Origin of the sequence: Brachybacterium sp. ACRRE, from assembly GCF_022346485.1 — a bacterium.
Classification (GTDB): domain Bacteria; phylum Actinomycetota; class Actinomycetes; order Actinomycetales; family Dermabacteraceae; genus Brachybacterium; species Brachybacterium halotolerans.
Genome location: NZ_JAKRMO010000021.1, coordinates 1 through 57,671, shown reverse-complemented (window position 1 = coordinate 57,671; position 57,671 = coordinate 1). Strand labels below are relative to the sequence as shown.

General features: G+C 72.8%; 43 protein-coding genes and 1 tRNA gene (1 of these 44 running past the window's edge). 10 read left to right on the top strand and 34 right to left on the bottom strand.

What is annotated here, in order from left to right; all coding sequences use genetic code 11:
• From der to MHY49_RS08205, 6 genes are all read right to left on the bottom strand, one after another.
• On the bottom strand, positions 1 to 238 hold the start of the coding sequence (gene der / locus MHY49_RS08230) for a bifunctional cytidylate kinase/GTPase Der (protein ID WP_239203531.1). It extends 2,075 nt beyond the left edge of the window; 238 of the gene's 2,313 nt are visible here — the first part of the coding sequence; it begins with the start codon at positions 236 to 238; the stop codon falls past the left edge of the window.
• 19 nt (positions 239 to 257) lie between these two features.
• A complete protein-coding gene (locus MHY49_RS08225) occupies positions 258 to 1,406 on the bottom strand; it encodes a prephenate dehydrogenase (RefSeq protein ID WP_239203530.1) in 1,149 nt (382 codons plus the stop codon).
• The gene (locus tag MHY49_RS08220; protein ID WP_239203529.1) at positions 1,403 to 2,230 is read right to left on the bottom strand and encodes a pseudouridine synthase; all 828 of its coding nucleotides are present in this window, start codon (positions 2,228 to 2,230) and stop codon (positions 1,403 to 1,405) included. The genes MHY49_RS08225 and MHY49_RS08220 overlap by 4 nt, the downstream gene beginning before the upstream one ends.
• Positions 2,230 to 3,102 carry a ParA family protein gene (locus MHY49_RS08215; RefSeq protein ID WP_152353016.1) on the bottom strand — a complete coding sequence of 291 codons (873 nt, stop codon included), beginning with the start codon at positions 3,100 to 3,102 and terminating at the stop codon, positions 2,230 to 2,232. Before MHY49_RS08215 ends, MHY49_RS08220 begins: the two co-directional genes overlap by 1 nt.
• Before the next feature lie 239 nt (positions 3,103 to 3,341).
• Entirely contained in the window at positions 3,342 to 4,319 is a 978-nt protein-coding gene (locus MHY49_RS08210; RefSeq protein ID WP_239203528.1) for a tyrosine recombinase, read from the bottom strand.
• Between the two features lie 17 nt (positions 4,320 to 4,336).
• Positions 4,337 to 5,356, bottom strand: coding sequence for a heme o synthase (locus MHY49_RS08205; protein ID WP_370646056.1), 1,020 nt, complete (start codon positions 5,354 to 5,356; stop codon positions 4,337 to 4,339).
• 349 nt (positions 5,357 to 5,705) lie between these two features.
• Here MHY49_RS08205 and tkt point away from each other — a divergent pair, with 349 nt between their 5' ends.
• From tkt to pgl, 4 genes are all read left to right on the top strand, one after another.
• A complete protein-coding gene (gene tkt / locus MHY49_RS08200) occupies positions 5,706 to 7,805 on the top strand; it encodes a transketolase (protein ID WP_200500641.1) in 2,100 nt (699 codons plus the stop codon).
• A 175-nt stretch (positions 7,806 to 7,980) separates the two neighbouring features.
• The gene (gene tal, locus MHY49_RS08195; protein ID WP_239203527.1) at positions 7,981 to 9,093 is read left to right on the top strand and encodes a transaldolase; all 1,113 of its coding nucleotides are present in this window, start codon (positions 7,981 to 7,983) and stop codon (positions 9,091 to 9,093) included.
• Between the two features lie 143 nt (positions 9,094 to 9,236).
• On the top strand, positions 9,237 to 10,778 hold the full coding sequence (gene zwf / locus MHY49_RS08190) for a glucose-6-phosphate dehydrogenase (RefSeq protein ID WP_200500639.1): 1,542 nt from the start codon (positions 9,237 to 9,239) through the stop codon (positions 10,776 to 10,778).
• Positions 10,775 to 12,475 carry a 6-phosphogluconolactonase gene (gene pgl, locus MHY49_RS08185; protein ID WP_239203525.1) on the top strand — a complete coding sequence of 567 codons (1,701 nt, stop codon included), beginning with the start codon at positions 10,775 to 10,777 and terminating at the stop codon, positions 12,473 to 12,475. The genes zwf and pgl overlap by 4 nt, the downstream gene beginning before the upstream one ends.
• Positions 12,476 to 12,722: 247 nt before the next feature.
• On the opposite strand, the gene secG is transcribed toward pgl, so the two are convergent.
• The 9 genes from secG to uvrA form a co-directional block, all read right to left on the bottom strand.
• Entirely contained in the window at positions 12,723 to 12,971 is a 249-nt protein-coding gene (gene secG / locus MHY49_RS08180) for a preprotein translocase subunit SecG (RefSeq protein WP_200500637.1), read from the bottom strand.
• A 113-nt stretch (positions 12,972 to 13,084) separates the two neighbouring features.
• Positions 13,085 to 13,864, bottom strand: a complete 780-nt coding sequence (gene tpiA, locus MHY49_RS08175) for a triose-phosphate isomerase (RefSeq protein ID WP_239203524.1) — start codon at positions 13,862 to 13,864, stop codon at positions 13,085 to 13,087.
• The gene (gene pgk / locus MHY49_RS08170) at positions 13,861 to 15,063 is read right to left on the bottom strand and encodes a phosphoglycerate kinase (protein ID WP_239203523.1); all 1,203 of its coding nucleotides are present in this window, start codon (positions 15,061 to 15,063) and stop codon (positions 13,861 to 13,863) included. The genes tpiA and pgk overlap by 4 nt, the downstream gene beginning before the upstream one ends.
• A 111-nt stretch (positions 15,064 to 15,174) precedes the next feature.
• Complete coding sequence (gene gap, locus MHY49_RS08165; RefSeq protein WP_200500634.1) at positions 15,175 to 16,179, bottom strand: type I glyceraldehyde-3-phosphate dehydrogenase; 1,005 nt, start codon at positions 16,177 to 16,179, stop codon at positions 15,175 to 15,177.
• A 185-nt stretch (positions 16,180 to 16,364) separates the two neighbouring features.
• Positions 16,365 to 17,348 (bottom strand): DNA-binding protein WhiA, encoded by a 984-nt coding sequence (whiA, locus tag MHY49_RS08160; protein ID WP_228358511.1) that lies wholly within the window; start codon positions 17,346 to 17,348, stop codon positions 16,365 to 16,367.
• Positions 17,332 to 18,363 (bottom strand): gluconeogenesis factor YvcK family protein, encoded by a 1,032-nt coding sequence (gene yvcK / locus MHY49_RS08155; protein WP_239203533.1) that lies wholly within the window; start codon positions 18,361 to 18,363, stop codon positions 17,332 to 17,334. The genes whiA and yvcK overlap by 17 nt, the downstream gene beginning before the upstream one ends.
• 23 nt (positions 18,364 to 18,386) lie before the next feature.
• Positions 18,387 to 19,322 (bottom strand): RNase adapter RapZ, encoded by a 936-nt coding sequence (gene rapZ, locus MHY49_RS08150; RefSeq protein ID WP_200500632.1) that lies wholly within the window; start codon positions 19,320 to 19,322, stop codon positions 18,387 to 18,389.
• Positions 19,323 to 19,473: 151 nt separating this feature from the next.
• Complete coding sequence (uvrC, locus tag MHY49_RS08145; RefSeq protein ID WP_239203522.1) at positions 19,474 to 21,363, bottom strand: excinuclease ABC subunit UvrC; 1,890 nt, start codon at positions 21,361 to 21,363, stop codon at positions 19,474 to 19,476.
• A gap of 9 nt (positions 21,364 to 21,372) precedes the next feature.
• Positions 21,373 to 24,222 carry an excinuclease ABC subunit UvrA gene (uvrA, locus tag MHY49_RS08140; RefSeq protein ID WP_239203521.1) on the bottom strand — a complete coding sequence of 950 codons (2,850 nt, stop codon included), beginning with the start codon at positions 24,220 to 24,222 and terminating at the stop codon, positions 21,373 to 21,375.
• Positions 24,223 to 24,522: 300 nt separating this feature from the next.
• Between uvrA and MHY49_RS08135 the strand changes: the two genes are divergently transcribed.
• Positions 24,523 to 25,140, top strand: a complete 618-nt coding sequence (locus MHY49_RS08135; protein ID WP_239203532.1) for an MBL fold metallo-hydrolase — start codon at positions 24,523 to 24,525, stop codon at positions 25,138 to 25,140.
• A complete protein-coding gene (locus MHY49_RS08130) occupies positions 25,137 to 26,939 on the top strand; it encodes a bifunctional 3'-5' exonuclease/DNA polymerase (RefSeq protein ID WP_239203520.1) in 1,803 nt (600 codons plus the stop codon). Before MHY49_RS08135 ends, MHY49_RS08130 begins: the two co-directional genes overlap by 4 nt.
• Positions 26,940 to 26,966: 27 nt before the next feature.
• Here the strand turns inward: MHY49_RS08130 and MHY49_RS08125 are convergent, their stop codons facing one another.
• Complete coding sequence (locus MHY49_RS08125) at positions 26,967 to 28,229, bottom strand: MFS transporter (protein WP_239203519.1); 1,263 nt, start codon at positions 28,227 to 28,229, stop codon at positions 26,967 to 26,969.
• Positions 28,230 to 28,293: 64 nt separating this feature from the next.
• On the opposite strand from MHY49_RS08125, the gene MHY49_RS08120 reads away from it, so the two are divergent.
• The gene (locus MHY49_RS08120; RefSeq protein ID WP_239203518.1) at positions 28,294 to 29,028 is read left to right on the top strand and encodes a metalloregulator ArsR/SmtB family transcription factor; all 735 of its coding nucleotides are present in this window, start codon (positions 28,294 to 28,296) and stop codon (positions 29,026 to 29,028) included.
• A 108-nt stretch (positions 29,029 to 29,136) separates the two neighbouring features.
• Here MHY49_RS08120 and uvrB read toward each other — a convergent pair whose 3' ends face one another.
• Positions 29,137 to 31,245 carry an excinuclease ABC subunit UvrB gene (gene uvrB / locus MHY49_RS08115; RefSeq protein WP_200500627.1) on the bottom strand — a complete coding sequence of 703 codons (2,109 nt, stop codon included), beginning with the start codon at positions 31,243 to 31,245 and terminating at the stop codon, positions 29,137 to 29,139.
• Positions 31,246 to 31,254: 9 nt separating this feature from the next.
• On the bottom strand, positions 31,255 to 32,058 hold the full coding sequence (gene coaE, locus MHY49_RS08110) for a dephospho-CoA kinase (RefSeq protein ID WP_239203517.1): 804 nt from the start codon (positions 32,056 to 32,058) through the stop codon (positions 31,255 to 31,257).
• 100 nt (positions 32,059 to 32,158) lie between these two features.
• Here coaE and MHY49_RS08105 point away from each other — a divergent pair, with 100 nt between their 5' ends.
• Positions 32,159 to 33,178 carry a TRIC cation channel family protein gene (locus MHY49_RS08105; RefSeq protein WP_239203516.1) on the top strand — a complete coding sequence of 340 codons (1,020 nt, stop codon included), beginning with the start codon at positions 32,159 to 32,161 and terminating at the stop codon, positions 33,176 to 33,178.
• Between the two features lie 6 nt (positions 33,179 to 33,184).
• Here MHY49_RS08105 and aroD read toward each other — a convergent pair whose 3' ends face one another.
• From aroD to polA, 7 genes are all read right to left on the bottom strand, one after another.
• Entirely contained in the window at positions 33,185 to 34,015 is an 831-nt protein-coding gene (gene aroD, locus MHY49_RS08100) for a type I 3-dehydroquinate dehydratase (protein ID WP_239203515.1), read from the bottom strand.
• A 5-nt stretch (positions 34,016 to 34,020) separates the two neighbouring features.
• Complete coding sequence (gene aroB, locus MHY49_RS08095) at positions 34,021 to 35,151, bottom strand: 3-dehydroquinate synthase (RefSeq protein ID WP_239203514.1); 1,131 nt, start codon at positions 35,149 to 35,151, stop codon at positions 34,021 to 34,023.
• Positions 35,148 to 35,762, bottom strand: coding sequence for a shikimate kinase (locus MHY49_RS08090; RefSeq protein WP_239203513.1), 615 nt, complete (start codon positions 35,760 to 35,762; stop codon positions 35,148 to 35,150). The genes aroB and MHY49_RS08090 overlap by 4 nt, the downstream gene beginning before the upstream one ends.
• On the bottom strand, positions 35,759 to 37,000 hold the full coding sequence (aroC, locus tag MHY49_RS08085) for a chorismate synthase (RefSeq protein ID WP_281391962.1): 1,242 nt from the start codon (positions 36,998 to 37,000) through the stop codon (positions 35,759 to 35,761). The genes MHY49_RS08090 and aroC overlap by 4 nt, the downstream gene beginning before the upstream one ends.
• 76 nt (positions 37,001 to 37,076) lie before the next feature.
• Positions 37,077 to 37,907, bottom strand: a complete 831-nt coding sequence (locus MHY49_RS08080; RefSeq protein WP_200500622.1) for an HAD-IIA family hydrolase — start codon at positions 37,905 to 37,907, stop codon at positions 37,077 to 37,079.
• Positions 37,908 to 38,065: 158 nt separating this feature from the next.
• A complete protein-coding gene (rpsA, locus tag MHY49_RS08075) occupies positions 38,066 to 39,556 on the bottom strand; it encodes a 30S ribosomal protein S1 (protein WP_200500621.1) in 1,491 nt (496 codons plus the stop codon).
• Between the two features lie 247 nt (positions 39,557 to 39,803).
• On the bottom strand, positions 39,804 to 42,524 hold the full coding sequence (gene polA, locus MHY49_RS08070) for a DNA polymerase I (protein ID WP_239203512.1): 2,721 nt from the start codon (positions 42,522 to 42,524) through the stop codon (positions 39,804 to 39,806).
• Positions 42,525 to 42,583: 59 nt separating this feature from the next.
• Here polA and MHY49_RS08065 point away from each other — a divergent pair, with 59 nt between their 5' ends.
• On the top strand, positions 42,584 to 43,024 hold the full coding sequence (locus tag MHY49_RS08065; protein WP_239203511.1) for a hotdog fold thioesterase: 441 nt from the start codon (positions 42,584 to 42,586) through the stop codon (positions 43,022 to 43,024).
• A gap of 43 nt (positions 43,025 to 43,067) precedes the next feature.
• Here the strand turns inward: MHY49_RS08065 and MHY49_RS08060 are convergent, their stop codons facing one another.
• Both MHY49_RS08060 and MHY49_RS08055 read right to left on the bottom strand, forming a co-directional pair.
• Complete coding sequence (locus MHY49_RS08060; protein WP_239203510.1) at positions 43,068 to 44,423, bottom strand: ABC transporter substrate-binding protein; 1,356 nt, start codon at positions 44,421 to 44,423, stop codon at positions 43,068 to 43,070.
• 91 nt (positions 44,424 to 44,514) lie between these two features.
• Entirely contained in the window at positions 44,515 to 45,174 is a 660-nt protein-coding gene (locus MHY49_RS08055; protein WP_200500617.1) for an ANTAR domain-containing response regulator, read from the bottom strand.
• A gap of 201 nt (positions 45,175 to 45,375) precedes the next feature.
• Here MHY49_RS08055 and MHY49_RS08050 point away from each other — a divergent pair.
• Positions 45,376 to 45,458 (top strand) — tRNA-Leu (locus tag MHY49_RS08050).
• A gap of 148 nt (positions 45,459 to 45,606) precedes the next feature.
• On the opposite strand, the gene pyk is transcribed toward MHY49_RS08050, so the two are convergent.
• From pyk to MHY49_RS08015, 7 genes are all read right to left on the bottom strand, one after another.
• Positions 45,607 to 47,079 carry a pyruvate kinase gene (gene pyk, locus MHY49_RS08045; RefSeq protein WP_239203509.1) on the bottom strand — a complete coding sequence of 491 codons (1,473 nt, stop codon included), beginning with the start codon at positions 47,077 to 47,079 and terminating at the stop codon, positions 45,607 to 45,609.
• 204 nt (positions 47,080 to 47,283) lie between these two features.
• Positions 47,284 to 48,762, bottom strand: a complete 1,479-nt coding sequence (locus MHY49_RS08040) for a glutamate synthase subunit beta (protein WP_239203508.1) — start codon at positions 48,760 to 48,762, stop codon at positions 47,284 to 47,286.
• On the bottom strand, positions 48,755 to 53,323 hold the full coding sequence (gene gltB / locus MHY49_RS08035; RefSeq protein WP_239203507.1) for a glutamate synthase large subunit: 4,569 nt from the start codon (positions 53,321 to 53,323) through the stop codon (positions 48,755 to 48,757). The genes MHY49_RS08040 and gltB overlap by 8 nt, the downstream gene beginning before the upstream one ends.
• A gap of 247 nt (positions 53,324 to 53,570) precedes the next feature.
• The gene (gene lgt, locus MHY49_RS08030; protein ID WP_239203506.1) at positions 53,571 to 54,575 is read right to left on the bottom strand and encodes a prolipoprotein diacylglyceryl transferase; all 1,005 of its coding nucleotides are present in this window, start codon (positions 54,573 to 54,575) and stop codon (positions 53,571 to 53,573) included.
• The gene (trpA, locus tag MHY49_RS08025; RefSeq protein ID WP_239203505.1) at positions 54,572 to 55,450 is read right to left on the bottom strand and encodes a tryptophan synthase subunit alpha; all 879 of its coding nucleotides are present in this window, start codon (positions 55,448 to 55,450) and stop codon (positions 54,572 to 54,574) included. Before trpA ends, lgt begins: the two co-directional genes overlap by 4 nt.
• On the bottom strand, positions 55,447 to 56,877 hold the full coding sequence (trpB, locus tag MHY49_RS08020; RefSeq protein ID WP_239203504.1) for a tryptophan synthase subunit beta: 1,431 nt from the start codon (positions 56,875 to 56,877) through the stop codon (positions 55,447 to 55,449). Before trpB ends, trpA begins: the two co-directional genes overlap by 4 nt.
• Positions 56,874 to 57,671 (bottom strand): indole-3-glycerol-phosphate synthase (locus MHY49_RS08015; RefSeq protein ID WP_239203503.1); only part of this gene is annotated, 798 nt, incomplete at its 5' end. The genes MHY49_RS08015 and trpB, both read right to left, overlap by 4 nt.

Below are 57,671 nucleotides of genomic sequence, written 5' to 3'. Positions count from 1 at the left end.
CCTCGCGGTCCTCGAGGTCGATGCCGTCCTGGAGGCACTGCCAGGTCACGGCCCGGTACATGGCGCCGGTGTCGAGGAACCCGCCGCCGGTGACCTCGGCGACGCGACGGGCCACGGTCGACTTGCCCGAGCCGGCGGGGCCGTCGATCGCGACGGTCACGCCGCGGGGCGCGCCGACGGGCGCTGCGTCCGACGTGACGGCGTGCTCGGATGCGGGCTGGGCTGCGGAGGACTCCATCGGATCAGGATACGGGCGCTCAGCCCTCGAGCACGCTCCATCCGCGCCGGGCGAGCTCCCTCGTGAGCAGATCCTCATGGCTCGGGATCACCGCGATGTGGGCGACGCCCACCCGCTGGCCGAGCGAGTGCTCGAGATGGAGGTCCTCGAGGTTGACCCCGATCTGGCCGGTCTCGGTGAGCAGACGCGCGAGCTCGCCGGGGCTGTCGGGGACCATCACCGAGACCGTCGCGAAGGCGTCGGTGCCGCTGCCGTGCTTGCCGGGGATGCGGGCGACCCCGCGGTTGCCGTCGGCGATGAGGCGCGCGAGCTCGCGGCGCGAGCCGACGGACGGGTCCGGATCGCCCTGCATGGTGGACAGGGCGTCGGCGACGCCCGCGAGCCGCTCCTGCATGTCGCCGAGCACCGGGAGCAGGGCTCGGGCGTTCGCGCCCAGGATCTCGACCCACAGCCGCGGGTCCGAGGCGGCGATGCGCGTGGTGTCGCGCAGTCCCTGGCCGGAGAGCTCGAGGGCCTGCTCCTCGGCCTCCAGCAGGCCGGTCGCGAGCAGGCTCGCGAGCACCTGCGGGGCATGGGAGACACGGGCGACGGCCTCGTCGTGGCGGGCCGCCTCCATCACCACGGGCAGGGAGCCCAGCTCGGTCGCGATCTGGCGGAGCCGGGCGACCGCGCCGCGGCGCGTGCCCTCGTGCGGGCAGATCACGAAGGGGCGGCCCAGGAACAGGTCGGCGCGGGCGGCGATCACGCCGGAGACCTCGCGCCCGGCCATGGGATGGGTGCCGAGGTAGCGAGAGAGGTCGTCGGCGGTGAGCTCCCCGGCGGCGGCGCGAGCGCGCAGGTCCTCGAGGACCACGCGCTTGACGCTCGCGACGTCGACCACGAGGGCCTCGGGGTAGGCCTCGAGCGCCTGGGCGACGAGGGCTGCGGCGACGTCGGGCGGGGCGGCGACGACGACGAGCGCGGGGTCGGCGTCGTCCGCACGCCGGACGCGCCCCACGCCGAGCTCGACCGCGAGCGAGGTGGTGCCCGGGGAGATGTCCTGCACGTGGACCTCGACGCCCGCGCCGCCCAGGGCGAGTCCGAGGGACCCGCCGATCAGGCCGGTGCCGATGACGAGGACCGGGCTCGGCAGCACGGGCGCGTCGTGAGCAGCGGGCGCCTCGCTCACAGGCCGACCTCCGCCATCAGCGTGCCGAGCTCCTTCGGCTCGAGCTCTCGGATCTGCCCGGGGGCGAGGTCCGCGAGCAGGATCGGGCCGATGCGGGTGCGCACGAGGGCCGTGAGCTCGTGGCCCTGGGAGGCGAACATGCGGCGCACGATGCGGTTGCGGCCCTCGTGGAGGGTGACCTCGACGACGGCCTCGCGCCCATCGTGGGCGACGAGCCGCGCACGATCGGCGCGGGCGGGGCCGTCCTCGAGCTCGACGCCCTCGCGCAGAGCCTTGAGCAGGCCGCGCGGGAAGGCCCCGGTGAGCGGGAAGCGGCACACGTACGTCTTCTCGACGTCGAAGCTCGGGTGGGTGAGGCGGTGGGCGAGCTCGCCGTCGTTGGTGAGCAGGAGCAGGCCCTCTGTCTCGAAGTCGAGGCGGCCCACGTGGTAGAGCCGCTCCGGGAAGCGCTCCGCGAACTCGGTGAGGTCGCGACGGCCCTCCGGGTCGGACATGGCGCTGACGACGTGGCGGGGCTTGTTCAGAGCGACGGTGCGCTTGCCCCCGTCGAGCTGGAGGCGGCGGCCGTCCACGTGCACGACCTGCCGCGCAGGGTCGATGCGCACGCCCTGCTCGAGCACGGTCTCGCCGTCGACGCTCACGCGCCCCTGCGCGATGATCGCCTCGCAGGCGCGCCGGGAGCCGAACCCCGCGCGGGCGAGGACCTTCTGCAGGCGCTCGCCGCTGGCCGGGGCGGACTCGGCGGCGGGCGCCGGCCGTCCGTCGCTGTCCCGCAGGCGGACGCTGCGCGGCGGGGTGAAGGCGCTGCGGCGGCGCTCGGCCATCAGGCGGCGCAGCCGCGCGCGACGAGCTCCCGCGCGAGCTGCCGGTAGGACTCCGCGCCCTTGGTGGAGGAGGCGAAGGAGGTGATCGGCTCCGCGGCCACCGACGCGTCGGGGAACTTCACCGTGCGATTGATGGTGGTGCGGAAGACCCGGTCCGGGAAGGCCTCGACGACCCTCTGGCTGACCTCGCGGGCGTGCAGCGTGCGCGGATCGAACATCGTGATGAGGATGCCGTCGATGTCGAGGCGGGGGTTGATGCGGTCCTGCACCTTCTCGATGGTCTCCACGAGCAGGGCGACGCCGCGCAGGGCGAAGTACTCGGCCTCGAGCGGGATGATCACGCCGTGGCTGGCCGCGAGCGCGTTCACGGTGAGCAGACCCAGCGAGGGCTGGCAGTCGATGATGATCACGTCGTACTCGTCCATCACGGGTCGCAGCACGCGGGCGAGCGCCATCTCGCGCGCGACCTCGTTGACCAGCTGGACCTCGGCCGCGGAGAGGTCGATGTTCGCCGGGAGCACGTCGAGGTCGTCGGTGCTCGTGGACTGGATGACGTCGTGGACGTCGTGGCTGCGGTCCATGAGCAGGTTGTAGACGGTGATGTCGAGCTCGTAGGGGTTCACGCCGGTGCCGGCGGAGAGTGCGCCCTGCGGGTCGAGGTCCACGAGGAGCACCTTGCGGCCCATCTCCGCGAGGGCCGCGCCGAGGTTGATGACGCTCGTGGTCTTCCCGACGCCGCCCTTCTGGTTGACCATCGAGATCACGCGCGCGGGGCCGTGGCTCTCCAGCGCCGGGGGCTCGGGGAAATCGGGCCGCGGGAGACCCGTGGGTCCCAGGTCGATGTCCAGGGTCAACTTGGAGGAGTCGCTCACGTGGTGTTCCTGTCGTCTGCTCGTCCGGGCGTCGTACTGCTGCGCTGCTGCGCCGATCCTGCCGATCGGGACCCGCTGCTCGGGTCCCGCCGCGGTGCGCGCGGCGGACGCGGGGCGGCTCCGCCGCACGTGGCGGGGCCGCGGATCGCCCCGCAAGTCTAAGCCCCATGGGTTCCCCTGGCCCGCCGGTCCCGCCCGGCGGGGCCGCGGCGCCGCTTCAGCGGACGCTGGGCCCCGTCTCAGGCCCGGTCGCGGGAGCGCGGATGGGCAGCCGCGTGGGCCTCGCGCAGGGAGTCGACCGTCACCTGCGTGTAGAGCTGGGTGGTGGTGACCGAGGCGTGCCCCAGAAGCTCCTGGACCGCGCGGACGTCGGCGCCGCCGTGCAGGAGGTGGGTCGCGAAGGAGTGGCGCAGGGTGTGCGGTCCGATCGCGCCCTCGAGGTCCGCGTCGGCGGCGGCGCGCTGCACGATCTGCCAGGCCGCCTGCCGGGTGAGACGGGTGCCGCGCGAGCCCAGGAAGATCGCCGGGGTGCCGCGTCCCCTGGAGGCGAGGGAGGGCCGGGCCCGGGTGAGATACGCCTCCAGCGCCTCGAGGGCGAAGCGCCCGACGGGCACCACGCGGTGCTTGTCCCCCTTGCCGCGCAGCACCGCCGCGCGCTCGAGCGGATCGACGTCGTCGACGTCCAGGCCGATCGCCTCGGAGATGCGTGCGCCGAGTCCGTAGAGCACCTCGAGCAGGGCACGGTCCCGCAGGGCGCGCTCGGCGGAGAGCGCACCGGTGCCGGGCCGGCCCGCGGCCTCGACGAGACGAGCGGCCTCGTCGATCGTGATCGGGTGCGGCAGCGTGCGCGGACGGCTCGGGGCGCGCAGCAGCCGCGTGGGGTCGCCGGTGCTCGAGGTGCGCTCGGCGTCGAGGAAGGCGTGCAGGCCGCGGACGGCGGCCAGCGCCCGCGCGGCGCTCGAGGCCGCGAGCGCCGATCCCCCGTCGGCCCCCGAGCGGACCGTGCGCAGCCAGGCCGAGACGTCCTCCGGGGTCATCGCGTGCAGCGCCCGGTCCTCCCGGGCGAGGTGGCGCAGGTAGCGGGTGAGGTCGCGGCGGTAGGCGGCCAGCGTGTTCTCGGACAGGCCGCGCTCGACGCGCAGATGGCTCAGGTACTGCTCGAGGTCGCGGGCGTCGCCCGTGCGCACCTCGGCGGGGTCGGCATCGGCGGCGACCACGGGCTCGGCCCAGCTGCTCAGAAGCGGACGAACGGGTCGATCGCGAGCGCCACGAACAGCAGCGTCAGGTACGTGATCGAGCCGTGGAAGACGACCATCGGGCCGAGCTTCTTCCCGGTCAGACCCTTGTGCGTGCGCACCGCGTAGCGGATGACGAGGAAGAGGAACCAGGCGCCCGAGGCCACGGCGGCGACCGCGTAGACCCAGCCGGTGTGCCCCAGCGGGATGATCGCGAGGCTCGAGGCGACCATGAGCACGCTGTGCAGCACCATCTGGTGGGCGACGTTCGTGCGGGAGCTGACCACAGGGAGCATGGGCACGCCCGCGGTCTCGTAGTCCTTGGTGAACTTCTCGGCGAGCGGCCAGTAGTGCGGCGGCGTCCAGAAGAAGATCACCAGGAACAGCAGGAACGCGGTCCAGGAGACCGTCCCCGTGACGGCCGACCAGCCGATCAGCACGGGCATGCAGCCGGCGATCCCGCCCCAGACGATGTTCTGCGAGGTCCGGCGCTTGAGGAACATCGTGTAGAAGAGCACGTACAGCAGGATCGCGGCGATCGCGAGCACCGCCGAGGCCCAGTTCACGAGCAGGCCCAGCCAGAGGGCGGAGGCGATCGACAGCACCACGCCGAAGACGACGGCCGCGCGCGGGGAGACCTCACCGGTGACGATCGGACGGTTCTTCGTCCGCTTCATCTTCGCGTCGATGTCGCGGTCCAGGTACATGTTCAGCGTGTTCGCGCCGCCGGCGGCGAGGTAGCCGCCGATCATCGTCGCGAGGATCAGCAGCGGGTGCGGGAAGCCCCCGGCCGCGAGGAACATGGTGGGGATCGTCGTGATCAGCAGCAGCTCGATGATCCGCGGCTTGGTGAGCGCGACGTAGGCGCGCACGGTGCGGCCGATGCCGCGGCGGCCCGTGGGGCCCGACGGGGCCGGGGTGGTCGAGGCGGCCGGGGCCGACTCCGACCCGGGGGTCTGCGACGTCTGCGGGGTGCGCCGGGCGGTCCCGGGAGCGGGGGTGCCGTGGGGAGCGGTCACCGTCCACCGTCCTTCCTGCTGCGACCGACGCGTCTGCGCCGAGGGGGCGAACGGGCCCGATACTACCCGGCGGCGGGCCCTGCGGACCGCTGCCGGGATGCTCGACGCGCCACACCGCGTGCCTCTCGTCACCTCGGGACATCTTCGCGGTCGCCTGATCCGTTGCTCGGGACGTGAGAGTCCCTGACCTCGCATGACATGGCTCACCGGATGCGCGTCCCACGAGAAGTCGCGGCAACCCCTGGCCACGGGGCGGGGCGATAGGATCGAATGGTCGCTGAGCGGCGCGCCCCGGGACCCGGGCGACGCGAGCCGCTCCTGCAGCTCCTGACGGAAGGAAGAACAACTCGTGAGCGAATCGTTCAAGGGAATCGACGGCTGGACCGACGTGGACAAGCGCGCGATCGACACGGTGCGCACCCTCGCGGCGGACGCCGTCCAGAAGGTCGGGAACGGCCACCCGGGGACGGCGATCAGCCTCGCCCCGGCCGCCTACCTGCTGTACCAGGACATCATGCGCCACGACCCCTCGGACACCGGGTGGCTGGGCCGCGATCGCTTCGTCCTCTCCGCGGGTCACTCGAGCCTCACCCAGTACATCCAGCTCTACCTCGGCGGCTTCGGCCTCGAGCTCGAGGACATCGAGTCCCTGCGCACCTGGGGCTCGAAGACCCCGGGGCACCCCGAGGTCGGCCACACCAAGGGCGTCGAGACCACCACCGGCCCGCTCGGCCAGGGCCTCGCGACCGCCGTCGGCATGGCCATGGCCCAGCGTCGCGAGCGCGGCCTGTTCGACCCCGAGGCCCCCGCGGGCGAGAGCCCCTTCGACCGCTTCACCTTCGCGATCGCCTCCGACGGCGACATGCAGGAGGGCGTCACCAACGAGGCCTCCTCGATCGCCGGCACCCAGGAGCTGGGCAACCTCATCGTCCTCTGGGACGACAACGACATCTCGATCGAGGGCCACACCGACATCGCCTTCACCGAGGACACGGCGGCCCGCTACGAGGCGCTGGGCTGGGACGTCCACCGCGTCGACTGGACCAACGGCGGCACGCAGTACGTCGAGGACGTCGCCGCCCTCAAGGCAGCGATCGAGGACGCCAAGAAGGTCACCGACAAGCCGTCCTTCATCGCCCTGCGCACCGTCATCGCCTGGCCCGCCCCCACCAAGCAGGGCACCGGCGCCTCCCACGGCTCCGCCCTGGGCGATGAGGAGGTCGCGGGCCTCAAGAAGGCGCTCGGGCTCGATCCCGAGAAGACCTTCGACGTCCCCGCCGAGGTCCTCGACCGCACCCGCGAGCTCGTGCAGCGCGGCAAGGAGGCGCACGCCGCCTGGGACGAGAAGCTCGCGAGCTGGCGCGAGGCCAACGCGGATCGCGCCGCGCTGCTGGACCGGCTCGTCGCCGGCGACCTCCCCGACGGCTGGGCCGACGCCCTGCCCGTCTTCGAGGCCGACGCCAAGGGCCTGGCCACCCGTGCCGCATCCGGCAAGGTGCTCAACGCCCTCGCCCCCGTGCTGCCCGAGCTCTGGGGCGGCTCGGCCGACCTCGCCGGCTCGAACAACACCACCATGGACGGCGAGCCCTCCTTCATCCCCGCCGAGCGCTCCACCAAGGAGTTCTCGGGCGACGAGTACGGTCGCACGCTGCACTTCGGCATCCGCGAGCACGCCATGGGCGCGATCCTCTCCGGGATCAACCTCGACGAGCTCACCCGCGCCTACGGCGGCACGTTCCTGCAGTTCTCGGACTACATGCGCGGCGCCGTGCGCCTCTCGGCCCTGATGGGCGTGGACAACATCTACGTGTGGACCCACGACTCCATCGGCCTGGGCGAGGACGGCCCCACCCACCAGCCGGTCGAGCACCTCGCCGCGCTGCGCGCCATCCCGGGCCTGGACGTCGTCCGCCCGGCCGACGCCAACGAGACGGCCGCCGCCTGGAAGGCGACGATCGAACGCCGCGAGCGCCCGATCGGCCTGATCCTCTCCCGCCAGGCCCTGCCGACGCTGGACCGCGGCGAGTACGCGAGCGCCGACGGCGTCGCCCGGGGCGGCTACGTCCTCAAGGACGCCGGCAGCGGCGAGCCCGAGGTCATCCTCATCGCCACCGGCTCCGAGGTGCAGTACGCCGTCGAGGCGCAGAAGCAGCTCGAGGAGGCCGGCACGCCGACCCGCGTGGTCTCCATGCCGTCCGTCGAGTGGTTCGAGGACCAGGACGAGGCCTACCGCGAGTCGGTCCTCCCCCGCGGCGTCCGCGCCCGGGTGAGCGTCGAGGCGGGCATCGCCCAGTCCTGGTTTAAGTACCTGGGCGACGCGGGCCGCGCCGTCAGCCTCGAGCACTACGGCGCCTCCGCGGACGCGGCCACGCTCTTCCGCGAGTACGGCTTCACGGCCGACGCGGTGGTGGCCGCCGCGAAGGAATCCATCGAGGCCGCACGCAGCTGATCCGCCGACGGGGGCGGGACCCCAGAGGTCCCGCCCCCTCTTCTCGCCGTGCCCGCGCGGGAGCCCGCCGTCGGCCCTCGGGCCCCGGACCCGCCCCGCGCATCCACGACGACCGTCCGTCTCCGACTCCCCATGATCTGATCGGCGCCGCGCGCGCCGAGGAAGGATTCCCCTCATGACCCAGAACACCCGCACCCAGGCCCTCTCCGACGCCGGCGTGTCGATCTGGCTGGACGACCTCTCCCGCGGCCGCCTGACCTCCGGCAACCTCCAGGAGCTCGTGGACACGAAGAACATCGTGGGCGTCACCACCAACCCCTCGATCTTCCAGGCCGCGATCTCCGGCGCCCAGGACTACGACGCCGACATCGCCGAGCTCGCGAAGGCCGGCAAGGACGTCGACGCGGTCGTCGAGAAGCTCACGACCGACGACGTGCGCGCCGCCTCGGACCTCTTCGCCCCGGTCGCCGAGGCCACCGAGGGCCAGGACGGCCGCGTCTCGATCGAGGTCGACCCGCGCCTGGCGCACGAGACCGAGAAGACGATCGCACAGGCCCACCACCTCAGCGAGGTCGTGGACCGCAGCAACGTGATGATCAAGATCCCCGCAACCAAGGAGGGCCTGCCGGCCATCACCGAGGTGATCGGCGCGGGCATCAGCGTCAACGTGACGCTCATCTTCTCCGTGGACCGCTACCGCGAGGTCATCGACGCCTACCTGGCGGGCCTCGAGAAGGCCGACGCCGCCGGCATCGACCTCTCGACCATCCGCTCGGTCGGCTCCTTCTTCGTCTCGCGCTTCGACACCGAGATCGACGCGCGCCTCGAGAAGCTGGGCGGGGACGCCCTGGAGCTGCGCGGCAAGGCCGGCGTGGCGAACGCCCGCGTGGCCTTCGGCGTGTACCTCGAGAAGTTCTCCTCGGAGCGATTCGAGGAGCTCGCCGCGAAGGGCGCCCACGTGCAGCGCGCGCTGTGGGCCTCCACCGGTGTGAAGAACCCCGAGTACGCCGACACCATGTACGTCGACCAGCTGGTCGCCTCCCCCACCGTGAACACGATGCCGGAGAAGACGCTCGACGCGGTCGCCGACCACTCCGAGCCCGGGAAGGCGCTGGACGCGGAGGCCGCGCAGGCCTCGGCCGCGGACCTCGAGAAGATCTCCGCCGCGGGCGTCGACCTCGACGACGTCTACGCCGTCCTCGAGCGCGAGGGCGTCGAGAAGTTCGAGAAGGCCTGGAACGAGCTGCTCGAGACCGTCGCGGCGCAGATCGCCTCGGCCTCGGCCTGACCCCACCCCGCCGCCTCCCCTCCTCCGTCCGCTCCTGAGCGCCGCCCGCGGCGCCGCGCGGAGAGGAGGGGCCGCGGCCCTCACTCCATCGAGCACACGGCGGAGCCGCCCCCGACGGGTCGGCTCCGCCACGTGCCGGAAGGATGATCGTGAACACGACCCCCACTCCGCGCAATCCGCTGCGCGATCCCCGTGATCGGCGTCTGCCGCTGATCGCGGGGCCGAGCTCGATGGTGATGTTCGGCGTCACCGGAGACCTCGCCCGCAAGAAGCTCCTTCCCGCGATCTACGACCTGGCCCACCGGGGTCTGCTGCCGCCGAGCTTCGGCCTGGTCGGCTACGGCCGCCGCGACTGGAGCCATGACGACTTCGCCGACTACGTGCGCACGTCCGTCACCGAGCACGCCCGCACCGAGTTCGACGAGTCGACCTTCGAGCAGCTGCGCGGCGGCCTGCGCTTCGTCACCGGCACCTTCGACGACACCGCCGCCTTCCAGAAGCTCACCGAGGTCGTCGAGGAGCTGGACCGCACCCGCGGCACGGGCGGCAACCACGCCTTCTACCTCTCGATCCCGCCGGACGCGTTCCCGCAGGTCTGCTCGCAGCTGGCGAACTCGGGACTGAACACCCCGCGCGACGGCTCCTGGCGGCGCGTGGTCATCGAGAAGCCCTTCGGCCACGACCTGGCCTCCGCGAAGGAGCTCAACGACGTCGTGGAGAAGGTCTTCCGCCCGGAGGACGTCTTCCGCATCGACCACTACCTGGGCAAGGAGACGGTCCAGAACATCCTCGCGTTCCGCTTCGCGAACCAGATGTTCGAGCCGATCTGGAACGCCAACTACGTCGACCACGTGCAGATCACGATGGCCGAGGACATCGGCATCGGCTCGCGCGCGGGCTACTACGACGGCATCGGCACCGCGCGCGACGTCATCCAGAACCACCTCCTGCAGCTGCTCGCGCTGACCGCGATGGAGGAGCCCATCTCCTTCGACGCCAAGGAGCTGCGCACGGAGAAGGAGAAGGTCCTGGAGGCCATCTCCCTGCCCGAGGACCTCTCCCTGCACACCGCCCGCGGACAGTACGTCGCGGGTCTGCAGGGCGGCGAGGAGGTCAAGGGCTACCTCGAGGAGGACGGCATCCCCGCCGACTCCACGACCGAGACGTTCGCCGCGATGCGCCTGGACGTGAACACCCGCCGCTGGGCGGGCGTCCCGTTCTACCTGCGCGCGGGCAAGCGCCTGGGCCGCCGCGTCACCGAGATCGCCGTGGTCTTCAAGTCCGCGCCGTTCCTGCCGTTCTCCTCCACGGACACCGCGGACCTCGGCCAGAACGCGATCGTGATCCGCGTCCAGCCCGACGAGGGCGTGACCATGCGGTTCGGCTCCAAGGTCCCCGGCACCCAGATGGAGGTGCGGGACGTGAACATGGACTTCCAGTACGGGTCCTCGTTCACCGAGGAATCGCCCGAGGCCTACGAGCGGCTGATCCTGGACATGCTCCTGGGAGACCCGCCGCTGTTCCCGCGCCAGCGGGAGGTCGAGCTGTCCTGGGAGATCCTCGACCCGATCACCGACTACTGGGCGAAGAACCTTCCGCCCGCTCCGTACCGCCCCGGCACCTGGGGCCCGGAGACCGCCAACGAGATGCTCACGCGCGACGGACGCGCCTGGAGGCGACCGTGATCACCACCCTGAACGACACCACCGCATCCGCCGTCGACAAGAAGATGACGCAGATGCGCGAGACCTTCGGCGCGACCACCGTGGGCAGCGTGCTCACGCTGATCATCGTCGCGACCGGGGAGGACATCGATCAGCCCCTGCAGGCCGCCGTGCAGGCCAGCCACGAGCACCCCTCGCGGGTCATCGTGGTCGATGCCGACACCGACGCCGAGACCGGACTGGACGCGGAGATCCGCGTGGGCCGCGACGCGGGAGCCGGCGAGATCGTCATCCTCCGCGCCCGCGGCGAGGTCATGTCCAGCCTGGACACGCTCATCACCCCGCTGCTGCTGCCCGACGCCCCGATCGTCACCTGGTGGCCCGAGGACGCTCCCTCGTCCCCGGTCCACGACGTCCTGGGGTCGATCTCCCAGCGCCGCATCACCGACGCCACCTCCTCGAGCGACCCCGACGCGACGCTCAAGCGCCTGCGCCGCGGCTACTCCAGCGGCGACTCCGACCTCTCCTGGGCCCGCATCACCCGCTGGCGCGGACTGGCCGCCACGGCCTACGAGACCCCGCCGATCTCCCTCCCGCGCAGCGTGAGCGTCGCCGGACCCGCGGGCGATCCCTCGGTGCGCCTGCTCGCCGCGTGGCTCGCCCTCGAGCTCGGGCTCGAGGTCGACATCGAGACCGTCGACGGCTGCCCCGCCGGCCCCCAGTCCCTCGTCTTCGAGCGCGAGGACGGGACCGTGGCCCTGCGCCGCGGCGACGGCGACAGCGTCATCATCTCCCTGCCCGGCGACCAGGAGGACCAGCGCGTACCTGTGCCCGCCAGCTCCCTCTACGAGCTGCTCGCCGAGGAGCTGCGCCGCCTCGACCCCGACGAGGTCTACGGCGAGGTCCTCGCCCACGCCTTCTCCAAGGTCGAGGACGCCTCCACCTTCGCGAAGGGCAAGCCGGAGCCGACGGACGCCGTCTCGGAGTCCCTCGAGGCCGCCGCCGTGCGCGCCGCCGACGACGTGGCCTCCCGCCTCGCCGAGGCGATCTCCGCACGCGGAGAGGCGCACCTCGTGGTCACCGGCGGCACCATCGGCACCGCAACCGCCGACGCCCTCCCCGTCGCCTTCGTCGAGCACGAGGTCGACCCGGCCGCCGTGCACGTGTGGTGGGGCGACGAGCGCTTCGTCGACGCCGACTCGGAGGACCGCAACGACCAGGCGGTGCGCGTCGGCTTCCTCGAGAAGATCGCCTTCGCGCCCGGCAAGGTGCATCCGGTCCCCTCGACCTCGAGCGGCATGTCCCTGGACGAGGCCGCCGCCTGGTACGGCCAGGAGCTGGACCGCTCGGGCGGCGACCGTCCGTTCCGCACCCGCGGCGAGGCGTTCTTCGACGTGCTGCTGCTGGGCGTCGGCCCCGACGGCCACGTGGCCTCGCTGTTCCCGCGCCATCCCGCGCAGCAGCTCGACGGCGCGAGCGCCGTGGCCGTGGTCGACTCCCCCAAGCCGCCGCCGCTGCGGGTGTCGCTGACCTGGCCCGTGCTGAACTCCTCCCGCCACGTGGGCCTGCTCGCCGCCGGCGAGGAGAAGGCCGAGGCGGTCGCGCGCGCCCACGAGGGCATCGACCCGTGGGAGGTCCCGGCCTCCTCGGTGCGCGGGCTCGAGTCCACCACCTGGTACCTCGACGAGTCCTCGGCGACGGGCCTGCAGAAGGGCTGACGAGCAGGCCGCACCGGGACGACCGCCCGGAGCACCGAGAGGGCCCGACCGCGCACGTGGCGCGGTCGGGCCCTCTCTCTGTGCGCTGTCCCGCTGTGCGACGCGCACTGCGACGCGCTGTGCGACGGCGCGCCTTGTCGCCCCGTCGGGCACCCTGCTGCCTCTCCGGGAATGAGAGAGGCCGGGAGGATCGCATCCTCCCGGCCTCTCGGACGGCTGACTCATGCGCGCGCCGCGCGCCGGAGCATCACATGAAGCGCTCGAGCACTCCCAGGCCCACGGCCGCGGCGCCGAAGACGACGGCGAGGGTGACCGTGAGGCGGTCGAGGTTGCGCTCGGCGACGCCGGAGGCGCTCGCGGACGAGGACACGCCGCCGCCGAACATGTCGGACAGGCCGCCGCCCTTGCCGCGGTGCAGCAGCACCAGCAGGATCACTGCGATGCCGGTGATCGCCAGCACGATCTGCAGGATCAGCTTGAGCAGGTTGAGGTCCACGGACACTCCTCACAGGACGTTGGAACTGCGCCAGGATACGACACGGGGCGGATCCGTCGCCGGACCCGCCCCGCCGGATGTGAGCCGTTCGGCTCCTCGTCCGGTCGTGCCGCTCAGGCGTCCTGGTAGCGGACGATCTTCGCGAACTCGTCGGCCTTCAGCGAGGCCCCGCCCACGAGGGCGCCGTCGACATCGGGCTTCGTCATCAGCTCGGCGACGTTCGAGGACTTCACGGAGCCGCCGTAGAGGACGCGCACGGCGTCGGCCGCGGCCTCGCCGTGGGCGGTGCGCACCCAGTCGCGAATCGCTCCGCAGACCTCCTGGGCGTCATCCGGGGTCGCGACCTCGCCGGTGCCGATCGCCCAGACCGGCTCGTAGGCGACGACGAGGGAGCCGACCTGTGCGGCGTCGACGCCCTCGAGGCCGCCCTCGAGCTGGGCGAGCGTGTACTCGACCTGCTTGCCCGCCTTCCTCTCCTCGAGCGGCTCGCCGACGCAGAGGATGGGGGTCAGACCGCCGCCGAGGGCCGCCTTCACCTTGGCGTTGGTGATCTGCTCGGTCTCACCGTGGTACTGGCGGCGCTCGGAGTGGCCGATGGTCGCGTAGGTCGCGCCGAGGGCCGTGAGCATGGAGGCCGAGACCTCTCCGGTGAAGGCGCCGGACTCGTGCTCCGACACGTCCTGGGACCCGTAGGAGATCGGGAGCTCCCCGGCGTCCACGGCCGTCTGCACGGTGCGCAGGTCCACGAACGGGGGCAGCACGGCCGCCTCGACGGCGGAGGTGTCCAGGCCCTTGAGGGCGTCGCCCAGGTCCTCGACGAGGGACAGGCCCTGCTTCCAGTCGAGGTTCATCTTCCAGTTGCCCGCCATCAGCGGGGTGCGGGTGGTGCTCATGCGTGGTCCTCCTCCAGGACGGCGATGCCCGGCAGCTCCTTGCCCTCGATCAGCTCGAGGCTCGCACCGCCGCCGGTCGAGATGTGCGAGAACGCGGACTCGTCGAAGCCCAGGGTGCGGACGGCGGCCGCGGAGTCGCCGCCGCCGATCACGGTGAAGCCGTCGGCGTCGGCGAGGGCCGTGGCGACGTCCTTCGTGCCCCGTGCGAAGGTCTCGAACTCGAAGACCCCCATCGGGCCGTTCCAGAAGATCGTGCGCGCATCGGCGATCTTCTCCGCGAACAGCTCCGCGGTCCTCGGGCCGATGTCCATGCCCTCCTGGTCGGCGGGGATCTGGTCGGCGGGGACCGTCGTCGGCTCCGCGTCGGCCGAGAACTCCCGGGCGACGACCGTGTCCACGGGCAGCACGAGCTCGACGCCGTTCTCCTGCGCCGTCTCGAGGTACTCGCGCACGGTGTCGACGCGCTCGGCGTCCAGCAGGGACTTGCCGATCTCATGGCCCTGGGCCTTGAGGAAGGTGTACGCCATGCCGCCGCCGATGAGGATCCGATCGGCCTTGGTCAGCAGGTTCTCGATGACGCCGAGCTTGTCGGCGATCTTGGCGCCGCCGAGGATCACGACGAAGGGGCGCTCCGGGTCGTCGGTCACCTTGCGCAGGGCCTCGACCTCGCTGGTCACGAGCTCGCCGGCGGCCGAGGGCAGGAGCTGTGCGAGCTCGTACACGGAGGCCTGCTTGCGATGGACGACGCCGAAGCCGTCGGAGACGAAGGCGTCGCCGAGCGCGGCGATCTGCTCGGCGAAGGCGCGGCGCTCGGCCTCGTCCTTCGCGGTCTCCCCCGGGTTGAAGCGGAGGTTCTCGAGGATCGCGACCTGGCCGTCGGCGAGGGCGTCCACGGTCTGCCGGGCGCTGTCGCCCACGGTGTCGGTCGCGAAGGCGACGTCGGCGCCGAGGAGCTCGGACAGCCGCCCGACGACGGGGCGCAGCGAGTACTTCTCCTCGGGCGCGCCCTTGGGGCGGCCGAGGTGGGAGATCACGACGACGCGCGCACCGGCGCCTGTGAGCGTCGAGATCGTGGGCAGGGCGGCGCGGATGCGGCCGTCGTCGGTGATCGTGGTGCCGTCCAGCGGCACGTTGAGGTCGGCGCGGACGATGACCCGCTTGCCGCGCAGGTCGCCGAGCGACGCGATGGTCTTCAGCACGGGGTGGCTCCTAGTGTCGAGGGGTGCGTGCGACGGAGCCCGCCCGGGCCGCGCCTCGCAGGGGCGGCGCCGGACGGGCTCCGTCGGACCCGTTCTCCGTGAGGGAGAGGGTCAGAGGCTCTTGCCGACGAGCGAGGTGAGCTCGACGAGGCGGTTGGAGAAGCCCCACTCGTTGTCGTACCAGGTGAAGACCTTGACGAGGTTGCCGTTCACCTTGGTGAGCTGGCTGTCGAAGATCGAGGAGTGCGGATCGTGCTCGATGTCCTTGGAGACGATCGGGTCCTCGGTGTACCGCAGGATGCCCTTGAGCGGGCCCTCGGCGGCCTTCTTCACCGCGGCGTTGATCTCCTCGGCGGTGACCTCGCGGGAGGCCTCGAAGGTGAGGTCCGTGATCGAGCCGGTGGGGACCGGCACGCGCAGCGAGTAGCCGTCGAGCTTGCCCTTGAGCTCGGGCAGCACGAGCGCGACGGCCTTGGCGGCGCCGGTCGTGGTGGGCACGATGTTCAGGGCGGCGGCGCGGGCGCGGCGCGGATCCTTGTGGGGGCCGTCCTGCAGGACCTGGTCCGAGGTGTAGGCGTGGACCGTGGTCATGAGGCCCTTGACGATGCCGAACTCGTCGTTCAGCACCTTGGCCACAGGGGCGAGGCTGTTGGTGGTGCACGAGGCGTTCGAGACGATGTCGTGCTTCGCCGGGTCGTAGTCGCCCTCGTTCACGCCGATGACGAAGGTCGCGTCCTCGTTCTTCGCGGGAGCGGAGATGATGACCTTCTTCGCACCGCCCTCGAGGTGGGCCTTGGCCTTCTCGGCGTCGGTGAAGATGCCGGTGGACTCGATGACGACGTCCGCGCCGATCTCGCCCCACGGGATGTTCTTCGGGTCGCGCTCGGCGAAGGCCTTGAAGGTGAGGTCGCCGACGGTGATGGAGTCGTCGTCGTGGCTGACCTCGTAGGGCAGCACGCCGCCGATGGAGTCGTACTTGATGAGGTTGGCGAGCGTCGCGTTGTCCGTCAGATCGTTGACGCCCACGACCTCGATGTCGGCACCCTGCTCGAGGGCGGCGCGCAGGAAGTTGCGCCCGATGCGACCGAATCCGTTGATTCCGACCTTAGTGGTCACGGTTCCTCCTTGGATCGCAGCCCAGGAGGCTGCGGGGATGTGTGTCGCGCACGCCCTCGTACGCTCGGACGACCGCGGCGCCTCCCGGGAACCCGAGACGACGATCACGACCGCGGATCAGTCTATCAATGCACTGGGTCACGTCGGAACGGGTCCGCTCCCTGGACCGCGGCGCGGCTCCCGGCTCAGGAGCGCGCGTCCTCGCCGCCCTCGTTGACCTCGTCGGTGCCGGGGACGCCGAGCTCCTCGGCGCGCTTGTCGGCCATCGCGAGCAGGCGGCGGATGCGACCGGCGACCGCGTCCTTGGTCATCGGCGGATCGGCGTGGCGGCCGAGCTCCTCGAGGCTCGCCTGACGGTGCTCGACGCGCAGGCGTCCGGCCTCGCGCAGGTGCTCGGGGACCTCGTCGCCCAGGATCTCCAGCGCCCGCTCCACGCGCTGCCCCGCGGCGACCGCGGCCCGCGCCGAGCGACGCAGGTTGGCGTCGTCGAAGTTCGCCAGGCGGTGGGCGGTCGCGCGGACCTCGCGGCGCGTGCGCCGCTCCTCCCACACCAGGACGGTCTGATGGGCGCCCATGCGCGTGAGCAGGGCAGCGATCGCGTCGCCGTCGCGCAGCACCACGCGGTCGCCGCCGCGGACCTCGCGGGCCTTCGAGGCGATGCCCAGGCGCCGGGCGGCGCCCACCATCGCGAGCGCGACCTCGGGCCCCGGGCAGCCGAGCTCGAGCGCGGAGCTGCGGCCCGGCTCGGTGAGGGAGCCGCGGGCGAGGAACGCGCCGCGCCAGGCGGCCTCGGCGTCCACCGCGGCGCCGCCGACGACGGCCGGCGGCATCCCGCGCACGGGACGGCCGCGGGCGTCCAGCAGGCCCGTCTGGCGGGCGAGCACCGCGCCGTCGCCGTGCACGCGCACGATGTACGTCGTCGAGCGCCGGATCCCCGACGGTGCGAGCACCGCGATGTCGCTGCCGTGCCCGTAGACGTCGGCGATGATCGCGCGCAGCCGCCGCGCGGTCGCGGCGCTGTCCACCTCGGCCTCGATCACCACGCGCCCGCCCTGCAAATGCAGGCCGCCGGCGAAGCGCAGCATCGCCGCGGCCTCCGCCTTCCGGGCCGACGGGCGCGCCACGTCGATCCGCGACAGCTCCTCCTTGGCGTCAGCGGTCAATGCCATGCTGAGTCCCCTCTTCCTCGTCCTGCGTCCCCTCGACATCCCCGTACACGCCGTCGAACACGTCGCGGTAGGCGGCGGCGAGCCGCACAGGGTCGTGGACCGGCACCCCGCCGCCCACGCTCACCTGCCTCAGCAGGGTACGTATTTCTCGTGTGCGCGCGAACTCCGCGAGCTCCACCGCGTCCTCGAGGGCCGTCGGGTCGGCGATCACGGTGTCGAAGCTCGTCTCGGGCGCGCTGTCCAACAGCACGCGCAGCAGGTCCGTGCTGCGCATCCCCTCGATCTCCTCGCCCCCCGAGGAGAGGTTCATGACCACGCAGCGGTGGGCGCGGGTGGTGCGCAGGGCCTCCGCGATCTCGGGGATCTGCAGGTGCGGCAGCACCGAGGTGTACCAGGAGCCGGGGCCGACGATCACCCAGTCGGCCTCCTCGATCGCGCGCAGCACCTCCTCGGGCACCCGGGGCCGCTCCGGGATCAGCCTCATCGACTCGACCCGCCCGGGGACCTTCGCGACCTGCGCCTGGCCGCGCACCGTGCCGCGGGTGCCGTCCGCGAAGGCCACCTGCGCCTCGATGTCCAGGGGGTCCAGAGCCATGGGCAGGACGCGCCCGCGGGCGCCGAGCAGCTCGCCGATCCGGTCCAGGCCCGCGATCGGGTCCTCGAGGATCTGCCACATGGCAACGATCATGAGGTTCCCGAGGGCGTGGCCGTCGAGGTCGCCGTCGGTGACGAAGCGGTGCTGGACGGCGTCGTGCCAGAAGGCGCCCCAGTCGGAGTCCTCGCACAGCGCCGCGAGCGCCATCCGCAGGTCCCCGGGGGGTAGCACGGGCAGCTCGGCGCGGATGCGCCCCGAGGAGCCGCCGTCGTCCGCGACCGTGACCACGGCCGTGATGTCGTCGACCAGCAGGCGCAGGGACCGCAGGTTCGCGGCGAGCCCGTGGCCGCCGCCGAGGGCGACCGCGCGGCGCGGCGAGGACAGGGCGCGGCGGGGGCCGCTGCGCGAACCGCGTCGCAGGTGCGGGGGCAGTCCGGCGGCGGTCACTCGCGCCCCAGATCCCGGTGGCGCACGCGCACCGCGAAGCCCGCCTGGCGCAGGTCCTCCCCGATCTTCTCCGCCATCGCGACCGAGCGGTGCTTGCCGCCCGTGCAGCCGATCGCGATCGTCGTGAAGTGCTTGTTCTCCGCCGAGTAGCCGCGCAGCACGGGACGGATCATGTCGAGGTAGCGGGCGGCGAACTCGGCGCCGTTGGGGTCGGCGAGCACGAACTCGGCGACCGCCGGATCGGTGCCGCGCTGGGAGCGCAGCTCGGGCACCCAGTACGGGTTGGGGATGAAGCGGACGTCGCTGACGTGATCGGCCTCGATCGGGATCCCGTACTTGAAGCCGAAGGACATGACGTTCACGGTGAGCGCCTGCTCGCTGTGCGAGCCGAAGGTGGTGCGCATCTTCATCGTCAGCTGGTGCACGTTCAGCGGGGACGTGTCGATCGCGACGTCGGCGAGGCGCCGGTAGGGCGCGAGCATCTCCCGCTCGCGGCGGATGCCCTCGAGCACGCCCTCCTCCCCCTGCAGCGGGTGGGGACGGCGCACGGAGTCGAAGCGGCGCACGAGCGTGTGCTCGTCGGCGGTGAGGAAGACCAGCCGCACCCGCATCTCGGAGGCGCGCATCTGCTCGATCACCTGGGACAGCTCGGAGAAGAACGGGCCGGAGCGGGGGTCGACGACCACGGCGAAGCGGGTCTCGCGGCCCTCGGCCTGCTGCTGGAGCTCGTAGAGGCGCGGGATCAGCTGCGGCGCGATGTTGTAGACGACGTACCAGCCCAGGTCCTCGAGGGCGTGGGCGGCCGTCTCGCGCCCCGCGCCCGCGAGGCCCGTGATGATCACGACGTCGCCGGGCGGCGCCGCCCGATCGGGCTCCGGCTCCGGCGCGCCCTCGGCGGGCGCGGACTCCGGGACGCTGCTGTCCTGCGACATGGATGCTGCTCCTTCGTCGAGGTCGGGGTCAGGGGTCGGGGTCGAGCTCGGGGTCGAGGGCCGTCGTCATCGTGCTCGTGCTGGTGAAGGGTACCGCCCGCGGATGGACGCCGAGGGATCCGTGGTGAGGATCGCCCCGGCGCCCCGCGGGTCACTCGAGGATCTCGCCCGTCGCCATGTCGACCGCCGGGCCGGGCTCCTCCCCGCGCAGGGTCGCGAGCACCTGCGCGGCGAGCTGCGGGCCGATGCCCTGGACCTCCTGGAGGGTCTCCGCATCGGCCTCACGGATGTTCGCGACCGTCGTGAAGCGGTCGAGCAGCGCCCGCCGACGGGCCGGCCCCAGGCCGGGCACGCCGTCCAGGGCGCTCGCCTGCATGGCGCGCCCGCGCTTGGAGCGGTGGTAGGAGATCGCGAAGCGGTGGGCCTCGTCGCGCAGCCGCTGGACGAGGAACAGCGCCTCGCTGGTGCGGGGCAGGATCACCGGGTAGTCGTCCCCGGGCAGCCAGATCTCCTCGAGGCGCTTGGCGATGCCGGCGAGGGCGATGTCGGTGACGCCGAGGTCCTCGAAGGCCCGCTGCGCGGCCGCGACCTGCGGCTGCCCGCCGTCGACGAGGATCAGCGCGGGCGGATAGGCGAAGCGGCGGGAGTCCTCGTCGTCGGCCGGGACGGGATCGAGGTGCCGCTGGAGGCGCCGGCGGATCACGTCGTACATGGAGGCCGTGTCGTCGCGCGCGGCCTCCCCCGTCACGGAGTAGCGGCGGTACTCGCTCTTCTTGGGCAGCCCGTCCTCGAAGACCACCTGGGAGCCGACGACGTTCGTCCCCTGCGAGTGGGAGATGTCGAAGCACTCGATGCGCAGCGGGGGCTCCGCGAGGTCCAGCGCCTCCCCGAGGTCCTCGAGGGCCTTGGTGCGGGCCGTGAGGTCGCCCGTGCGGCGCAGCCGGTGCAGGCGCAGGGCCTCCTCCGCGTTGGCGCCGACGGTCTCCAGCAGCTCCTTCTTCTCCCCGCGGCGGGGCACGCGCAGGTCGACGCGCCGGCCGACGAGCTCCTGCACCTGGTCCGCGTTGGTCGGCATCTCGCTCACGAGCACCTCGGCGGGGGCCTCCCCGTCGGTGTACAGGGTCGCCAGCGCCCGCTCCATGAGGTCGCCGGGGCCGGACTCGTCGAGGATCTCGGCGGTCCAGCCGCGCTGGCCGCGGATCCTCCCGCCGCGCACGTGGAAGACCTGGATGGAGGCCTCGAGCTCGTCCTGGACGAGGGCCACGAGGTCCGCGTCGGTCGCGTCGGAGAGCACCACGGAGTTCTTCTCCATGACCTTCTCGAGCGCCTGCAGGTCGTCGCGCAGCCCGGCGGCGGTCTCGTAGTCCTGGGCGGCGGCGGCTTCGCGCATGCGCTTCTCGATGCGCCGCAGATAGGCGCCGGTGTTGCCGGCCATGAAGTCGCTGAACTGCTCGGCGAGGCGGCGGTGGTCCTCCACCGAGATGTCGCCGACGCACGGCGCCGAGCACTTGCCGATGAAGCCGAGCAGGCAGGGCCGTCCGGACCGCTCGGCGCGCCGAAAGACGCCCGCGGTGCAGGAGCGCACGGGGAAGACGCGGAGCATCAGGTCGAGGGTCTCGCGGATCGCCCACACCTGCGTGTAGGGGCCGAAGACGCGGTCGCCCTTGGTGCGGGGCCGGCGCGTGATGTGGACGCGCGGCACCTCCTCCCCCATGGTCACGGCCAGGTACGGGTAGGACTTGTCGTCGCGGAACTTCACGTTGAACCGCGGATCGAACTCCTTGATCCACGTGTACTCGAGGGTCAGCGCCTCGACCTCGGTGCGCACCACCGTCCACTCGACGCCCGTCGCCGTGGTGACCATCCGCCGGGTGCGCTCGTGGAGGGCCGAGAGGTCCTGGAAGTAGTTCGAGAGCCGCGCCCGCAGGTTCTTCGCCTTGCCGACGTAGATCACCCGGGAGTCGGCGTCGCGGAAGCGGTAGACGCCCGGGGAGGTCGGAATGGTCCCTGTCGCGGGACGGTAGGTCGACGGGTCAGCCATGGAGGACGGTCACTGCCTCCCCGCCTCGAGGATCGGCAGCAGGAACCGACCGGTGTGGGAGGCGCCCACGCGCGCGACGTCCTCGGGGGTGCCGGTCGCGACCACGCGGCCGCCGCCGTCCCCGCCCTCGGGACCGAGGTCGATGACGTGGTCGGCGCTCTTGATGACGTCGAGGTTGTGCTCGATGACGATCACCGTGTTGCCCTTGTCGACGAGGCCGCCGAGGACCTCGAGGAGCTTGCGGACGTCCTCGAAGTGGAGTCCGGTGGTGGGCTCGTCGAGCACGTAGATCGTGCGGCCGTTGGAGCGCTTGTGCAGCTCGGAGGCGAGCTTCACGCGCTGGGCCTCGCCGCCGGAGAGCGTGGTCGCGCTCTGGCCGAGGCGCACGTACCCCAGGCCCACGTCGTCGAGCGTCTGCAGCTGGCGGCGGATCGCGGGGACCGCGTCGAAGAACTCGACGGCCTCCTCGATCGGCATGTCGAGGACCTCGGCGACGTTCTTGCCTTTGAAGTGCACCTCGAGGGTCTCGCGGTTGTACCGCGCCCCGTGGCAGACCTCGCAGGTCACGTAGACGTCGGGCAGGAAGTTCATCTCGATCTTGATGGTGCCGTCGCCCGAGCAGGTCTCGCAGCGCCCGCCCTTGACGTTGAAGGAGAAGCGCCCGGCCTTGTAGCCGCGCACCTTCGCCTCGGAGGTCTGGGCGAACAGGGTGCGCACCCGGTCCCACACGCCCGTGTAGGTCGCCGGGTTCGAGCGCGGGGTGCGCCCGATGGGCGACTGGTCGACGTGCACGACCTTGTCGAGGCTCTCGAGACCCGTCACGCGCTTGTGGCGGCCGGCGACGGTGCGCGCGCCGTTGAGCTCGCGGGCGAGCACCGAGTAGAGGATGTCGTTCACGAGCGTCGACTTGCCCGAGCCGGAGACGCCGGTGACGGCGGTGAAGGTGCCCAGGGGGAAGGAGACGTCGACGTTCTTGAGGTTGTTCTCGCGGGCGCCGTGCACGGTGACCCGGCGCTCCTTGTCGATGGGCCGGCGGACGGGCGGCACCGGGATCGAGAGCTTCCCGCTGAGGTACTGGCCGGTGAGGGACTCGGGGTTGGACTTCAGGCCCGCGAGGTCGCCCGAGTGGATGACGTGGCCTCCCCGCTCGCCGGCGAGGGGGCCGATGTCCACGATCCAGTCGGCGGCGTTCAGGGTGTCCTCGTCGTGCTCGACGACGATCAGGGTGTTGCCGAGGTCGCGCAGACGGGTGAGGGTCGCGATGAGGCGCTCGTTGTCCCGCTGGTGGAGCCCGATCGACGGCTCGTCGAGCACGTAGAGCACGCCCACGAGCCCCGAGCCGATCTGGGTGGCCAGTCGGATGCGCTGGGCCTCACCGCCCGAGAGGGTGCCGGCCGCACGGGCCAGCGTCAGGTAGTCCAGGCCGACGTCGAGCAGGAAGCCCAGGCGGGCCTCGATCTCGCGCAGCACCTCGGAGGCGATCTGCGCCTCCTTGACGCCCAGCTCGAGGCCGCCGAGGAAGGCGTGGGCCTCGCGGATCGAGAGGTCGCAGACCTCGGCGATCGAGCGGTCGCCCACGGTCACCGCGAGCACCTCGGGCCGCAGGCGCGCGCCGCCGCACGCGGGGCAGGGCACCTCGCGCATGAACTGCTCGTAGCGGTCCTTCGCCCAGTCGGACTCCGTGTCCTCGTGGCGGCGCTCGAGGTAGTGGATGACGCCCTCGAAGCCCGTGGAGTACGTGCGCTCGCGGCCGAAGCGGTTGCGGTAGCGCACGTGGACCTTGAAGTCGTTGCCGTGCAGCAGCGCCTCCTTCGCGCGCTCGGGCAGCGCCCGCCACGGGGTGTCGAGGGAGAACGCGAGCTCCTCGGCGAGGCCCGCCATCACCTGCTGGTGGTGGTCGGCGTGCCCCATGGTCCAGGGCGCGATCGCGCCGTCAGCGAGGCTGAGGTCCTCATCGGGGATCACGAGCTCCGGATCGACCTCGAGGCGCATGCCCAGGCCGGTGCACTCGGGGCAGGCGCCGTAGGGGGCGTTGAACGAGAAGGAGCGCGGCTCGATGTCGTCCAGGGTGAGCGGGTGGTCGTTGGGGCACGCGCGCTTCTCGGAGAAGCGGCGGGAGCGGTCGTCGGCGTCGGCCTCGCGGTCGACGAAGTCCACGACGAGCAGGCCGTCGGCCAGGCGCAGCGCGGTCTCCACGGAGTCGGTGAGGCGGCGGCGCGCGTCGGGCTTCGCGGCCAGGCGGTCGACGACCACTTCGATCGTGTGCTTGTACTTCTTGTCGAGGGAGATCTCTTCGTCGAGGCGGCGCACCTCGCCGTCGACGCGGGCGCGCGAATAGCCCTCCGAGCGCAGGGAGCTCAGCAGGTCGGCGTGCTCCCCCTTGCGCCCGCGCACCACGGGCGCGAGCAGCTGGAAGCGGGTGCCGGACTCCTCGCCGAGCAGCACGTCCACGATCTGCTCGGCGCTCGAGCTGGTCACGCGCGCCCCGCACACGGGGCAGTGCTGCACGCCGGTGCGGGAGAACAGCAGGCGCAGGTAGTCGTAGACCTCGGTGATCGTGCCCACCGTCGAGCGCGGGTTGCGGTTGGTGGACTTCTGGTCGATCGAGACCGCCGGGGAGAGGCCCTCGATGAGGTCCACGCGGGGCTTGTCCATCTGCCCCAGGAACTGGCGGGCGTATGCCGAGAGCGATTCCACGTAGCGCCGCTGGCCCTCGGCGAAGATGGTGTCGAAGGCCAGGGAGCTCTTGCCGGACCCCGAGAGCCCGGAGAAGACGATCAGGTGATCGCGCGGGATCTCGATGTCGACGTTCTTGAGGTTGTGCTCGCGTGCGCCGCGGACCAGGAGGGTGTCACTCACACGTCCCATCCTACGAGCGGGGACCGACGCGCGAGGGCCCGGTGAGTCCGCTGCCACCCCGATTCCGCGCTCCGCGGACACGCGCATGTCCGCTGACGCCGTCGGCCGATTCTCGCGTGGCGAGGCGCGCGATGGGAGCGGCGCGCGCGGCGCGCCATACTGAGGAGCATGAGCGAGCACCCCGCGCCCGAGAACCGCACCCCGACGCAGGACGAGGACGTCGTCTCCGCGACCGGGGGCCACGCCGGCACCGCCTACGACGGCCACGTCGAGGTCGACGGCCCCACGGCCACCCGCCGCATGACGACCCTCGTGATCCGCAAGGCGTCCGTGGGCACGATGGACAACAACAGCTACCTCCTGACCTGCCGCGTCTCCGGCGCGCAGCTCCTCGTGGACGCCGCGGCCGACCTCCCGCGTCTGCTGCGCCTGGTGCGCGAGGGCTCCCCCTCGAGCCGCCTCGACTCGATCGTCACCACCCACAGCCACCACGACCACGTGGGCGCGCTCGCCCAGCTCGTGGCGGCCACCGGCGCCCGCACCTTCGCGGGGGCGGCCGACGCGCCCGCGATCGCGACGCCGACGGACGAGCCCCTCGAGGACGGCGCGCTGATCCGCGTGGGCGTGAACGACCTGCACGTGATCGGTCTGCGCGGCCACACCCCCGGCTCGATCGCGCTGCTGTGGCGCGGCGGCGAGGACGGCGACCACCTGTTCACGGGCGACTCCCTGTTCCCCGGCGGCGTCGGCGCGACCCAGGGCGACGCCCAGCGCTTCACCTCGCTGCTCGACGACGTCGAGCAGCGCATCTTCGACGTGCTGCCGGACAGCACCTGGGTCTACCCCGGCCACGGGGACGACACCACCCTGGGCGCGGAGCGCCCGCAGCTCGGCGACTGGCGCGAGCGGGGCTGGTGAGCACGCCGGTCCCCGAGGGAGCCCCGCCTGCGTCGATCCTCGTCGCGCGCGGGGCCGACGGCCGGATCGCGCTCGTCGCGCTCGACGCGAAGGGCGAGCAGATGGGCCTCGAGACGGTCGCCGCCGAGGACTGGCCGCGCCGCGCGCGCGGGATCGAGATCGGCGGGACCGGGGACGACCACGCCGCCCTGGGACCTCCGTCATCCCCGCGCTGGGTGCTGCCGGACGCCGCGACCTGGTGCCCCGCGCTGCTCCGCGCCGGGGTGCGCCTGCGTCGCTGCCACGACCTGCGCCTCGCCCACACGATCCTCTCCCGCTCGGCGCTCGTGCGCGAGACGGATGCTGCGCCGCTGATCGAGGCCCGTGCCTGGGAGACCCCCGAGGACCTCGTCGAGGCGGAGCGGGAGGGCCGCGGCTCCGGGGCGACCCTGTTCGATCTCGACGCGGCGGGCCGCACGGGCGGCGTCCCCCAGGGCGTGGACGAGGTGCTCGCCGAGCACGACCGCCAGCGCGCGGCGGTCGCGGGCAGCGCCGACCCCTCGCGACTGCGGCTCCTCCTCGCGTCCGAGTCCGCGGGAGCGCTCGTGGCCGCGGAGATGCACGCCGCGGGCATCCCCTGGGACGTCGTCGAGCACGACCGCATCCTCGCCGAGGCCCTGGGACCGCGCCCGCGGCGCGACCAGGTGCCCGCCCGGATGGCGGAGGCCGCCGCCGAGGTCCGCACCGCCCTGGGCGATCCGCTGCTGAGCATCGACTCCCCGCCGCGCCTGCTGCGCGCGCTGCGACGCGCCGGCATCGACGTCTCCTCCACCTCCCAGTGGGAGCTCCAGGAGATCGATCATCCGGTGATCGAGCCGCTGCTGCGGTACAAGAAGATGTCGCGGCTGCTCACGGCGAACGGCTGGCACTGGCTCGAGGAGTGGGTGCACGAGGGGCGCTACCGGCCCGTGTACGTGCCCGGCGGAGTGGTCACCGGGCGCTGGGCGAGCAGCGGCGGCGGGGCCCTGCAGATCCCGCGGCGCCTGCGCCCGTCCCTCCGGGCCGACCCGGGGTGGCGGCTGGTCAGCGCCGACGTCTCCCAGCTCGAGCCGCGCGTGCTCGCCGCCATGTCCGACGACCGGGCGATGACCGCGGCCGGCGCGGGGAAGGACCTCTACTCGGGCATCGTCGACGCCGGGATCGTCGCCACCCGCCAGGAGGCGAAGATCGGCGTGCTCGGCGCCCTGTACGGCGGCACCACCGGGGACAGCGCCCGGGTGGTGCCGCGCCTGCGCGAGCGCTTCCCGCGCGCCATGCGGCTGGTCGACGACGCCGCCGCGACCGGGGAGCGCGGCGGCACCGTGACCACCTGGCTGGGACGCTCCTCTCCCCCTCCCGACCCGGCCTGGGCCGAGGCGCAGCTGCGCGCGAACTCGCCCGATGCGCAGGAGGGCGAGCAGGAGCGCTCGCGCCGCGCGGCTCGCGATCGGGGACGGTTCACCCGGAACTTCGTCGTGCAGGGCACGGCGGCCGAATGGGCGCTCGCCTGGATGGCGGGGCTGCGGCTCGCCCTCGCCTCGCTCGACCCGGTGGAGCCCGAGCAGGCGGCGACGCCGTCGGGTCCGGCCTTCGCGCGCCGAGCGCACCTCGCCTACTTCCTGCACGACGAGGTCATCGTCCACGCCCCCGCCGCGCAGGCGGAGGCGGCGGCGCGGGCCGTGCAGGAGGCGGCCGACGCGGCGGGCCGACTGCTCTTCCCGGCGAGCGACGTCGACTTCCTGCTGGACCTGCAGATCGTCGAGCGCTCCGCGGAGAAGTGACGCCCCACGGTCCGGCCGACGGTCCGGTCATCGCGTCCTGCTCCCCCGCGTGAACGCGCAGAGCACGAGGACGGCCCCGAGCAGCCACCAGGTGCCCGCCGCGCCGCCCACGCGCGCGAGCATCCCCGCTCCGGCGTCGTGCGCCGCGATCGCGCCGCCGACGGCGACGCCGATGCTCGTGCCCGCCTGGCGGAGCGCATTGTTGAGCCCGCCCGCGAACCCCGGACGGGAGGGCCACGCGGCCATCGTCTCCCCCACGATCGCCGTGGTCATCAGCCCCAGGCCGACGCCGATGCCGAGCAGTGCGGGCACGAGCGAGACCACGTCGGCGCCGCTGCCGAGGTGACCGAGGGTCAGCAGGCCGCAGCCTCCCAGGACGAGCCCGGCGGCGGCCGTCGCCCGTCGGCCCCGCGCGGCGACGAGGCGACCCGAGAGCGGACCGAGCACGACGAACGGGGCGGTCGCGAGCAGGAGCACCGCTCCGGCCGGGGCGGCCGCCAGCCGCAGCGAGTGCTGGAGATGAACGGTGATCGCCTGCAGCGTGCCGTTCGCACCGCTCGTCATCATCGCCGCGACCAGGATCGAGACCAGCAGCGGCCGGAGGGCCGGGGGTGCGCCGGAGGCGGAGGCCGGAGCGTCGGCCGCTCCTCCGTCGTCCCGGGGCGCGCTCCCGGCCCCGGAGCGGACGCCGGGGAGCAGGCGGGCGGTGCCCACGAGGGCGAGCAGCAGGAGGGGCACGTTCACCCAGAACACGGCTCGCCATCCCACCGCGCCCACGAGCAGTCCGCCCACGCCCGGTCCGATCGCCGTCGCGATCGCGCTCACGGCCGACCACAGGCCCAGCGCATGGGCGCGCGGGGCGGGCTCGGTCCAGGTGAGGGTGAGCGCGGCGAGACCGGCGGGGAGCATGACGGCCGCGGAGATCCCCTGGACGAGGCGCGCGAGCAGCACGATGCCCCAACTGCCGGCGATGCCGCCGAGCACGCAGGCCAGCAGGCAGATCAGCAGGCCCGCGAGCAGGGAGCGCCGGGGCCCGAGTCGGTCGACGAGCAGGCCCGCCGGCACGAGCGCGAGGGCGAGCGGGACCGTATAGGCGTCGACGACCTGCGGCCAGGAGGCGGGGCCGACCCCGAGCGCGCGGCCGAGGGACGGCATCGCGACGTTCATGGCCATCACATCCAGCAGGACGAGGAACATCGGGATGCACAGCGTGGGCAGCAGCAGCCGGGACGGGCCGGGGCGGTCATGGATCGAGGTGTCGGGGGCGGGCGGTTGCGGCTCTCCGGTCATGGGGCGAGTCTGCGTCCGGGACGCTTCGACGGCGGGCGAAGCGTCGTCGGGGCACACTGTCTGCATGGATCCGTTGCCCGACATCGCCGCTGTCGCCGAGCTCGTCGCCGACGCGTCGCGCGCCGCCATGCTCATGGAGCTCGTGGACGGCAGCGAGAGGCCGGCGAGCCGTCTCGCCGAGGCGGCGTCCGTCTCCGCCTCGACCGCGAGCGCGCATCTCGCGCGGCTGCAGGATGCGGGCTTCGTCGAGGTGCGCCGCGAGGGACGGCACCGCCGGTTCCGGATCTCCGATCCGCAGGTGGTCGTCCTCCTCGAGGCGCTGCTGGCGCTGTCCGAGACGCCGCCCGCCGTGGGCCTGCGCTCCTCGATGCGGTGGCAGAGGCTGCGGGTCGCGCGCACCTGCTACGACCATCTCGCGGGGACCCTGGGCACCGACGTGCTCGCGGGCCTCGTCGAGGGCGGTGCGCTCGTGCGGACCGACGGCCACGAGGGCTCCGGCCGGTCCGACGGGGATCCTCTGAGCGCTCCGGTCCCCCGCGCCCCCTATGCGCTCGGACCGCGCGCCGAGGATGCCTTCGGTGCCCTGGGCATCGACCTCGCGGACCTCGAGGGGCGGCGTCGCCCGCTGCTGCGGGTGTGCTCGGACTGGACCGAGCAGCGCCACCACCTCGCCGGCGGACTGGGCGCCGCGGTCGCGGACGCCTTCGTCGACCGCGGCTGGGTGGCGCGCCGCGCCGACGCCCGGGATCTCGCGGTGCGCGAGCCCGGGCGCATCGCCGCCTGGCTGCAGGGCGTCTGAGTCCGCGGCACCGCTGAGCCCGCGGGGCGTCCGAGCCCGCGGCACAGCTGCCATCACGCGGTGCCCGCCGCGCGGCCCACGTCCCGGCCGCGGCGGACGGGTCCGGGCTCAGGACGCGCTGCGCTGGACCTGCTTGAGCTCCTTCTTGAGCTCCTGGACCTCGTCGCGCAGGCGTGCCGCGACCTCGAACTGCAGGGTCTCCGCGGCCTGGTGCATCTGCGCCGTCATCTCGTCGATCATCTCGCTGAGCGCGCCCACCGGGTCGTCGCCCAGGTCCACCGTGCGCGCGGAGACCGCGTCGACGACGTTCGCCCGGGCGCGGTCGCGATTCACGCGCTCCTTGCCAGAACGGTAGTCGGTCGCGAGCAGCGTGTCGGTGTCGATGTCCTCGCGGGCGAGCATGTCGGTGACGTCGGCGATCTTCTTGCGCAGCGGCGTCGGGTCGATGCCGTGCTCGGTGTTGTACGCGATCTGCTTCTCGCGGCGTCGGTTGGTCTCGTCGATCGCCTCGCGCATGGAGTCCGTGACGGTGTCGGCGTACATGTGCACCTGACCGGAGACGTTGCGGGCCGCGCGGCCGATGGTCTGGATGAGGGAGGTGCGCGAGCGCAGGAACCCCTCCTTGTCGGCATCGAGGATCGAGACCAGGGAGACCTCGGGGAGGTCCAGGCCCTCGCGCAGCAGGTTGATGCCCACCAGCACGTCGTACTCGCCCTGGCGCAGGGAGCGCAGCAGCTCGACGCGCCGCAGGGTGTCGACGTCGGAGTGCAGGTACTGCACGCGCACCCCGTTCTCCAGCAGGTAGTCGGTGAGGTCCTCGGCCATGCGCTTGGTGAGCGTGGTGACGAGCACGCGCTCGTCGCGCTCGACGCGCTTCTCGATCTCGGCGCGCAGGTCGTCGATCTGGCCCTTGACGGGCTTGACGATGACCTCGGGGTCGACGAGGCCCGTCGGCCGGATGATCTGCTCGACCACCCCGTCGCTGCGGCCCAGCTCGTAGTCGGCGGGCGTCGCCGAGAGGTAGACGGTCTGGCCGGTGCGCTCGGTGAACTCGCCGAAGGTCAGGGGGCGGTTGTCGAGGGCGCTGGGCAGGCGGAACCCGAAGTCCACGAGGGTGCGCTTGCGCGAGCGGTCCCCCTCGTACATCGCCCCGATCTGCGGGACGGTCACGTGGGACTCGTCGATGACCAGCAGGAAGTCCTCGGGGAAGTAGTCCATGAGGGTGTTCGGCGGGGTGCCGGGGCCGCGGCCGTCGAGGTGGCGCGAGTAGTTCTCGACGCCGTTGGTGGTGCCCACCTGGCGCAGCATCTCGAGGTCGTGGGCGGTGCGCATGCGCAGGCGCTGCGCCTCGAGCAGCTTGTTCTGCCCCTCGAGCTCCGTGAGCCGCTCCCCCAGCTCGCTCTCGATCGAGTCGATCGCCTTCGCGAGCCTCTCGGGACCGGCGACGTAGTGGGAGGCGGGGAAGATGTGGATGTCCTCCTCCTCGCGGATCACCTCGCCGGTGACGGGGTGGAGGGTGTAGATCGCGTCGATCTCGTCGCCGAAGAACTCGATGCGGATCGCGAGCTCCTCGTACATCGGGATGATCTCGACGGTGTCCCCGCGCACCCGGAAGGTGCCGCGCACGAACTCGACGTCGTTGCGGTCGTACTGCATGTCCACGAAACGCCGCAGCAGGTCGTCGCGATCGACCTCGTCGCCGCGCTTCAGCCGCACCATGCGGTCCACGTACTCCTGCGGCGTGCCCAGGCCGTAGATGCAGGACACGGAGGAGACCACGACCACGTCGCGCCGGGTCAGCAGGGAGTTCGTGGCGCTGTGGCGCAGGCGCTCGACCTCCGCGTTGATCGAGGAGTCCTTCTCGATGTAGGTGTCCGACTGCGGGACGTACGCCTCCGGCTGGTAGTAGTCGTAGTAGGAGACGAAGTACTCGACGGCGTTGTGCGGCAGCAGGTCGCGGAACTCGCTCGCGAGCTGCGCGGCCAGGGTCTTGTTGTGCGCCATCACGAGGGTCGGCCGCTGCAGCTTCTCGATCAGCCAGGCCGTCGTCGCGCTCTTGCCGGTGCCGGTCGCGCCCAGCAGCACGACGTCCTGCTCTCCCCCGTTGATCCGGCGCGCGAGCTCGTCGATCGCCTGCGGCTGGTCGCCCGACGGCCGGTACTCGGAGACCACCTCGAAGGGGTTGACGGAGCGGGTGAGGTCGGTGACGGGGCGCATGGGACGAGCCTACGTCCCGGGCCGGACATCCCGCGTGTGAGAGCGGACGCGTGCTGTCCGCGAAGCGGGGCCGACGGGACCGACGGGACCGACGGGTTCGGCGGGTCCCCCGAGCAGCTCCCGACGCAGGTCCTCGAGGAGGGTGAGCGCGCGAGTGCGCAGGGTGCCCGCGTCGGCGTTGTTCAGCAGCAGGCGGTCCGCGCGCCGGATCCGCTCGAGGTCCGTGGCCTGCGCCGCCATCACGGACTCGACGTAGGTGCGGTCGCGGCCTCGGTCGCGCACGACGCGGGCGATCCGCTCCTCGCGGGGGGCGAGCACCGCGACCACGCGCGCGTACTCGTTCTCGTGGTGCTTCTCGAGCAGCAGCGGGCTGTCGTGGACGACGAGCCGCTCCCCCGCCGCGACGGCCTCGTGCTCCGCCTCCTCGACGGCGGCATCGACCCTCGTCAGCACGATCTCCTCGAGATCCGCGCGGGCCGCTGCGTCGGCGAAGACGAGACGGGCGAGGGCCGACCGGTCGATCGTGCCCGAGGGCGCGCGGTACTCCTCGCCGAAGCGGGCCACGGCCTCCTCGACGCCCTCTCCGGGCACGTCCAGCACGGCGCGGGAGTGCGCGTCGAGATCGATGACGGTGGTCCCGGCCTCCCGCCAGATCCCCGCGACGCTCGACTTCCCGGCGCCGATGCCGCCGGTCAGGCCGAGGCGGACGAGTCCGGGAGCGGCATCGCGGCAGGTGTCGGCGGCAGCGGTGCCGGTGGCGCCGGCCGCGGCGTCGGTGCGCGCGGAGGCCGTGCCGGTGGTCGAGCTGTCCATGCTCCCGATCGTACGGCGCGCGGCACGAGGCCGGTCATCGCCGTCACATCCCGTCCACGACCCATCGCCCCGAGCGCCCGCGCATACTACCGTCGTGCCCGTGGATCCCCTCGAACTGCTGGTCACCAACGACCTCCTCCGCGGGCTGGACCTCGCAGGCGTGTTCATCATGGGTGTCGCGGCGGGGGCGCTGGCCTCCCGGCTGAACTTCGACGCCGTGGGCTTCGCGATCATCGGCATCGTCGCCGGTCTCGGCGGAGGCATCGTCCGCGACCTCATCATCGGCGTCGACCCGCCCGCGGCGTTCGACGGCCCCCTCTATCTCGCGTGCGCCCTCGCCGGCTCCGCCTTCTCCTACCTCATCGCGGCCGAGGCCACCTGGTGGCGGCGCGCCGTCACCGGTCTGGACATCCTGGCGATGGCGCTGTGGGCCGCGACCGGGACCGCGAAGTCGATCGGATACGGCCTCGAGCCGCTGCCGGCGGTCCTGCTGGGCGTCACCAGCGCCGTGGGCGGCGGCGTGATCCGCGACGTGCTCGTGGGGCGCGTCCCCGCGATCTTCGGCGGAGGCCCCCTGTACGCGACGGGCGCGCTGGTCACGGCCGTCGCGACGTGGGGCGTCGTGGCGCTGGGGCTGCCCTCCGCCTGGGTGCTCGCGGCCGTCGCGCTGGGTGCTCTCCTCGCGGGCCTGGCGGCCTGGCGCCGCTGGCACCTGCCCTCCCACGGCGAGTGGCAGGTGACGCTCTCGGCCTCGCAGATGAAGTCGCTCGTGCGCCGCGTGCGCAAGGACGAGCGGCACCGCGTGGCTCTCGAGACGGGCGCGATCCCGGTGGTGGACGAGACGAACGACGACTTCGCGGACGACTCCACGATCCCGGACGACGACGCCGCGGAGTTCCAGCGCCGCGCTCTCGGCGACGGGGAGGGCGCCGGAACCGCCCTCCCGCCGGAGGACCCGATCGAGTATCCGATCGCCACCGCGGGCGGAGAGCCGACCCCGACGCCCGAGGACGACTCGACTCCGGAGTCGCCCAGGTCTCCAGCGCCGCCCGGGTCGCAGGAGACGCCCGCGGACGGAGACCGTGCGCCCGGGGAGCCCGAGGACGACGAGCGCCGCTGAGCGTCCTCAGGGGCGCAGCGCCGCGAGCATCCGGGAGACCTCGTCGGCCCCGAGCTGACCGGGAGCGGAGGCCTCGCCCGCCGTCGCGAAGGTCGCGCAGGAGCCGAACACCTCGGCCGCGACGCGGCTGACCGCACCCAGGGATCCCATCGAGATCGCCAGATGGGGACCTGCCCCGTCGCGGGCGGCCTCGAGGCTCGCCGCGAGCAGGACCAGCACATCCTCCGCGGTGCGCGGGGTGACGGCGATCTTCGCGACGTCGGCTCCGAGGTCACGCTGCGCGCGCAGCGTCGCGAGGATGTCCTCCTGCGGGGGCGTCGCGCCGAAATCGTGGAAGGAGCCGACCACCGCGAGGCCCGCGTCGTGCGCCGCGCGGATCACGGCGCCGACGGTCTCAGGTGCGCGAGCGGTCTCCACGTCCACCAGGTCGACGAGCGGGCCGCCGTCCGCGCCGCGCAGGGCGATCCCGGCGCACAGCAGCTCAGCGAGGTCCGTGTCCGGGAGGTCCCGCCCTCCGCCCTCGGCGGCGGTGCGGACCGTGAGCAGGAGAGCCTGCTCGGGGGCGAGGGCCTCGCGCAGGGCGGGCAGGGCGCCGAGCATGCGCTCGCGGTGCTCGGCCGCGGGGGCCGACGGGGCGAGGAGATCGGCGCGCCATTCGATGATCCGCGCCGGCGCCGTGCGCGCGCGCTCGGCCTGGGCGAGCACGCTGCGCTCGTCCGCACCGGTGAGCGGGACGATGATCTCCGGGAGGCCGGCGCCGAGCTCGATCCCCCGCACGCGCACGACGCCGCCGGACCGGTCGCCGTCGGCGCGCGCGGCGTCCTCCGTCGGCCTCATCCCTCTCAGTCCTCGGCGATCGCGGAGTAGGCGGAGAGCAGCAGGGCCGGGTCGGGCCCCTCGAGGCGCGAGACCTTGCCGATGCGGTCCAGGACCACGAAGCGCAGCAGGCCGGCGCGCGACTTCTTGTCGCGCTTCATGGCCTCCTCGAGCTTCGGCCACTGGCGGCCGCGGTAGGTCGTGGGCAGTCCCAGGGAGACGAGGAGGTCGCGATGACGGTCCACGTCGGCCTCGGAGAGCTTGCCGGCGAGGTGCGCGAGCTCGGCCGCGAACATCATGCCCACGGACACCGCGGCGCCGTGGCGCCACTGGTAGCGCTCGTTGTGCTCGATGGCGTGGCCCAGCGTGTGGCCGTAGTTGAGGATCTCGCGCTCACCGGTCTCGGTGAGGTCGGCGGAGACCACGCGGGCCTTCACGCGGATCGCGCGCTCCATGATCTCGCGGAAGGCGGGGGTCGAGATGTCGAGCACGGCGGCGGGGTCGGCCTCGACGACCTCGAGGATGCGCGTGTCCTCGATGAAGCCCGCCTTGACGACCTCGGCGAGGCCCGCGGCGACGTCGTGCGCGCCGAGCCCGGCGAGCACGTCGAGGTCCTCGATCACGGCGATCGGCGGGTGGAAGGAGCCCACGAGGTTCTTGCCCTCGGCGGTGTTGATGCCGGTCTTCCCGCCGACGGCCGCATCGACCATCGCGGCGACCGTGGTGGGCACCTGCAACACGTCGATGCCGCGCAGCCAGGTCGCCGCGATGAAGCCCGCGACGTCGGTCGCGGCGCCGCCGCCGAGCCCGATCACGAGGTCGCTCCGGGAGATCTCCGCCTGCCCGCACACCTGCCAGAGGAAGCCCGCGACCTGCACGGTCTTCGCCTCCTCGCCGTCGGGGATCTCGGCGAGGAAGGCGGAGCGGTCGGTCGCGGCGACGGCCTCGCGCAGCTCCTCGGCGACGGTGCGCAGACTGGGCTGGTGGACGATGACGACGCGGCGGGCGTTCGCGGGGATGCGCTGCGGCAGGCCCGCCAGCAGACCGCGGCCCACGACGACGTCGTAGCCGCCCGTGGGCGTGCCCACGGGGATGACGCTGGTGTCCGGGGCGTCGGTGCCGGCGGGGTCGGTGTCGGCAGGGTTCTCGGGGCTCATGCGTGCTCCTTCGGTGCGGGCGGCTCGGCGCCCTCCAGGGTCTCGATGATGCGGCGGGCGATCTGGTCGATCCCGCCATGGGTCGCGTCGATGCTCCAGCGTGCGGCCTCGCGGTACAGCGGCATGCGCGCGTCGGTGAGGGTGCGCCAGCGGCCCAGCGGGTCCTCGCCGCCGAGCATCGGCCGGCCACGGCCCCGCCCCACGCGGGACCGGGCCGTCTCCTCGTCGATCTCGAGCAGCACGGCGGGGCGGGCGGCGACGAGCGCGCGCGAGCCCTCGGCGACGACAGCTCCCCCGCCCAGGGCGAGCACTCCCGTGTGCGCCTCGAGCGCGAGGGCGAGCACCCTCGCCTCGAGGTCGCGGAAGGCGCTCTCGCCCTGGGCGGCGAAGATCTCGGGGATGCTGCGACCGGAGGCCTCGATGATCAGCTCGTCGAGATCGGCGAAGGGCACGCCGAGCCGGCGCGCGACCTCCCGGCCGATGGTGGTCTTCCCCGCGCCCATGGGGCCGATGAGCACCAGGCGCGGGCCCCCGCCCTCGGGCGACGGGGCGGGATCCTCTGCGCCGGGCGCGGGGGCCGACGGGCTCGGGTCCGTGGACACCGTGCTCACGCCGACGGGGCGCCGCCGAGGCGCGACTGCTGGGCGACGGTCTCGGCGAGGTGGGCGCGGATCTCCTCGACGCTGTCGCCGCCGGTCTTCTCGAGCAGGGCGTCGGCGAGGACGAGCGCGACCATGGCCTCGGCGATCACCGCGGCAGGGGCGACGGCGCAGACGTCGGAGCGCTGGTGGTTCGCGGTCGCCTCACCGCCCGTGGTGACGTCCACGGTGCGCAGGGCGCGCGGGACCGTCGAGATCGGCTTGAGGGCCCCGCGCACGCGGATGACCTGGCCGTTGCTCATGCCGCCCTCGAGGCCGCCGGCCCGGTTGGTCACGCGCGGGTACTCGCGGTCCTCCCCTGCGTCCTGCGCGGGAAGGATCTCGTCGTGCGCGCGGGAGCCGCGACGGGCGGCGGTCGTGAAGCCGTCGCCGATCTCGACGCCCTTCATGGCCTGGATCGACATGATCGCCTGCGCGAGGCGGCCGTCGAGCTTGCGGTCCCACTGTGTGTGGGAGCCCAGGCCCACAGGCACCCCGTAGGCGAGGACCTCGACGACCCCGCCCAGGGTGTCGCCGTCGGCCTTCGCGGCGTCGACCTCGGCGACCATGGCCTCCGATGTGGCGGGATCGAAGCAGCGCAGGGGGTCCTCGTCCAGGCGCGAGGAGTCGGCCGGCTGGGGGAGCTCGGCGTCCTCGGGGGCGCGCACCGCGCCCACGGCCAGGGTGTGGGAGACCAGGCGGATGCCGGCGGCCTGCTCGAGCAGCGCCGCGGCGACGCGCCCGGCGGCGACCCGTGCGGCGGTCTCGCGGGCGCTCGCGCGCTCGAGCACCGGGCGGGCGTCCTCGAAGCCGTACTTGAGCATGCCGGAGAGGTCGGCGTGGCCCGGGCGGGGCCTTGTGAGGGGGCGGTTGCGGGCGATCTCGCGCTCGTCGCCCGTGCCGGCGTCGATCAGCAGGTCCTCGCGCGGCACGGGGTCGGCCGACATGACCTTCTCCCACTTGGGCCATTCGGAGTTCGCGATCTCGATCGCGAGCGGGGAGCCCAGGGTGAGGCCGTGGCGGAGGCCGCTGTGGATCGCGACCACGTCCTGCTCGAACTTCTGGCGGCTGCCGCGGCCGTGGCCGAGGCGGCGGCGCGCGAGAGCGGAGCGCAGATCGTCACTGGTCAGCTCGATCCCGGCGGGGACGCCGTCGAGCAGGGAGATGAGGGAGGGGCCGTGGGATTCCCCGGCCGTGAGCCAGCGCAGCATGACCCCGATCCTCTCACGTGCAGGCAGACCCAGGTCGCCCCGTCCCAGCGGGTCCGCCCCGAGGGATGCGTCCCCTTCAGTCCTCGTCGAGCTCGACGGCCTCGTGCGGCGTGAGCTGCTCGATGAGCGGGACCAGGTCGGAGATGCCGGGCAGCACTGTCGTCGGCCGGTACGGGTACTTCGCGATGTCCCGCTGCGCCGTCGAGCCCGTGAGCACGAGCACCGAGCGCATGCCCGCCTCGAGGCCGGACTTCACATCGGTGTCCATGCGGTCGCCGATCATCACGGAGGTCTCGGAGTGGGCGCCGATGCGGTTCAGGGCCGTGCGCATCATGAGCGGGTTGGGCTTGCCCACGTAGTACGGGTGGATCCCCGTGGCCGCGGTGATCATGGCGGCGACCGAGCCCGTGGCCGGCAGCGGCCCCTCGGCGCTCGGCCCGGAGACGTCCGGGTTGGTGGCGATGAACTTCGCGCCCTTGTCGATGAGGCGGATCGCCCGGGTGATCGACTCGAAGGAGTACGTGCGGGTCTCCCCCAGCACCACGAACTCGACGTCCGTGTCGGCGAGGATGAAGCCCTCCTCGTGCATGGCGCTCGTGAGCCCGGCCTCTCCGATCACGTACGCCGAGGAGCCGGGAGCCTGCTCGGCGAGGAAGCGCGCGGTGGCCAGCGCGCTCGTCCAGATCGCCTCCTCGGGGATCTCGATGCCGCTGCGCGAGAGCCGTGCCCGCAGGTCCCGGGGCGTGAAGATCGAGTTGTTCGTGAGCACCAGGAAGGGCCGGTCGAACTGCTGGAGGGCGGCGATGAAGTCCGCGGCGCCCGGCAGGGCCGACTGCTCGTGGACGAGGACGCCGTCCATGTCGGTGAGCCAGGTGTGGACGGGATGGTCTTCGAGAGCGGTGGTCATGCCCCTAGTGTGCCCTGTCCTGCGGCTCCCCCGCAGGGGCCGGCGTGCCCCGGCATGCGACGACGGGCGCCACCCGTAGGGGTGACGCCCGTCGTGGGCTTCCGGGATCCGGGAGCGGCGGGGCGGTGCCCTGCCGGCCCGGACCGGAGATCAGCCGATCAGTTGCCGGTGAGCTTCGCGCGCAGCGCGGCCAGCGCCTCGTCCGAGGCCAGCGTGCCCTCGTCGGAGGACGCCGACTGGTAGGACTGCGCAGCCGCGGCGGGGGCCGGCGAGGAGGTGCTGGTGGTGGCCTGCTGGCCGCCGCCCTGGCTCGCGGACTCCTCGTCGGCCTTGATGGCCTCGGCGACCTGGGCCTTGTGGGCGGTCCAGCGCTCGTAGGCGGCCGCGTACTGGCCCTCCCACTCCTCGCGCTGGGACTCGTAGCCCTCGAGCCACTCGTTGGTCTCCGGGTCGAAGCCCTCGGGGTACTTGTACTCGCCGTTCTCGTCGTAGTCGGCGGCCATGCCGTACAGCGCCGGGTCGAAGGTGGTGTCGTCACCCTCGGGGTCGACGCCCTCGTTGGCCTGCTTGAGCGACAGCGAGATGCGGCGACGCTCGAGGTCGATGTCGATGACCTTGACGAAGACGTCCTGGTCGACCGACACGACCTGCTCGGGCAGGTCGACGTGGCGCTGGGCCAGCTCGGAGATGTGGACGAGGCCCTCGATGCCGTCCTCGACGCGGACGAACGCGCCGAAGGGGACGAGCTTGGTGACCTTGCCCGGCACGACCTCGCCGATGGCGTGGGTGCGGGCGAAGAGCTGCCACGGGTCCTCCTGGGTCGCCTTCAGCGACAGGGAGACGCGCTCACGGTCCATGTCGACGTCCAGGACCTCGACCTTGACCTTCTGACCGACCTCGACGACCTCGCTCGGGTGGTCGATGTGCTTCCAGGACAGCTCGGAGACGTGCACGAGGCCATCCACGCCGCCCAGGTCGACGAAGGCGCCGAAGTTGACGATCGAGGAGACGACGCCCTCGCGGACCTGGCCCTTCTGCAGGGTCTGCAGGAAGTCCGAGCGGACCGCGGACTGGGTCTCCTCGAGGTAGGCGCGACGAGAGAGGACCACGTTGTTGCGGTTCTTGTCGAGCTCGATGATCTTCGCCTCGATCTCCTGGCCGACGTACGGCTGCAGGTCGCGCACGCGGCGCATCTCGACGAGGGAGGCCGGGAGGAAGCCGCGCAGGCCGATGTCGACGATGAGACCGCCCTTGACGACCTCGATGACGTGACCGGTGACGACGCCCTCGTCCTCCTTGATCTGCTCGATCGTGCCCCAGGCGCGCTCGTACTGGGCGCGCTTCTTGGACAGGATCAGGCGACCCTCCTTGTCCTCCTTCTGGAGGACGAGCGCCTCGATCTCGTCGCCGACCTCGACGACCTCGCCGGGGTCGACGTCGTGCTTGATCGAGAGCTCGCGCGAGGGGATGACGCCCTCGGTCTTGTAGCCGATATCGAGCAGGACCTCGTCGTGATCGACCTTCACCACGGTGCCCTCGACGATGTCGCCATCGTTGAAGTACTTGATGGTCGAGTCGATGGCGGCCATGAGCTCATCGGCATCGCCGATGTCGTTGATGGCGATCTGGGGGGTCGTGGTGTCGGTCATGTAGGTCGGAACTCCGTAGGGACAGATATGAGTGGGTGGACGATCTGGTGCCCGGGCGCAGGTGCGCACAGACCCGTCCAGAGTACCAGCACGCAGCCTCGGGCGCGACCCGGGATCCGGGCCGTCGGGAGTGTTCTGCGCGACGCCCGGCGGTCCGGGCGCGGGCCGGACGAGAGCGGGTCGCGCCGGGTCCGGTTCGGGGCGGGACGGATCAGGGAGGACCGAGCGGGGTCCTGTCGGGCCGGGGTCAGTGCGCGGCGTCGAGCCAGGTGCGTCCGACGCCGACGCCGACCTCGAGGGGCACCGAGATCTCGTAGGCATCTCCCATCCCGGTGACGACGAGGTCCCGCACCTGCTCGAGCTCGCCCGGGGCGATCTCGAGGACGAGCTCGTCGTGGACCTGGAGCAGGACGCGGCTGTGCAGCCCGGCCTCCCGCAGGTCGGCGGCGACGCGCAGCATGGCGAGCTTGATGATGTCGGCCGCGCTCCCCTGGATCGGCGAGTTCAGGGCGACGCGCTCGGCGTTCTCGCGGCGCTGGCGGTTGTCGCTCGTGAGGTCGGGGAGGTAGCGGCGGCGGCCCAGGATGGTCTCGGTGTACCCGGTGCTCCTCGCCTGCTCGACGCTCTCGCGCAGGAAGTCGCGCACGCCGCCGAAGCGCTCGAAGTACCCGTCGCGCAGACCCGTGGCCTCCGCCTGCGAGATGTGCAGCTGGCGGGCGAGGCCGAAGGCGCTGAGCCCGTAGGCGAGCCCGTAGGAGACGGCCTTGGTCTTCGAGCGCATCGCCGCGCTCACGTCCTCGGGGGCGACGTCGAAGACGCGGGAGGCGACGAAGCGGTGCAGGTCCTCGCCCGAGCGGAAGGCCTCGATGAGGCCCTCGTCCTCGGAGAGGTGCGCCATGATCCGCATCTCGATCTGCGAGTAGTCGGCGGTGAGCAGCTGCTCGTACCCCTCGGAGACCACGAAGGCGCTGCGGATCCGCCGCCCCTCCTCGGTGCGCATGGGGATGTTCTGCAGGTTCGGGTTGTTCGAGGAGAGCCGGCCCGTCGCGGCGATGTTCTGGTGGAAGGTCGTATGGATGCGGCCGTCCTCGGCGATGAACCGCCGCAGGGTCTCGATGATCTGCCGCATCTTGGTGACGTCGCGGTGGGCGAGCAGATGCGCGAGGAAGGGGTGCTGGGTCTTCTCGAAGAGGTCCGTGAGGGTCTCGGCGTTGGTGCTGTAGCCGGTCTTGGTGCGCCGGCCCTTGGGCATGCCGAGCCTCTCGTAGAGGACCTCCTGGAGCTGCTTGGGAGAGCCCAGGTTGATGCGCTCCCCGTCGATCTCCGAGAACGCGGCCTCGGCGACCTCGGTCTGCCGGCGCTCGTGCTCGGCGTCGAGATCCGCGAGCACCTCGTCCTCGACCTGGATGCCCACGGCCTCCATCTCCCCGAGGACCGTCGCGAGCGGCAGCTCGAGATCGTCGTGGAGGGCGGTCGCCTCGTGCTCCTCGAGATCCGTGCGCAGCAGCGGGACGAGGCGGCGCACGGCGTCGGCCGCGCGGGCGAGGCTCTCGTCGGCCGCGCCGTCGTCCCCCTCGAGGTCCAGGGTCTGCTGGGGCGCGGCCTGCTCCGCCTCGAGCTCCTCCTGGAGATGGCGCATGACCAGGCCCGCGAGGTCCGTCGGCCTCTGGTCCGGGCGGCACAGGAACTCGGCGAGGGAGAGGTCGGTGCCCCAGCCCTCGACGTCGAGTCCGCGGGCGGAGAGCTCGTGCACCGCGAGCTTCGCGTCGTGCGCGTCCTTGCGGACGGAGGCGTCGGAGAGCCAGGCCGCGAGGGCCTGCTCCCCGTCGGTGTCGAGGCGCTCGAGATCGATGACGGCCAGAGCCGACTCGGTGGACAGGGCGATCCGGCGGGCCTCCCCGAGCCCGAGCTCCCAGGTGCCGTCGATCGCGAGCGCCGCGCCCCCGGCGAAGGGTCCCCGCAGCGCCGCCGCGAGGTCCTTGCCCTCGGGACGGGTGATCTCGGGCAGCTCGGCCGCCTGCTCGTCGGCCGCCGCGTCCGTCCCCTCCTCCCCCTCGGGGAGGAAGACGGCGGGGAGGTCGCGGCGGATGGTCGCGCCGAAGGCCAGGTCGTCGAAGACCTCGTGGACGGCGGCGCGGTCGCCGCGGCCAAGCGTGAAGACGACCTCGTCGTCCGGCAGCTCCAGATCGGTGACGGCGGCGTTCATCACCCGGTTGCGGCGCACGTCCTCGACGTGGTCGCGCAGGGACTGGCCGGCCTTGCCGGTGATCTCCTCCGCGTGCTCCAGGAGGCTCTCGAGGTCGCCGTACTTCCCGATCCACTTGGCGGCGGTCTTGGGGCCGACGCCGGGAACGCCCGGGAGGTTGTCGGCGCTCTCCCCCACGAGCGCCGCGAGATCCGGATAGTGCTCGGGGGTGACCTGGTACTTCTCCTCGACGGCCGCGGGGTCCATGCGCCGCATCTCGGTGACGCCCTTGACGGGCTGCAGCAGGGTGACCCCGGGGCCGACGAGCTGGATGGCGTCGCGGTCGCTGGAGACGATCAGCGCCTCCTGCTCGCGGGTGCGCATGCGGGTCGCGAGGGTCGCGATGATGTCGTCGGCCTCGAAGTCGGGCACCTCGAGCCAGGTCACGCCGAGGGCGTCGAGCGTCTTCTGGATGAGCGCGATCTGCCCGATGAACTGCGCGGGGGTCTCGTCGCGACCGGCTTTGTACTGGTCGTAGATGCGATCGCGGAAGGTGCCGCCGGCCATGTCGAAGGCGACGGCGACGTGGGTGGGCCGCTCGGAGGCGACCACGTTGAACAGCATCCGCGCGAAGCCGTAGACGGCGTTCGTCGACTGGCCGCGTCCGTCGGTGAAGCCGTCCGCGGGCAGCGCGAAGAAGGCGCGGAACGCCATCGCGTGCCCGTCGATGAGGAGGAGGCGGACGGGTGCCTGGTCGCTGCCGGGATGCTCGCTCGAGGTCATGGGTCAAGTCTCGCACGGGCCGCCCCCGGACGCGCGCGGCGCTGTGGCACTCTGGCCCCATGACCTCCACGGATCCCCACGAGACAGCCGCCGCCGAGCTCGCCGCGGGCGCGCTGCGCGGCACCCTGAGCGAGACGATGGGCATGCGCTGCGTGCGCCTGGGGCCCGACGGCGGCGAGATGACGATGCCCGTCGAGGGGAACCTGCAGCCGGCGGGGCTCCTCCACGGCGGCGCGACGATCGCCCTGGCCGAGACCATCGGCTCGATGGCCGCCCTGCTGCAGGCGCGCGCCGTCCACGGCGAGGGGGCGCAGGCGGTGGGCACCTCGATCTCCGCCACCCATCACCGCTCGGGGCGCAGCGGGGTCGTCACCGCGCACTGCCGGGCCCAGCACCTGGGTCGGCAGGTCGCCTCGTACCTCGTCGAGGTCGTCGACGAGCAGGAGAGGCTGCTGTCCACGATCCAGGTCTCGACCATGCTGCTGCCGCCGCGAGGCTGACCCCGGGGGAGCGAGAGAGCCGCTCCTCCCCTGCTCGCCCCTGCTACTCGGAGAGGTCGAAGCCGTCCGTGGTGGGCGCCGATATCGCCCCGTCGTCGGAGAAGGTGAAGGTGCGCAGGCCCCCGGAGACGGGGTCGCCGTCCTTGCCGAGGGCGAGATCGCCGGTCGCGAGGGCGTAGGCGATCGAGGCGGTCTCGTCGTACTGCAGGCTCGCGCGGAGCCGCTCGACGCACTCGCTGACGTCGGCGCACTCGGTCTCCCCCACGAGCAGATCCGGGATGGCGGCGGCGATCGTCGTCCCCTCGAGGGAGAGCGCCTGCTGCGCCGCGAGGCAGATGAGCGCCACGGCGTCGAAGGCCTGGGTGGCGGCGCCCATGGCGGGCGGCCCGAGCTCGACCAGGTCCGAGTCCGCGTTGAGCATCATCAGGCGGAAGGTCTCGGAGACGTCGCCACCGGCCTGGATCGCCTGCGCCCCCTCGAGCGCCTCCTTCGGCAGGTGCTCGCCCGCGTGGTCGCGGGCTCCGAGGCCCGGAAGACGCACGGCGATGTCGAAGCGGGGCCGGCCCTGGTCGTCGGCGAGCTCGTCGTGGAGGGCGCCGAGCAGGGTCCCGGTCTCCTCGCCGCCCGTGAGCACGAGCATCGCGGGCTTCGCCTTCGCGATCTTCTTCGCCCAGGCCTTCGCGTCGCCGAGCTTCCCGAAGGGGTAGGTCCCCTCGAGCACGAGCTTCGCCCCGCGGGGCCGGCCCTGGGTGGTGAGCTGGTCGCGGAGGTTCTCCGACGCCTCGTCCTTCGTGCCCAGGAACGCGATCGTGCCCGGTGCGCCGCCCTTCTGGGGGTGCAGGCCCACGGACTCCTCCACGAGGTGGCGCGCGATCGCCTCCTGCGTCGGCGCCAGGCGGGTCAGCAGACCGGAGCCGGCGGAGCCCGAGCGCACGCGCGTGGAGCTGGAGGTCGGCGAGACCAGCGCCATCCCGGTGTCGGCGATCGCCGCGAGGTGCTTCGCGAGCTGGGCGTCGTCCACGGACAGCACGAGAGCGGAGGCCTTGGCGGCAGCGAGCTCCTCGGCGATCGCGCCGAGGTCGTCGTCGGCCGACTCGACGATGCGCGGCTCGATCAGCTCCACCTCGCGCCCGAACACGCCGCCGTCGTAGTTGATCTCGCGCATCGCCTGGTTGATCGCGGCGATCACCTGTGGATGCGTCTGGCCGACGGGACCGGCGGTGGTGAGGATCGCGCCGATCCGCAGGGGCTCGTCCGGCACGGACTCGGAGGGGTCGCCCGCGGCGGGCGTCGTCGCATCGCCCCGGCCCAGGGGCCCGATCCTGCAGCCGGCGAGGACGGTCGTGCCGAGGGCGCCCGCGACGAGCGAGCGCGCGAGGGCGCGCCGGGAGATGCTCATGCGGCGGCCTCTCTCGCGACTCGGGCTGCGGGGTCGTGGGCGAGCAGGAGGGGTCACGGACCGCCGCGGACGGCGGACCGTGAGGACCTCGTCAGTCCTTCCCGCGCCCGCCGAGCTGATCGACGACGGCGTCGGCGACCTCGCGCATGGTCAGACGACGATCCATGGACGTCTTCTGGATCCAGCGGAAGGCCTCGGGCTCGCTCAGCCCCATGTTGGACTGCAGGAGGCCCTTCGCGCGGTCCACGCGCTTGCGGGTCTCGAAGCGCTCGCCGAGATCCTCGATCTCGTTCTCGAGCTCGACGATCTGCGCGTGGCGGGAGATCGCGATCTCGATCGCCGGCAGCAGATCGGCCGCGGTGAAGGGCTTGACGACGTAGGCCATGGCGCCCGCGTCGCGCGCGCGCTCGACGAGCTCGCCCTGCGAGAAGGCGGTGAGCATGACGACCGGCGCGAGGCTGTCCTCGCCGATCTTCTCGGCGGCGGTGACGCCGTCGGCCTTGGGCATCTTCACGTCGAGCACGACGATGTCGGGACGCAGCTCGCGGGTCTTCTCGACGGCGCTCACACCGTCGCCCACGGCCGCCACGACGTCGAAGCCGGCCTCGGTGAGGGTCTCGACGATGTCCATCCGGATCAGGCTCTCGTCCTCCGCGACGACGGCGGTGCGACGGCCCTTCGCAGGGGCCTCCTCCTCGGGAGCCTTGGCATCGAGATCGAGGGGGACCTCGTCGGGGGTGACATCGTTCATGGGGTACGCGCTCACTTCCTGTGGCTCGCTCCGGTGCTGGCCGGAGCGCTGATGCATGCGGTCGCGACGCCCGCTCGGCGCGCGTCGCACACGCGTTATCCTAGACCAGCTGTCCCGCGAGGGCCCGTCGTGAGCGGTCACGCGGGTCCGCACGGCGAGCAGGGTCACGGGAGCTCCCATGCCCCTCTCCCCCGCGGGCGCGCCGGGTTGGCGGAATGGTAGACGCGGCGCACTCAAAATGCGCTGTCCGCAAGGGCGTGCGGGTTCGAGTCCCGCACCCGGTACACGAGGACGCGGAAGGGCCCCGTTCCCGGATCCGAGCATCGGATCCGGGAACGGGGCCCTTCGTGCTGCGCGACGGATGCGCCTCCGGTCGCGGGGCGCCCGGGGTGCGGCCGGACGCCCCGCGGGTGCCGCCGGTGCCCCGGGGTCTCAGGACTCCTGGGTGCCGGCGGCGATGCGGTCGGCCTCGATCCGCGCGGACTCGGCGCCGTCGAGGTCGCCGATGCGGTGCACGCGCAGGGTGTTCGTCGAGCCGTGGACGCCGGGGGGCGAGCCGGCGGCGACGATCACCAGGTCGTTCTTCTGCAGTCCCTTGTGCTCGCGCAGCAGCTCGTCGACGACGAGGACCATCTCGTCCGTGTTCTTCTGCATCGGCACGAGGTGCGCCTCGATGCCCCAGGAGAGCGCGAGCTGATGGCGCACGTGCTCGTAGGGGGTGAGGGCGAGCAGGGGGATGGACGGGCGCAGGCGCGCGAGGCGGCGCGCGGTGTCCCCGGACTCGGTGAAGGTCACCAGGTACTGGGCGGACAGCTGGCTGCCGATCTCCGCCGCCGCGCGGGTGATGGCGCCGCCGCGGGTGTGCGGGATGGTGCCCAGCGGGAGGATGCGGTCGGCGCCGTTCTCCTCCGTGTTGGTGACGATGCGCGCCATGGTCCGCACGGCCTCGAAGGGGTACTTGCCCACGCTGGTCTCGCCCGAGAGCATGACCGCGTCGGCCCCGTCGAGGATGGCGTTGGCGCAGTCCGAGGCCTCGGCGCGGGTGGGGCGCGGGCTCTCGATCATCGACTCGAGCACCTGGGTGGCCACGATGACGGGCTTGGCGTTGCGGCGTGCCAGCTCGATCGCGCGCTTCTGCACGAGCGGGACCTGCTCGAGCGGCAGCTCGACGCCGAGGTCGCCGCGGGCGACCATGATGCCGTCGAAGGCGCCGACGATCGCGCGCAGCGCGCGCACGGCCTGGGGCTTCTCGATCTTGGCGATGACCGGGACGCGGCGCCCCTCCTCCTGCATGATCCGCAGGACGTCGTCCATGTCGTGCGCGTCGCGCACGAAGGACAGGGCGATCAGATCGGCGCCGAGGTTCAGGCCCCAGCGCAGGTCGTTGATGTCCTTCTCGCTCATGGCGGGGACCGAGACGGCCACGCCGGGCAGGTTGATGCCCTTGTGGTTGGAGACGGGGCCGGGGACCTCGACGACGGTGCGCACCTCGGTGTCGGACACGTCGGTCACGCGCACCGACACCTTGCCGTCGTCGATGAGGAGGACGTCGCCCGGGCGGCAGTCGCCGGGCAGGCCCTTGAAGGTCGTGGAGACGCGCTCCTTGGTGCCCTCGACGTCCTCGGTGGTGATGGTGAACTCGTCGCCCACGGCGAGCTGGTGGGGGCCGTCCGCGAAGTTCCCGAGCCGGATCTTGGGTCCCTGGAGGTCGACGAGGACCGCGACGTTGCGTCCCAGGTCATCGGCTGCGCGGCGGATGTTCGCGTAGACCTTCTCGTGGTCGTCGTGGGTGCCGTGGCTCAGGTTCATCCTGGCCACGTTCATCCCGGCGTCGATCAGCGTGCGGATCTGCTCATACGAGCTCGTCGCCGGGCCCAGTGTGCAGACGATCTTGGCTTTTCGCATGTCAACCCATCTATCGGAGGTGTGTGGGGGCGCGCATCCCCGTCGCAGCGGGGTGCATCCGGGCAACGCGCTGCCACGGGTCGCACCGCTGTGATCCGTCGCCGTCCAGTGTACTGTCCGCGCGGCGGAGCCGGGCAGGGCGACCGGCCACCGGTCGCAGAACGGCGGGCGGCCGGCGACGACCGGCGGCCGCCCGCCTCCGGCTCAGACGGAGAGGGCCCGGGCGTGGGGCTCGACGGGCTGCGGGAGGGCCGTGGATCCCATCAGGTGGGCGTCCACGGCGGCCGCGCAGGAGCGGCCCTCGGCGATCGCCCAGACGATGAGGCTCTGCCCGCGGGCGCAGTCGCCCGCGGTGAACACGCCGTCGGCGCTCGTGCGCCAGGACTCGTCGTGCACGATGCTGCCGCGGTCGTCGAGCTCGACGTCGGCCTGCTCGAGCGCGCCCTCGCGGCGCGGGCCGGTGAAGCCCATCGCGATGAGCACGAGCTGGGCGGGCAGCACCTTCTCGGTGCCCGGCGTGGGGACGCGGCGGCCGTCCTGGACGCTCGTGCGCGCCACCCGGATGCCGGTGACCTCGCCGTCCTCGCCGACCTCGAAGCCGGTCGTGGAGGCGAGGTAGCTGCGCTCGCCCCCCTCCTCGTGGGAGCCGGAGACCTCGAAGAGCACGGGGTGCGTGGGCCAGGGGTGGGCCTCGTCGCGCTCGGTGGGCGGCTGGTAGCCGATCGCGAGCGTGGTGACGGAGCGGGCGCCCTGGCGCAGGGCGGTGCCCAGGCAGTCGGCGCCGGTGTCGCCGCCGCCGATGACGATGACGTCCTTGCCCTCGGCGCTGATCTGGTCGGCGACCTCGTCGCCCTCGACCCGGCGGTTCGCCTGCGTGAGGTACTCCATGGCGGGGTGGATGCCCGCGGCCTCGCGGCCGGGCACGGGCAGCTCGCGCGGGATCTGCGAACCGGTCGCGAGCACCACCGCGTCGAAGCGGCGGCGCAGCTGCTCCATGCTGATCGCGCCCTCGCCGCTGCCGCCCACGTCCACACCGGTGCGGAAGCGGGTGCCCTCGGCGCGCATCTGCTCGAGGCGGCGGTCCACGTGGCGCTTCTCGAGCTTGAACTCGGGGATGCCGTAGCGCAGGAGCCCGCCGATGCGGTCGTCGCGCTCGAGGACGACCACGGAGTGGCCGGCGCGCGTGAGCTGCTGCGCGGCGGCGAGGCCCGCGGGCCCGGAGCCGACCACGGCGACCGAGCGACCGGTCTGCCGCTCGGGCTCCTGGGGCGTCACCCAGCCCTCGTCGAAGGCGCGATCGATGATCGAGACCTCGATGTTCTTGATGGTCACGGGCGGCTGGTTGATGCCGAGCACGCAGCTGGACTCGCAGGGCGCGGGGCAGGCGCGCCCGGTGAACTCGGGGAAGTTGTTGGTCGCGTGCAGGCGCTCGGAGGCGTCCCGCCAGTCCTCGCGGTAGACCAGCTCGTTCCACTCGGGGATGAGGTTGCCCAGCGGGCAGCCCTGGTGGCAGAAGGCGATGCCGCAGTCCATGCAGCGGCCCGCCTGGCGGGAGACGACGCCGAGCCGCCCCTGCTCGCGGGACTCGTAGACCTCGCGCCAGTCCATGAGGCGCAGGGGCACGGGACGACGCGCGGGCAGCTCGCGGTCGCGGGTCTTCAGGAAGCCGCGGGGATCAGCCATGGGAACCCTCCAGGATCTCGTTCCACACCTCGTGGGAATCGGGGTCGATGCCGGCCTCCTGGGCGCGGTCTCGGATCTCGGTGACGCGCAGGAACGCGCGGGGGGCGATCTCGACGAGGCGCGAGATCAGGTCGTCCTCGTCCGCCAGGAGCGCGTGGGCCCGGTCGGAGCCGGTGCGCCGGGCGTGCTCGCGCACGGCCTCGAGCACGAACTCGCGGTGGTCCTCGCGCACGGGCGTGATCTCGAAGGTCGGGGCGTCGGCGGGGTTGAGGTCGCTCTCGTCGAGGTCGAGGACGAACAGGGTGCCGCCGCTCATGCCGGCGCCGAGGTTCCTGCCGGTCGCGCCGAGGATGACGACGGCGCCGCCGGTCATGTACTCGGCGCCGTGGTCGCCGATGCCCTCGACCACCATCGTGGCGCCGGAGTTGCGCACGCCGAAGCGCTCCCCCGCGGCGCCGGCGAGGAACAGCTTGCCGCTGGTCGCGCCGTAGCCGCAGGTGTTGCCGGCGATGGTCGCGGAGGTCAGCGACGACGGGGTGCCCTCGCCGTGGCCGATCGCGAGCACGCCGCCGGAGAGGCCCTTGGCGACGTAGTCGTTGGCGTCGCCCGTGAGCTCCATGGTGATGCCGCGCGGCAGGAAGGCGCCGAGCGACTGCCCGCCGGTGCCCTCGAGCTCGAGGCGGATGGTGTCCTCGGGCAGGCCCTCGGCGCGGTGGCGCCGGGTGACCTCGTGCCCCAGCTGGGTGCCGACGGTGCGCTGGATGTTGCGGACGCGGTCGCGGATGACGACGGCCTCGCCGCGCTCGAGCGCGGGCTCGGCGGCGGCGATCCAGGGGATGTCGGCCGCCTTCTCCAGGGAGTGGTCCTGGCCGCGCATGCGGCGCACGTGGTCGCCCGCGAAGACCTCGGGGGCGGCGAGCACCGGCGCGAGGTCGAGGCCCTGCTGCTTGAAGTGGCGGCGGGCGTCCTCGACGTCGAGCAGGTCGATGCGGCCGACGGCCTCGTCGAGCGAGCGCAGGCCGAGGGAGGCGAGGTGCTCGCGGACCTGCTCGGCGATGTACTCGAAGAAGGTGACCACGAAGTCGGCCTGCCCGGTGAAGCGGGCGCGCAGCTCGGGGTTCTGTGTGGCCACGCCCACGGGGCAGGTGTCCAGGTGGCACACGCGCATCATGATGCAGCCGGAGACCACGAGCGGGGCGGTCGCGAAGCCGAACTCCTCGGCCCCCAGGAGCGCGCCGATGATGACGTCGCGCCCGGTCTTCATCTGGCCGTCCACCTGCACGGTGATGCGGTCCCGCAGCCCGTTGAGCAGCAGGGTCTGCTGGGTCTCGGCGAGGCCGAGCTCCCAGGGGGTGCCCGCGTGCTTGAGGGAGTTCAGGGGGCTCGCGCCGGTTCCGCCGTCGTGCCCGGAGACGAGGACGACGTCGGCGTGGGCCTTGGAGACGCCGGCGGCGACCGTGCCGACGCCGAAGCGGGACACGAGCTTCACGTGGACGCGGGCCGCGGGGTTCGCGGACTTCGCGTCGTGGATGAGCTGGGCGAGGTCCTCGATCGAGTAGATGTCGTGGTGCGGCGGCGGGGAGATCAGGCCGATGCCGGGCGTCGAGTGCCTGGTGCGGGCGATCCACGGGTAGACCTTCTCCGGGGGCAGCTGGCCGCCCTCGCCGGGCTTCGCGCCCTGCGCCATCTTGATCTGGATGTCGCGCGCGAAGGTCAGGTACTCGCTGGTCACGCCGAAGCGGCCTGAGGCGATCTGCTTGATGGCGCTGTTGCGCTCCGGGTCGTGGAGGCGGTCGGGCTCCTCGCCGCCCTCCCCCGAGTTCGACATGCCGCCCAGGCGGTTCATGGCGATCGCGAGCGTCTCGTGGGCCTCCCGGGAGATCGAGCCGTAGCTCATGGCGCCGGTCATGAAGCGCGTGACGATCGAGGAGACCGGCTCGACCTCCTCCAGCGGCACCGGGGAGGCCTCGTCGGTGCGCAGGCGCATGAGGCCGCGCAGGGTCATCAGCTGCGTGGACTGGTCGTCCACGAGCTCGGTGTAGCGGCGGAACTCCTCGTACTGCCGCGAGCGCGTGGAGTGCTGGAGGCGGAACACCGTCTCGGGGGTGAACAGGTGCGGCGGCCCCTCGCGGCGCCACTGGTACTCGCCGCCGACGTCGAGGCGGCGGTGCGCGTTGCGCAGGCCGTCGCGCGGATAGGCGAGGGCGTGACGGGAGGCGTTCTCCTCGGCGATGACGTCGAGCCCGATGCCGTCGATGCGGCTGGTGGTGCCCGGGAAGAACCGCTCGACGAGCTCGCGCGAGAGGCCCACGGCCTCGAAGAGCTGGCTGCCGCGGTAGGAGGCGACCGTCGAGATGCCCATCTTCGACATGATCTTCAGGACGCCCTTGGCGAGGGCCTGGAGGAGGTTCGCGACCGCCTGCTCGCCGCTGATGTCGCCGACGACGCCGCGGCTGACGAGGTCCTCGGCGCTCTCCATGGCGAGATAGGGGTTCACGGCGCTCGCGCCGTAGGCGATGAGCAGCGCGACGTGGTGGACCTCGCGCACGTCGCCCGCCTCGACCAGGAGGGCCGCGCGGGTGCGTCGGCCGGTGCGGATGAGGTGGTGCTGGACGGCGCTCGTGAGCAGCAGCGAGGGGATCGGGGCGAGCTCCGCGTTGGAGTCGCGGTCGGAGAGCACGAGGAAGGTCGCGCCGTCGTCGATCGCGCGCACCGCCTCCTCGCAGATCTCCTGGATCCGCTCCTCGAGAGCGGCGGCTCCCCCGCTCACGCGGTAGAGGCCGCGCAGGCGGGTGGTGTGGAAGTCCGCGGTCCCGGGATCGGAGTCGATGGTGAGGATCCGGGCCAGCTGCTCGTTGTCGATGACCGGCGCGGGCAGGGACAGCTGGCGCGCGTGCAGCGCGGTCGCGTCCAGCAGGTTGCGCGACTCGCCGATCGCGACGCCCAGGCTGGTGACCACTGCCTCGCGGATCGAGTCGAGCGGCGGGTTCGTGACCTGGGCGAACTGCTGGGTGAAGTAGTCGAAGAGCAGGCGGGGGCGGTCCGAGAGCACGGCCGTGGGGGTGTCGGTGCCCATCGCGCCGATGGGCTCGGCGCCCTTGGCCGCCATCGGGCCGAGCAGGATGCGCAGCTCCTCCTCGGAGTACCCGAAGGTCTGCTGGCGGCGCACCACGGAGGAGCGCGAGTGCCAGATCGGCTCGCGCTGCGGCAGATCGGCGATGTCGACCTTCTGCTCGGAGAGCCAGCGCCGCCAGGGCCTGCTCGCGACGACCTCGTCCTTGACCTCCTGCGAGGTGAGCACGCGGCCGCCGACCAGGTCGACGGCGAACATCTCGCCGGGGGCGACGCGCCCCTTGCGCGCGACGCGCTCGGGCTCCATCTCGATCATGCCGGCCTCGGAGCCGAGGACCACGAGGCCCTCGTCGCTCACCCAGTAGCGCAGGGGGCGCAGGCCGTTGCGGTCGAGCTTCGCGCCGACCATGTCGCCGTCGCTGAAGACGAGCGCGGCGGGGCCGTCCCAGGGCTCCTGGATCATCGCGTGGAACTCGTAGAACGCCCGCAGGTCGGGGTCCATCGAGGTGTCGTTCTCCCAGGGCTCCGGGACCAGCATCATCATCGCGTGGGGCACGGAGCGGCCGGCGAGGTTCAGCAGCTCGAGGGCCTCGTCGAGGCTCGCGGAGTCCGAGGCCCCGGGCGAGTTCACGGGCAGCAGGCGGCCCAGGTCCTCGCCGAACAGGGGCGAGGCCAGGCGCCCCTCTGCCGCGCGCAGTCGGTTGCGGTTGCCGACCACGGTGTTGATCTCGCCGTTGTGGGCGAGCATCCGGAAGGGGTGCGCGAGCGGCCAGGCCGGGAAGGTGTTGGTCGAGAAGCGCGAGTGGACGATCGCCACGGTCGACTCGAGGCGCGGATCGCGCAGGTCGGGGTAGAACTCTCCGAGCTGCGTGGTGGTGAGCATGCCCTTGTAGACCAGGGTGCGCGTGGACAGGCTCGCGAAGTAGGCGCCCGTGGAGTGCTCGACCCGGCGGCGCACGGCGAAGGCGGCCCGCTCGAGATCCAGGCCCGTGCGCTCGTGCGCGGCGTCCTCGAGGACGACCTGTGCGAAGTGCGGCTGCGCGGCGCGGGCGCTGGGGCCGACGAGGCCGTCGACGACGGGCACGTCGCGCCACATGATCACGCGCAGGCCCTCGTCCTCCGCGATGCGCTCGACGCGCTCCACCTCGAGGGCGCGCGCCTCGGGATCCTGGGCGAGGAAGGCCTGGCCGACGGCGTAGGCGCCCGGCGCGGGGAGCGCGGCGCCGGTCTCGGCCGCCGCGTCGGCGAGGAAGCGGTGGGGCACCTGCAGGAGGATCCCGGCGCCGTCGCCCGTGGTCTCCTCGGCGCCGACGGCTCCGCGGTGGTCGAGGTTCTCGAGCGCCGTGAGGGCGTGCTCGATGATGTCGTGCCCGGGGGCGCGGCGCGTGGTGGCGATCATGGCGACGCCGCAGGCGTCGTGCTCGTCCTCGGGGCTGTACAGGCCGGTGGCCGGTGGCTGCGCGGAGAACCGCGAACGCAGGGGGATCATGGGCGTTCCTTCCGGGGCCGGTGCTGTGGACCGTGGCCCGCAGAGGGGCCGTGACGCGGGTCCCGGAGAGCAGGGAGCCACCCGGGGCCCCGATTGCCGTCGGGACAGGCTACTGCCTGCGTCCGCCGTGCGAAATCTCAGCAGTCGCATCGTGAGACGGCGGTCCGCCAGGTGCGCGTCCCGGCGGCGCGCGGTGTCGGCCGACGCGCGGAGCGGGCCGGTGCGCGCGGTCCGTCTCCGCGGGCCGTCAGTCGCCGCGTCGGCGGCGGCCGCGCGGCGCGCTGCGGGGGGCGGAGCGGTCCGCGCCGTCGGCGCCCTCGGCGGAGGACGGGTCGGCGGGGGCGGGCGACGCCTCAGGGGTCGGCCCATCCGCGGAGGCCGCCGTGCCCGCCGTGGACCCTGCGGGCAGGGTCCACGAGCCGTCGGCCGCGAGGACCTCTCCCCCGCGCGCACGCCGGCGCCGGGTGAGCACCACGAGCACGACGATCGCGATCACGAGGACGACGAGGGCCAGCACGGTGTGGATGCGCAGCGGACCGATCATCGCGACGGGCTCGGTGCGCATGGCGTCGATCCAGGCGCGGCCCGCCGAGTAGATCGCGGCGTAGAGCCAGAACACGCGGCCCCCGCCCAGCTGCAGGCGCTTCGCGATCGCGAGCAGCACGACCACGCCGATGAGGTTCCACAGCAGCTCGTAGAGGAACGTCGGGTGGTAGGTGCCCGGCACGCACCCGGGGATGGTCCCGCCGTTCTGGACGCAGGAGATGTCCAGTCCCCAGGGCAGGGTCGTCCGCGGGCCGTAGAGCTCCTGGTTGAACCAGTTGCCCAGGCGTCCGATGGCCTGCGCGACCATGAGCGTCGGCGCGATCGTGTCCGCGAGCGCGACGAAGGAGATCCCCTTGCGGCGGGCCATGAACCACACGGCCACGGCCCCGCCGGCGACGGCGCCGTAGATCGCGAGGCCGCCCTGCCAGATCTTGAGCACGTCCAGGAGGTTGCCGTCGGCTCCGAAGTAGGGCGCGGGAGAGGAGAGCACGTGCCAGATGCGCGCACCGATGATGCCGGCGACGACGGCGGCGAAGACGATGTCGAACATGTCCTCGCCCTTGCCGCCGCGGGACTCCCACCGCTTGGTGGCCCACCAGAGGGCGACGCCGATGCCCGCGAGGATGCACAGGGCATAGAAGTGGATCTCGAGCGGGCCCAGATGGATCGCGGAGATCGTGGGGCTGGGGATGTCGGCGAGGATCATGCGCGCGCTCCGCTCCGGGCGCTCTCGACGCCCTCGCGCAGCTCCCGCGCCTTCGCCGCGAGCCGTGGCATGGGGACGGCCGCCTCGACAGAGGGCTCCGTCCCGGGGGCCGCGCCGTCGGCTGCCGCCGCGGCGAGGTCCTCCATGAGCGCCTTGACGAAGGCCGAGCCGACGATGACGCCGTCGGCGTAGGCGCCGACCTCCGCCGCCTGGATCCCGGTGGAGACGCCGAGGCCGACGCAGACGTTGCGGGCGCCGGCGGCGCGAGTGCGCTCGACGAGCCCCCGGGTGGCCTCCCCGACGGAGTCGCGGGTGCCTGTCACGCCCATGGTCGAGGCGGCGTACACGAAGCCGGAGGCGTGGGAGACGACGTGCGTGAGGCGCTCGCGCGGGGAGCTCGGGGCCACGAGGAACACGCGGTCCAGGCCCTCCTCCTCACTCGCGGTGAGCCAGTCCCCCGCCTCGTCCGGGATGAGGTCGGGGGTGATGAGCCCGGCGCCGCCCGCGGCGGCGAGACGATGCGCGAAGGAGGGGACGCCCTGCGCGAGGACGGGGTTCCAGTAGGTCATCACCAGGACGGCCGCGCCGCTCCCCCGCAGCGCCTCAACGGCCTCGAGGACGTGGTGGGTGCGGGTGCCGCCGGCCAGCGCCGCGGTCGCGGCCTGCTGGATGACGGGCCCGTCCATCACGGGGTCGGAGTAGGGCAGTCCCAGCTCGAGGATGTCGACGCCGTTGTCCACCAGGGTGCGCGCCGCCTGGATGCAGCGCTCCTGGTCGGGGAAGCCGACGGGCAGGTAGCCGACGAGCGCGGGGCGGCCCTCCGCGCGCGTGCGCTCCAGGACGTCTCCGGCGCGCAGCCGCGCGGTGGTGCTCATCGGGTCTCCTCCTCGGTGAGGGGCGTCGCGGGATCGACTGCGGCGGCGGTCTCCGTACCTGCGGTCTCCGGGCCGGCGGTCTCCGGACCGGCGGCGCGGTCGGTGGGCAGGGTGCTGCGGGCGAGGTCGCGCAGGGCGGCGAGGTCTCCGCGAGGAGCGGCGGCGCCGGCGGACCCGTCGGTCCCGTCGGACCCGTCGGAGGTCTCGTCCAGGAGCCCGAACCAGCGGGAGGCGGTGTCCACGTCCTTGTCGCCGCGTCCCGAGAGGCTCACCAGGAGGGTGGAGCCCTCGCCGAGCTCGCGGCCCAGCGCGAGCGCCCCGGCCAGGGCGTGCGCGGATTCGAGCGCGGGCATGATGCCCTCGGTCATCGAGAGCAGGGCGAAGGCGTCCATCGCCGCGTCGTCGTCGATCGCGCGGTACTCGGCGCGGCCGATGTCGGCGAGCCACGCGTGCTCGGGGCCGACGCTCGGGTAGTCCAGGCCGGCGCTCACCGAGTGGGAGGGGATGGTCTGGCCGTCCTCGTCCTGCATGACGAAGCTGCGGGCGCCGTGGAGGACGCCCGGGCTGCCGCCGCCGATGGTCGCGCTGTGGCGGCCGGTGGCCACGCCGTCCCCGCCGGCCTCGCACCCGATCAGCCGGACGTCGGCGTCGTCGAGGAAGGCGTGGAAGATGCCCATGGCGTTCGAGCCGCCGCCCACGCAGGCGACGACGGCGTCGGGCAGGGCGCCCGTGCGCTCGAGGACCTGCTCGCGGGCCTCCTCGCCGATCACGCGGTGGAAGTCGCGGACCATCACCGGGAACGGGTGGGGTCCGGCGACGGTGCCCAGCAGGTAGTGGGTGGTCTCGACGTTCGTGACCCAGTCGCGGAAGGCCTCGTTGATCGCGTCCTTGAGGGTGCGCGAGCCATGGGTCACCGGGACGACCTCGGCGCCCAGCAGGCGCATGCGCGCCACGTTCAGCGCCTGGCGCTCGGTGTCCTCCTCTCCCATGTAGATCGTGCAGTCCAGGCCGAACAGGGCAGCGGCCGTGGCGGTCGCGACGCCGTGCTGGCCGGCGCCGGTCTCGGCGATCACGCGGGTCTTGCCCATGCGCTGGGTGAGCAGGGCCTGGCCCAGCACGTTGTTGATCTTGTGGCTGCCGGTGTGGTTGAGGTCCTCGCGCTTGAGCAGCACGCGGGCGCCGCCGGCGAGGGCGGAGAACCGCGGCGCGTCGCTGAGCAGGGACGGACGTCCGGTGTACTCGCGGGAGAGGCGCTGGAGCTCGGCGACGAAGTCGGGATCGACGATCGCCTTCTCGTAGGCCTCGCGGATCTCGTCGAGCGCGGGCACGAGCGCCTCGGGCAGGAAGCGCCCGCCGAAGTCGCCGAAGTAGGGGCCGGCCTCGCTGCGCAGCGGGGTGTCGGGGCGCGGGAACAGGTTCTCGCTCATGCGTCGCCTCCGGGGGTCGTGGTCGTGGTGCTCGTGCCGACGCCGCTCGCGTCGTCCCCGCCGGCGCGGCCCACGCGGCCGACGCGGCGCACGGACCGGAACTCCTCGACGCCGCGGCGGGGGTCGGGCCCCGTCACGAGGGCCTCGCCGACCAGCACGGCGTCGGCCCCGGCGCGGGCGTAGGACTCGACGTCGGCGACCGAGGCGACGGCGGACTCCCCGATCGCGAGGATCCCGGAGGGGATGTCGCCGAGCAGGGCGGTCGCCCGGTCCAGGTGCACGTCGAGGGTGGTGAGGTCGCGTGCGTTCACGCCCACGATGGCGGGGTCCAGGGCGAGGGCGCGCTCGAGCTCCGCGGCGGTGTGGGTCTCCACGAGGGCCTGCATGCCGAGCTCGCGGGTGAGGTCGTGCAGGTCCTTCAGGAGGGCGTCGTCGAGGGCCGCGACGATGAGCAGCACGAGGTCCGCCCCGTGGGCGCGCGCCTCGAGCACCTGGTAGTCCTCGACGGTGAAGTCCTTGCGCAGCACGGGGACGTCGACGGTCTCGCGGACCGCGTCGAGGTCGGCGAGGCTGCCGCCGAAGCGGCGCTGCTCGGTGAGGACGCTGATCGCGCTCGCGCCGGCGCCCGCGTAGATGCGGGCGAGTGCGGCGGGATCGGCGATCTCGGCGAGGTCGCCCTTCGAGGGGCTGCGTCGCTTGACCTCGGCGATCAGGCCCAGCGTGCCGCCGTCGCCCTCCAGGCTCGCGCGGGCGTCGCGGGCGGGGGCGGTCTGGGCGGCGAGGCGCTCGAGGGC

What these genes read in the sequence shown, in the direction of transcription:
- MHY49_RS08220 (WP_239203529.1), bottom strand. Translation starts at nt 2,230, where the DNA reads ATGGCCGAGCGCCGCCGCAGCGCCTTCACCCCGCCGCGCAGCGTCCGC.
- tal (WP_239203527.1), top strand. Translation starts at nt 7,981, where the DNA reads ATGACCCAGAACACCCGCACCCAGGCCCTCTCCGACGCCGGCGTGTCG.
- zwf (WP_200500639.1), top strand. Translation starts at nt 9,237, where the DNA reads ATGATCGTGAACACGACCCCCACTCCGCGCAATCCGCTGCGCGATCCC.
- tpiA (WP_239203524.1), bottom strand. Translation starts at nt 13,864, where the DNA reads ATGAGCACCACCCGCACCCCGCTGATGGCGGGCAACTGGAAGATGAAC.
- whiA (WP_228358511.1), bottom strand. Translation starts at nt 17,348, where the DNA reads ATGGCATTGACCGCTGACGCCAAGGAGGAGCTGTCGCGGATCGACGTG.
- rapZ (WP_200500632.1), bottom strand. Translation starts at nt 19,322, where the DNA reads ATGTCGCAGGACAGCAGCGTCCCGGAGTCCGCGCCCGCCGAGGGCGCG.
- uvrC (WP_239203522.1), bottom strand. Translation starts at nt 21,363, where the DNA reads ATGGCTGACCCGTCGACCTACCGTCCCGCGACAGGGACCATTCCGACC.
- MHY49_RS08135 (WP_239203532.1), top strand. Translation starts at nt 24,523, where the DNA reads ATGACGACCCTCGTGATCCGCAAGGCGTCCGTGGGCACGATGGACAAC.
- MHY49_RS08125 (WP_239203519.1), bottom strand. Translation starts at nt 28,229, where the DNA reads ATGACCGGAGAGCCGCAACCGCCCGCCCCCGACACCTCGATCCATGAC.
- MHY49_RS08120 (WP_239203518.1), top strand. Translation starts at nt 28,294, where the DNA reads ATGGATCCGTTGCCCGACATCGCCGCTGTCGCCGAGCTCGTCGCCGAC.
- uvrB (WP_200500627.1), bottom strand. Translation starts at nt 31,245, where the DNA reads ATGCGCCCCGTCACCGACCTCACCCGCTCCGTCAACCCCTTCGAGGTG.
- coaE (WP_239203517.1), bottom strand. Translation starts at nt 32,058, where the DNA reads ATGGACAGCTCGACCACCGGCACGGCCTCCGCGCGCACCGACGCCGCG.
- aroD (WP_239203515.1), bottom strand. Translation starts at nt 34,015, where the DNA reads ATGAGGCCGACGGAGGACGCCGCGCGCGCCGACGGCGACCGGTCCGGC.
- aroB (WP_239203514.1), bottom strand. Translation starts at nt 35,151, where the DNA reads ATGAGCCCCGAGAACCCTGCCGACACCGACCCCGCCGGCACCGACGCC.
- aroC (WP_281391962.1), bottom strand. Translation starts at nt 37,000, where the DNA reads ATGCTGCGCTGGCTCACGGCCGGGGAATCCCACGGCCCCTCCCTCATC.
- MHY49_RS08080 (WP_200500622.1), bottom strand. Translation starts at nt 37,907, where the DNA reads ATGACCACCGCTCTCGAAGACCATCCCGTCCACACCTGGCTCACCGAC.
- rpsA (WP_200500621.1), bottom strand. Translation starts at nt 39,556, where the DNA reads ATGACCGACACCACGACCCCCCAGATCGCCATCAACGACATCGGCGAT.
- polA (WP_239203512.1), bottom strand. Translation starts at nt 42,524, where the DNA reads ATGACCTCGAGCGAGCATCCCGGCAGCGACCAGGCACCCGTCCGCCTC.
- MHY49_RS08065 (WP_239203511.1), top strand. Translation starts at nt 42,584, where the DNA reads ATGACCTCCACGGATCCCCACGAGACAGCCGCCGCCGAGCTCGCCGCG.
- MHY49_RS08060 (WP_239203510.1), bottom strand. Translation starts at nt 44,423, where the DNA reads ATGAGCATCTCCCGGCGCGCCCTCGCGCGCTCGCTCGTCGCGGGCGCC.
- MHY49_RS08055 (WP_200500617.1), bottom strand. Translation starts at nt 45,174, where the DNA reads ATGAACGATGTCACCCCCGACGAGGTCCCCCTCGATCTCGATGCCAAG.
- pyk (WP_239203509.1), bottom strand. Translation starts at nt 47,079, where the DNA reads ATGCGAAAAGCCAAGATCGTCTGCACACTGGGCCCGGCGACGAGCTCG.
- MHY49_RS08040 (WP_239203508.1), bottom strand. Translation starts at nt 48,762, where the DNA reads ATGGCTGATCCCCGCGGCTTCCTGAAGACCCGCGACCGCGAGCTGCCC.
- gltB (WP_239203507.1), bottom strand. Translation starts at nt 53,323, where the DNA reads ATGATCCCCCTGCGTTCGCGGTTCTCCGCGCAGCCACCGGCCACCGGC.
- lgt (WP_239203506.1), bottom strand. Translation starts at nt 54,575, where the DNA reads ATGATCCTCGCCGACATCCCCAGCCCCACGATCTCCGCGATCCATCTG.
- trpA (WP_239203505.1), bottom strand. Translation starts at nt 55,450, where the DNA reads ATGAGCACCACCGCGCGGCTGCGCGCCGGAGACGTCCTGGAGCGCACG.
- trpB (WP_239203504.1), bottom strand. Translation starts at nt 56,877, where the DNA reads ATGAGCGAGAACCTGTTCCCGCGCCCCGACACCCCGCTGCGCAGCGAG.